The sequence below is a fragment of the Prevotella sp. E9-3 genome (genome assembly GCF_022024015.1).
In the GTDB taxonomy this organism is placed as follows: domain Bacteria; phylum Bacteroidota; class Bacteroidia; order Bacteroidales; family Bacteroidaceae; genus Prevotella.
Window position 1 is genome coordinate 1,787,814 of the sequence record NZ_CP091786.1, and the last position, 57,671, is coordinate 1,845,484.

Here is a 57,671-nt window from a genome sequence, read left to right on the forward strand (position 1 = left end):
CGACAGATCGTAGTCAACATCCAGGAAATTATCATGGAATGCATTGTTCTGCTCCGGATCAAGCACTTCGAGCAATGCTGATGCAGGATCGCCATTGATAGTATTCTGAGTTACTTTGTCTATCTCGTCAAGAATAAACACAGGGTTTGAAGATCCTGCTTTCTGAATACTTTTAATGATTCGTCCGGGCATCGCACCGATATAGGTACGGCGATGACCGCGAATCTCAGCTTCATCATGAAGACCTCCCAATGAAACGCGTACATATTTGCGCTTCATTGCTTCAGCAATAGATTTTCCAAGTGAGGTTTTGCCCACACCTGGAGGACCGTATAGGCAGATAATAGGGCTTTTCAGGTCTCCTCGAAGAGAAAGAACTGCCATATACTCAAGGATGCGCTCCTTGACCTTTTCCATTCCATAATGTTCTTGATCAAGAATCTTCTTGGCACGAGACAAATTTAAATCGTCTTGTGTATATTCCCCCCAAGGCAATGAAACGAAAGTCTGAAGGTAGTTAAGCTGGATGTTAAAGTCGGGAGATTGGGGGGAAAGATTGTCCAGTTTGTCCAACTCTTTTAGGAATGTCTTTCCTATTTCTTCTGACCATTTCTTGTTTAATGCCTTCTCTTTCAGTTGAGCTTTCTCGGGAGATTCATTACCCATTTCAGCCTGCATGTTTTTAATCTGCTGCTGAAGGAAGTAATTCTTCTGCTGCTCGTCAATATCTTCACGCGTCTTGTTACGGATGTCTGCACGAAGGTTTTGAAGATTAATCTCGCGATTCAATGCCTTCATTGCACCAAACAAACGTTCCTTCATTGAATCAGCACTCAAAAGACTCATTTTCTCCTTGATGCTGAACGGCATATTTGTACATACAAAATTGAGGGCCATCTCCTCGTTATGGATATTGTGGATAGCAAAGGTGGCATCATTTGGAATCTCGTCAGATGCATTCACATATTCATCAGCCAGTTTGCGAAGGTCTTCAACCGCAGTATGCCATTCTTTGTCACGCTTGTCGGGTTGAAGTTCTGGAGTAGGAGTTACTACGCCAACCAGATGTGGCTTTTGTTTCTTTATATCAAGCAAACGCAAGCGTCCAAGACTTTGCACAATAACAGTCTCATTACCGTTGGGGAACGATAATTGTTTAACTACTTTGGCAAAAACGCCATATTCATATAAATCTTCAAATGAGGGATCTTCTATTTCTGGATCACGCTGACATACAACACCAATCAATATGCCTTTCTTTTCTGCTTTCTTGATTAATGACAAACTTGATTCGCGACCAATCAGAATTGGAGACACTACTCCTGGAAAAAGTACAAGATTTCGTACAGGTAGTATAGGGAGCTCGTCGGGGGTAGGAACTTCTAACAAATCTTTGTAATCGCCATCGATATCGGCAATCATTGAGAACGCTTTATTATTACTTGGATTCTCGCTCATGTCTATTCTAAAATTCATAATTGTTTGCAAAATTACAAAAATTATACGAATAAATAATTGACAGCTTGAAAATTCTTATATTCTTGACCTAATAATTATGAATTATTAGTAACTTTGCGGCGAATTTAATTATGGCGAACAATTATTTCCAATTTAAGAAGTTTACCATTTATCAAGACCGTTGCGGAATGAAAGTGGGAACCGATGCAACACTTTTAGGAGCGTGGGCTCATGGTGGGCGAACTATTCTTGATATAGGCACTGGTACTGGTATTATTGCATTGATGATGGCTCAGCGTTATCCTGATGCATTAATTACAGGTATAGACATAGATAAAGATGCTTGTCTTCAGGCATCAGAGAATGTAAAAGCCTCTCCATACTCTGTTGACATTAAGCTTTGTGATGTAAGAAAAATGGAAGGGATGTTTGACGCTATCATTACAAATCCCCCTTACTTCGTAGATTCTCTGGAATCGCCGGTTACTAAACGGAATATCGCTCGCCATACATCTTCACTAAGTTTTCGAGAACTCATTGACAATTCATGGCGATTACTCAATGAAAATGGAGAGTTTTCATTGATTGTTCCAACCGAGAGTAAATCATTGTTAGAGAGTGAGGCTATGCTGAAAGGTTTTTTCAAAGCACGTCAGTGGGCAATTAAAACAACTGTCCAAAAAGAACCGAAGCGTTATCTTTTAGCATTTATGAAACATCAATGTGATTCTCTCGATTTTGGTGAGGGAATCATACAAGATGCTCCTAACAAACGTTCCGCTTGGTACGAGCAACTCACTAAAGATTTTTATCTATAAATGGGAAGCCTAACCTATGGTGTAGGCAGCAACTACTAATATTGCCATAATAATGGCGATGGCTATCAGTATTCGCTTTCCCCATTTTTCATAAAGCTTACGCATTTCTATTGCATGAAGGCTGTCGCGTTTAAACTTACTTGCTCCATCCATCTTATGATGATGGTGATGATGGTGATGTTGTGTCTGTTTGACAGTTGAATCTGACATGTTCTATGTTTTTTAATCGTTTTCAAATGTTATCTATGTTTGTTAAAAACGTTACTCTGTTAACTTTATAAGTTTAACTTCACTTGCTAAACCGCTTAAAGTGGGTGTCCATTTGTTGTACAGCGTCTTTTTGTAGTTAATATCAACCACGTTTATATCTTCCATTTTGCGCCATTTTACTTCATCACGGTCCAATTGGCTGATACGATTGGCTGGTAAGTTTGTAACTTCTATTCGCAGCTCGTTTTCACCCACTTTAAGTGTACCTTTGGTGTTTAGGACAAATGGAACGGACCAGGCACATCCAATAAATTGTCCATTAATATATACACGAGCACTTTCTCGAACATCGCCTAAGTCAATAGCCCATAAACTTGAAGGATTGTCTTTTTTCGACATCTTGAATCGAGTTGTATAGATACCTGTTCCCATCGTTACGCTTGTCTTCTCATCAAGACCTTCCCAAGTTTGTAGCTTGGGTAACTGATAGGTTTTGTTCACTTTGGGTGACTCTTCAATAAAAGACAGTGTCCATGGCCCTTCTATAATTTTCGTTTCGGTTACTGTGTGAGAAATGTTTGCTATGAAAGATTGACAGATATTCTCTTTCGTTTCGCTGAAAGTCTGGAGTATCATCGACTCACCACTTCGCAAGTTTATATTAACCTTGTTATTGGTAAACGAAGCCTGACTAATTTCCCCATTCAAAGGATTAAACCACATGGCATTTTTAAAAGGTACAGAAAGAGTGATTGACTCTTCTACATCATTTGGAGTAAGATTGGCAATGAAATAGTGGTAACCATTGTCGTTCTTTCTACGGATTGTTTTCATTCCACATTGAGTACGTATCTGTTCAGGAAGAGCAGCCTTTTGTAACTCATTTTTATCTGTATTATAGAAAATGTGAGCACCTTGCATCTTAAGGGATTCTATGTGCTTTGCTATTCGTTCATCAATTTTTCCTTTATTAGGTATTATTAATCCCTTATATCGTGTACCAGCAGATGTGACCAACATTCCATTTACATACGAAACGCCAAGCAATAATCTTTCAGAAATATAGTCACAATCAAACCCCGCTCTGTCAATGTCAAGAATGGTTTCAATAAATTCTGGTGCTAACTTGCTCATTTCATGAATTGAGAATTGCATCAACAGTTTACCTGTATTTTTCTTCCACATATCTCGTACTGGCAGAAGAACCAGAAAGTCATTGTCTGGTTGACCCCATTGCAGAAAACTTTGACAGCGTTCTACGTATTGCATAAAATAGGGAGCGTCACGCCAAATAGAGTTTGTTGGACTCATGTCAATTGACGCATAAAACTTCCATCCTGGCCAGTCCACGTCTTTTGGCGAGTAGCAGGTGCCATGAAAAAACATATGATTGACACCAGCACAAAACATCAAATCGATATCAGGCTTCAATTGAGACAGAGACGTCCTGAAATGTTCAGTTAACCAGGTGAAAGTTTCGCTACTGGTATATGGTTTCCCTGTAACATGTGCTGCAGATGGAGCATATTTCAGCATCGAGAAGTCAGAGTCGTTCTTGCGAGTATTCCCCGGGTCTTCTCGTAGTCCTTTGATGCCAAAATTTGAGAGGCCAAAGCCTTCTATCTCAGGAATATCTACAGCAGCATAACAATCAATGAGATTAGCGGGAGAACCATGCGCTTGATTACGTGTGATTGCTCCATGACTGTGAGCCCATGCAGTCCACTGCTGAGTGAAGTTTTCCAACAACAAATCGCTTAAGGTTTCACGATAGTCTGCTAAGACTTTGTTTGAACTATCGATTGTTTTGATTGTTGAAATTGTATTAGAATCCAAAGACTTCGAATTAATCGTACTTTGAGCTATTAATTCGGGCAAATGATCTTCCAGTTTATATCCTCGACGTTTCGCAAACTCTTCAAACATCAAGGGAGTCCATGTGGCTTCGGCAACCTCATAAGAGTCATTGAAAAATGTGTGAGGGTAGGGCGTGTTTGTACGCTCGAAAGCCTCTTCTATGTGTTTAAGATAGTTACGGACAGCTTTTTTGTTGAAATGATCAATAACAAGTCCATCACCTCCGGGTGCTGCTCGTTTTACCCTCATTACACCATATTTTATAAAAACTGCAATTAGTTTAACTTCATTCGAATTTGTCAGACTTAAAGGATTGAATATTTTTCCGTCCTTAACATTAGAAGTGACATCTACAGTTTTTCCATTACTATATAGTATTACTTTGTCGAGGAATGCGTTTTTTTTGTCTTTCTCGGATAATGACAAATCTACGACAGTAGTATTTTTACTTTCAGGATGAACACCCTTATATCCGTTGATGGTATTCCACACACCATCGCTATCAATAGTTTTTTCTAAAAGTAGAACTTTACATGCGGATTCTTTTAATGGGACAAATGGTCCCCCAAAAGGCCATCCAGTGCCTGTAGCCATGTCAACTTCAATTCCTTTGCGCTTACCTTGATCCTGTGTAAAGCGCAACATCTCCATCCATTGGTTAGACAGAAAGTCAATGTTATTCTTTTCATTGCCCTGCACACCATATATGGGTGTTATTTCCACCGCTCCTATTCCATGGGCAGAAAGCTCCTTGAGATTCCATTCCAAATTTGATTTATCGACGGCAGATCCTAGCCACCACCAACGCGTACCGGGCTTTGATTCTAGTGTTGGGGTAGGCCAACTCTGAGCAAACATTACAGATGACAGAGCGGTAATTGCGATTGTGGATAATAATTTTCTCATAATTCATCAATTAGTTTCCATCAGGCTTTACCGTTACCACCATTCGTGAAGGTGCCCATTTGAATTCTTTGTAATTATCTGGTTTTGATGGATCAAAATCTTGCCAATCAGGTCGCAAATAATTTACAATCGGGAGATTGAGCTTCTTAATGCCCATAACAACACATTTTGCTACTTCGTATGCACCAAAGGTATTGAAATGGGTGTTGTCTGCCAGTGCTTTTGGCTGATTAGGGAATGTATTTGCAGGATAGTGAACTAATAGACGTTTTGAATTTTCAGGACCCATCGTTTCAAAAAGCGTCTTTGTCATTGAGTTGAGGTCTATAAGGGGGACATTTTCACGTTCAGCAACTTGTTTCATAACAGCAGGAAAATCTCCATGAGTATTCATGATAGTTGCATTGTCTTTGTCGAAAGCTCGGCGTTGTGTTGGCGTACAGAACACGATTTCAGCCCCTTTGGCTCTAACCTCATCAACGAATATCTTCAATTGGTACTGATAGTGGTACCAAGCGCCATCACCAGGACGATGTTCTTTTTCATCGTTATGTCCAAATTCTACAAATACATAATCGCCTTTTTTTAGTGTCGCGAGAATCTTAGCAAGACGGAATGAACCGATAAAAGTGCGAGCAGTAAGTCCACTTTCAGCATGGTTGGATATAGCTATTTCTGGGCCGAACCAGCGTGTAATCATCTGTCCCCAAGAAGCCCAAGGCTCATCATTCTGATCTACGACAGTTGAATTACCACATAAATAAATTGTAGGAACATCAACAGGTTCAATGTGAATGCTTTTAATAGCGGGATTCGAGCCGTTGAACTCTAATGTTAATTTGTTGTCCCAAGCTAAATATGTTTTTTCCCGTTCTTTGATTTTTACAAATGTCTTTTCATCAATCTGAGGTGAACGCTTGTTTACAGTAAACTCAACAATTTGAATATCTTTTTTTCGTGGTGTTATGATGTTGTCCATTAACAGACGTCGTCCTTCTGCTCTAACGGTCGTATTACCATTCTTACGGCCTCCGACCTCTATTCTTACGCGATAATTTCCATCTGGAACACCAACTGAATAATAAAAACTTTCTCCCACAAATAAATCTTTTGGGGATAACAAAGTTTTTCCATTCAAGCGATCAGGTATCAAGTCGTAGCCGTATCCATTTGAAGAATTATAGATAGGTTGAGGTTGAGTGAGGTCGAAATCATAGGATTGAGCCAAAGTTGTTAATGGTCCAAAGACAAGTAAAGTTAGAAGTAGTCTTTTCATATATATATATTGTTTTTCAAATTTAATTATTTGTAAAAGTATTTTAGATTGGTTTTCCAGGGAATGTTAGGTTTGGTATGTCCCGATATTCTTAATGATTCGCGCTGGGACGCCTGCCACTAAAACTCCATCAGGTACATCTTTTGTTACTACGGCACCTGCAGCAACTACGACATGTTGACCTATTGTCACACCTGGCAGAATCACAGAGTTTGCGCCTATCCAAACATCATCACCTATTACTACCTGACGAGTACTCACCCCTTGCTCATCAATACGTAAAGTTATACTTTGAAAATTATGATTCAGAGCTGTAACTGTAACACATTGTGCCAAATTGACATGATTTCCAATAGAAACAGGACCAATAATAGTGTTATGTAAGCCTATACGAGTATTATCGCCTATAATAATATCGCCAACGGCATTGTTTATACAAGAAAAAGATTCAATAACACTCTTTTTTCCCAAGTGGAAACGGCGATAGGGTGGAGTATCCATTCTAACAGAATTATGAATAATACAACCTTTTCCACGATACTGATATATTGGAGCCAACAACCGAATGTACCATCGTGGTCGCGTGGCTGTCTGGTTCATAATGAGCAGTTCAATCAGTCTCTTAATTCGTGGACTGCTCTTCAGTCGTTGTCGCAGATGTTCTATTTGCATCTTTATATATTTCAAAATGCAAAATTATGAAAATATATTTAAACGACCAAATAAAGTTATATAATTGAATGAATTGAACTATACAATTGTATAGCTCAACTCATCCTTACCTTCAATTTTCTTTATACTTATTGTAGAACCAAGTGGAATATTCTCATTGACTATGAGTTCAGCTATTCCGTCCTCAATATAATTCTGGATAGCTCTTTTCAATGGACGTGCTCCAAACTGTACATCATAGCCTCTTTCTGCTACAAATTGTTTCGCTTCATCACTTAGCTCAACTTTATATCCCATTTCGTCAATTCTATGCCAAAGATTGCTTAATTCAATATCTACAATCTGTTTGATAGCATTTAAGTCTAGTTGGTCGAAAGTGATTATCTCATCCAAACGGTTTAAGAACTCTGGCGAGAACTGCTTTGAAAGAGCTTTTTGAACTATGCTTCGAGCATGCTCTTTGTCTTTGTCATTCATATTAATGCCTATATTAGAAGCATTAAAGCCAACGCCTCGTCCAAATTCTTTCAATTGTTTGGTACCCGCATTAGAAGTCATAATAATAACAGTGTTGCGGAAATCAACGAAACGCCCATTTCCATCAGTCAATCGACCTTCGTCGAGTACTTGAAGTAATAAATTAAATACGTTACCATGGGCCTTTTCAATCTCATCAAGCAATACTATTGAATAGGGATGGCGGCGAACACGTTCTGTGAGTTGTCCACCTTCTTCATAACCAACATAGCCAGGAGGTGCACCAATAAGTCGCGAAACATTGAATGACTCGGTATATTCACTCATGTCAATACGAATGAGCGAATCGGTTGAGCCAAACATGAATTCAGCCATCTTTTTTGCCAAGTATGTTTTACCAACGCCAGTAGGTCCAAGAAACATGAATACCCCAATAGGATGGTTTGGATCTTTTAAGCCAACTCTGTTGCGCTGAATCGCCTTAACCATTTTGTCAATAGCCGAATCCTGAGCAATAACAGCGTTTTTTAGTTCTTTTGCCATACCTTTTAGGCGAATTCCTTCTTCATCAGCCATTTTCTGTACGGGTACACCTGTCATCATAGATACGACGTTTGCAATAGTCTCAGCATCAACAGTTTGTTTGTCATCCATGGAACCATTGCTCCAATCGTTACGCATCATAACTAAATTAGCTTCTAATTCAGTTTGACGATCTCTGTAGCTGGCAGCCAATTCGAAATTCTGGTTGTGTACAGCTTGCCTCTTCTTTTCTAAGACGGATGCCAATTCTTTCTCTTTGTCAATTATTGCAGGTGGAATATGGGCTGTTGACAGATGAACTCGCGAGCCTGCTTCATCTAATGCATCAATTGCTTTATCAGGAAATGCACGGTCAGTAATGTATCGCTCTGTCAGTTTGACGCATGCCATGATGGCATCATCACTATACTCAACATGATGATGGCGTTCGTATCTGTCTTTAATGTTATGAAGAATCTGAAGCGTTTCATCGCGGGTTGTTGGCTCAACCACTACTTTTTGGAATCTTCGTTCAAGAGCTCCATCTTTTTCAATAGAATTTCGGTACTCATCTAATGTTGTTGCACCTATACACTGAATAGCTCCACGTGCAAGAGCTGGCTTCATGATATTTGCAGCATCCATAGAACCTGGCGAAGATCCAGCTCCAATGATTGTATGAATCTCATCAATAAAGACAATAATATCCGGATCGTTTTCAATCTCTTTTAAAAGGGCACGGATACGTTCTTCAAATTGACCTCGATATTTAGTTCCTGCCACTATGGCAGTCATATCTAAACTTACTAAACGTTTATTGAAAAACATTGGAGAAGTCTTGTGCTGAGCTATAAGTTGTGCAAGACCTTCAACAATTGCGCTTTTACCGACTCCGGGTTCTCCAATAAGAATAGGATTGTTCTTTTTGCGCCTTCCAAGTATTTCTACTACACGCTGTATCTCTCGCTCACGACCAACAACAGGATCAAGCTTACCTTCAACTGCGGCTAAAGTGAGATCTATAGAAAAATTATCCAAAACAGGGGTCTTAGATTCTTTTTTCTGTTGTGTGGTTGTAGAACTACCATTAGTAGAATTTCGTTGACTTGAAGCTCCAGCTGTTTCAAATTCTTCATCCTCATCTTCGTTGTCGCCTGGCAGTGAAATTCCATCTTGAACCGATATTTGTTGTTCATTATTTGTTGAGTGCATTAGACTCAGAACATCATCGTAATTCATATTATAAAATTCAAGTATTTGTTTAGCGCCATTTGCAGCCTGATCATGTAATATAGCCAACAACAGGTGTTGCTCGTCCACCTTTGTCATATGCTGAATACGTGCTTCAAGGACTGCCAATTTTAAAATATTTGATGCCTTTTCGTTGAGTACTAGCTCGTTAGTGTTAATAGGAACTCCTAATTGGTCATTGCGAACTTTTTCCTCAAGTTGTATCTTAACTGATTGCAAGTTAATACGCAAACGATGAAAGATATCAATAACAGGACCATCCTTCATACGCATCATACCCAAAAGCAGATGCTCAGGGCCAACTGATAAACTGGCCAATCGTGTTGCTTCCTCTCGACTGTAGGCAAGTATTTCGGATACTTTATGTGAAAATTGACTTGTCATAGCCTTATAATCTTTTAATCTAATTATAATACCAACTCTGCAAAGGATGTGCCAAATTAAATCTATCTATATATTATATATGTATTAAAATAGTCTTTTTTTGACAAAAACTCGTCTAATTAAATTATTTTGTGTACCTTTGCAAAGTAAACTTCTTTCAAAGAGAAAAAAGGTTGAATTCTAACTTAAGCATCAAATATTAATAATGAAAGCTATTGAATCACCTAATGCTCCTGCAGCAATCGGACCTTATAGCCAAGCCGTACAAACAGGTAATTTAATTTTTTGTAGTGGTCAATTACCAATCGACCCAGCTACAGGTAAGTTTCCAGAAGGTGGAATTAAGGAACAAACCCGTCAGTCTTTGCTTAACATAAGCAGAATATTAGAGCAAGAAGGTTTGAGTTTAAGTAACGTGGTAAAGACAACTGTTCTTTTGGCTGACATATCTGATTTTGCAGCAATGAATGAAGTGTATGCTGAAATGTTCAAAGCTCCATTTCCTGCTCGCTCTGCTTTTTCTGTTCGAGATCTTCCAAAAGGCGCATTAGTCGAAATTGAATGCATTGCAGAGAAATAATATTTTTACATTTAGTTTAAAATGAAAGATTCTGTCATTATTTTAAGTGGTGGTATGGATTCTGTAACAATGCTATATGAATTTGAAGAACGTATAGCATTGGCTGTTTCATTTGATTATGGAAGCAATCACAACGCTCGTGAAATACCATTTGCTCATCAACACTGCATGGATTTAGGTATTCGTCACATCGTCATTCCACTTGAATTTATGTCAAAGTACTTTAAAAGTTCTCTTCTTGAAGGGCCAGAAGCTATTCCGGAAGGTCATTATGAAGATGAGAACATGAAATCTACTGTAGTTCCGTTTCGGAATGGAATTATGTTGAGTATTGCCGTTGGAATAGCCGAATCAGCTGGATTAAAACATGTAATGATGGCCAATCATGGTGGCGATCATACTATTTATCCAGACTGTCGTGAAGAATTTGTTAATTCATTTTCGGAAGCAGCTAGAACAGGAACATACGTAGGCGTAACGCTTCTTTCTCCCTACACAAATTTAACCAAAGCAGATATTGCCCGTAAAGGAAAAGAACTAGGGGTTGACTATAGCAAAACTTGGAGTTGTTACAAGGGTGGGGTAGTTCATTGTGGTCGTTGTGGCACTTGTGTAGAACGACGTGAAGCTTTGGCAGAAGCAGGTATTGAAGATCCTACTGAGTATCAAGACTAAATACAAACAATTAAACAGTTAACAATAAATAGCGACAAGTAAACACTATTTATCAAAATAACTACAAAATTATGAACGACAACAAAGTAATGTATCGCGCAGCCGACAATATTCGAATTTTGGCTGCTTCGATGGTTGAAAAAGCTAAATCCGGTCATCCCGGAGGTGCTATGGGAGGTGCTGATTTTATTAACACACTCTACAGCGAATTTCTTGTGTATGATCCAGAGAATCCTTCATGGGAAGGACGTGACCGTTTCTTTCTTGATCCTGGTCATATGGCTCCAATGCTTTATTCTCAGTTAGCGCTCATTGACAAATTCACTCTAGAAGACCTGCAACAATTGCGTCAGTGGGGTAGTGTAACGCCCGGTCATCCAGAACGTGAAATTGAGCGTGGTATTGAAAATACCTCTGGACCTCTTGGACAAGGACATACATTTGCCGTTGGTGCAGCTATTGCCGCCAAATTTCTGAAGGCACGTTTAGGAAATGTTATGAACCAGACTATATATGCCTATATTTCTGATGGTGGCGTACAAGAGGAAATTTCGCAGGGAGCTGGTCGCATAGCAGGTACATTAGGACTGGACAATCTTATTATGTTCTACGATGCTAACGATATCCAGTTGTCTACACGCACAGAAGTAGTAACCGTCGAGGATACTGCTAAAAAATATGAGGCATGGGGATGGTATGTGTTGAAAATTGACGGTAATGATGTTGATCAGATTCGAGATGCCATTAAAAAAGCTCAAGCTGAAAAAGAACGTCCTACTTTGATTATCGGTCATTGTGTTATGGGTAAAGGCGCACGCAAGGCCGATGGATCATCATACGAAAGCAATTGTGCTACACATGGCGCACCTCTTGGTGGCGATGCTTACGTAAATACTATTAAGAATTTAGGTGGAGATCCTGAAAATCCATTCGTAATTTTCCCAGAAGTAAAAGAACTCTATGCTAAACGTCGTGAAGAGCTGAAAAAGATTGTTGCTGAACGTTACGCAGAAAAAGCAGAATGGGCAAAAGGCCATCCAGTCCAGGCAAAACAGATGGAAGAGTGGTTTAGCGGTAAAGCCCCAGTTATTGACTGGTCAAAGGTAGAACAAAAAGCTGGTGCAGCAACACGAGGAGCATCTGCAACTGTTCTCGGAGTACTTGCTGAACAAGTTCCTAATATGATTTGTGCATCTGCTGACTTGTCAAACTCTGATAAAACTGATGGTTTCTTGAAGAAAACACATGATTTAGTTCGTGGTGACTTCAGTGGCGCATTTTTTGAAGCTGGTGTTGCAGAACTTACAATGGCATGTTGCTGCATAGGAATGGCATTGCATGGTGGCGTTATTCCTGCTTGCGGTACATTCTTTGTATTCTCTGATTATATGAAACCTGCTGTACGAATGGCTGCCTTAATGGAACTTCCTGTGAAATTTATCTGGACCCATGATGCTTTTAGAGTTGGAGAAGATGGTCCTACACATGAACCCGTTGAACAGGAAGCACAAATCCGATTAATGGAAAAACTACAAAACCATCACGGCAACAATTCCGTACTTGTAGTACGTCCAGCAGATGCTGAAGAAACAACTGTTTGTTGGCGTATGGCAATGGAAAATACCAAAACTCCAACAGCTTTGATTCTCTCACGTCAAAATATTGATATGTTACCTGAAGGTAATGATTACAACCAGGCAACTAAAGGTGCTTATGTCGTTGCCGGAAGTGATGAAAATTACGATGTAATAATGTTGGCTAGCGGTTCAGAAGTATCTACACTTGAAGCAGGTGCAAAGTTACTCCGTGAGGACGGCGTAAAAGTTCGTATTGTTAGTGTTCCTTCGGAAGGACTTTTCCGTAAACAATCAAAAGATTATCAGCAGAACATCCTTCCAGCTGGCAAAAAGAAGTTTGGTTTAACAGCTGGACTTTCAGTTACATTAGAAGGTCTTGTGGGTGCCGATGGCTTTGTTTGGGGATTAAATAGTTTTGGATTCTCAGCACCATACAAAGTGCTTGATGAAAAACTTGGATATACCGGACAGAATGTTTATGAGCAAGTAAAAAAATTGCTTGCAGAATAAATTAATTATTTTATTCTTTTAAGAATGGCTCTAACAAATTGGGTTAGAGCCATTCTTTTTATTTCTGAACAAATGATTTATTTAATTCCGAATAGGTTATCTATGAAGATAATATACAACCTATTTATCATAATGCCGATTCTAATGTTAAATGGGATTTATTATTATAGTTTTAGCAGGACTTTATAAAAACTTACAAGAACCCCAGAAGTTTGAAAGAAAACTTCTGGGGTTTATTTCACTTGAATTAATATCTATAATAAAGATTTTCCCTTCTTTATTTATTTTCTTTATTTGCTTGCTTTTTATACCTTTTATTTAAGCCATTGATTACTTCTTGAGTAATGTCATATTTCTTGTCAGAATATAGAATTGCGCTTTTATTTATGATCATGTCATACTTTTTGTCCTTATTATAAATAGCCAAGAAATTATCTAAACTGTCTTGCAGGGCCTGCAAAAATTTCTGTTGTTCAGAAGCTAATTCATTTTCTAAACGAGCTTGAAGTGTTGCGAGGTCACTTTGCTGGCGTTGAAGAGCTGCTTGAACACCTTCTGCCTGTTCGCGACTCGTAAAACTATTGTTCTGCAACTTTTGCTGGAAATTGTTGGCTGCAGCCTGTAATTGGTTTCCTTTCTGATTTAAAGTATTACGAGCATTTAAACTCTTTTTTTCAAGTTCTTTGCTTCTTTCTTTGGCAAACTCGAATTGAGTCATCAGTGAATCTACTTCAATATAGGCAATCTTAATTCCTCCTTGATTTTCAGTACTTTCACTAACTACGGGTTCTGAATCCATCTTTTCTGCCTGCTTATTGCAAGAAACTAAGGCAAAAGCAATAGATAGTACATAAATAAAGCTCTTTTTCATAAATGTATGAACAATTATTAAATAAACATTATAATCTCAGTATGAAATTAATTATGTTCGCTCACTGCATACGGACTTTTCCGTCTCATTTCACGGTCTTGATCCATTACACAGTGAATACCGCGTTCTCGCATTGCCTTAGAATCATGAATGTGCTGTGAGGCAAAACTTCCATTCTTCTTAAGAATAACTTTAACGCATAAAAAAGATAGCGTTATAGCAATTATTAACGTGCTAGATATAATTAATTCCGTCATTATTTATTAATTTTGCGGTGCAAAGTTAAACAATATTGCTGAAAGATTGCATATTTTTGGATTAATTAATACTGAAAAATGAATAAAAGTGATTTAAAACCTGCCGTTGTATTTGAACAATTTTCAAAGATTAATGAGATTCCTCGTCCTTCAAAGCATGAAGAAAAGATGATTGAATATCTGAAGAATTGGGGCGAAAGTCGTGGTCTTCAAACTAAAGTTGATGAAACCGGTAACGTTTTAATTAGTAAACCCGCAACAAAAGGAATGGAGAACCGAAAAAAAGTGATTCTCCAAAGCCACATGGATATGGTGTGCGATAAGCTTGTTGATGTGGAATTTGATTTTGACAAAGACCCTATTAAAACCTATATCGATGGCGATTGGCTGACAGCAGAAGGAACAACTCTTGGTGCTGATGATGGAATCGGTTGCGCTATTGAACTCGCAATTCTTGATTCTAATGACATTGAGCATGGTCCTATAGAATGTGTTTTTACTCGTGACGAGGAGACAGGTTTGAGTGGTGCTGAAGGAATGAAACCTGGATTTATGACAGGAGATTATTTAATTAACCTTGATTCTGAGGATGAAGGTGAAATCTTCGTTTCATGCGCTGGAGGTCGTAATACTACTGCAAAGTTTACTTTTAGTCGTGAGGATGCCCCTACCCTATTTTTTATGCGTGGCCAGTTGAAGGGCCTTGTTGGTGGTCATTCCGGTGATGATATTAACAAAAAACGAGCTAACGCTATAAAAATTCTAGGCCGATTCCTATATCAGGAGATGAACAGATATGAGGGTATTCGCTTAGCTCAATTCCATTCAGGAAAACTTCATAATGCAATTCCGCGTGATGGTTCTTTTGTTATCGGTGTTCCTTCAGCTATAAAAGAAAATTTAATGGCAGATTGGAATATTTTCGCCACTCAAGTTGAAGATGAGTTCCATATAACTGATACATCAATGGTTTGGTTGATGGAATCTGCAGACGCTGAACCTGTTATTGAACAAACCGTTGCAATGAACTTTGTTCGCGCTCTTCAGGCTGTTGACAATGGTATTTATGCAATTTGTCAAGATGAAGCATTAGGTGGTATGGTAGAGACTTCATCAAATATTGCGAGTGTCCATACAGAAGAAACTGAAATAAATATTCTATCATCCCAGCGTAGCAACGTGATGTCGAATCTTGACAACATGTGTGCTACTATTGTTGCGACTTTTGAACTTGCTGGGGCAAAAGCATGGTCAAGTGATGGATATCCAGCTTGGAAGATGCGTCCTGGAAGTGAATTGACCTCTATTGTTCGAGATACATATAAGGAACTGTTTGGTAAAGAACCTATAGTTCGAGGCATTCATGCAGGTTTGGAGTGCGGACTGTTTTCTGAACGCTATCCAAATCTTGATATGGTAAGTTTCGGCCCCACATTGAGATTTGTTCATACTCCAGAAGAAAGACTGTATATTCCTTCTGTACAAATGGTTTGGGATCATCTTCTGCTTGTATTGAAACGTATCTAAACTTTGAATGATAAAAGACTGTATTGAAATCAAAGGTGCGCGCGTTAACAATTTAAAGAATGTTGACGTGCGCATTCCTCGTAATAAGTTGGTTGTGATTGCAGGTGTATCTGGTAGCGGAAAGTCATCACTTGCTTTCGATACTTTATATGCTGAAGGCCAACGCCGCTATGTTGAAAGTCTTTCAAGTTATGCTCGCCAGTTCCTTGGAAGAATGAACAAGCCTGAGTGCGACTTCATTCGCGGTATTCCACCTGCTATTGCTATAGAACAGAAAGTTATAGCAAGAAATCCGCGGAGCACAGTTGGCACATCAACAGAAATTTATGAATACCTCCGCTTGCTGTTTGCAAGAATAGGACATACTTTTTCACCTATCAGCGGTGAGGAAGTTAAGAAACATTCTACGGAGGATGTCGTGCAAAAAATGCTAGAGTTTTCCAAAGGAACTAAATTCGTTGTGTTGGCACCGATTCATGTTCCAGATGGACGCACACTAGAGCAACAGCTGAAAGCAGAAATTCTTCAAGGATATTCCAGAATATTTATAAACAACGAATTTGTTCAGATTGAAGACTATTTAAATCAATCAGAAAATCAAAATACGCTTCAAGAGTACAACCAATCAATTGAGCTCTATTTGGTTATAGACCGTCTTTCGGTTGATGATTCAAAAGATAATATTTCTCGTTTAGTAGATTCCACAGAGACTGCTTTCTATGAAGGACAAGGCGAGATGCGCCTTATGTTCTTGCCATCGAATATCATTTATGATTTTTCGACTCATTTTGAGGCTGATGGAATTCTTTTCGAGGAGCCAACAGACCAGCTATTCTCTTTCAACTCTCCCGTTGGAGCTTGTCCTGAATGTCAGGGATTTGGAAGTGTTATAGGTATCGATGAACACTTGGTGATTCCCAATACTTCATTAAGTGTGTATGATGGTTGTGTTATATGTTGGCATGGCGACAAGATGAGTGAATGGAAGAATTGGTTCTGCCGTCATGCAGCCAAAGATAATTTTCCAATCTTTGAGCCATATTACAATTTATCACAGAAGCAGAAAGATTATCTATGGCACGGATTGCCGAGCGACAATCATAAAGACATTCATGACAAGCCTTGTATTGATTCCTTTTTTCAAATGGTTACAGAGAATCAGTATAAGATTCAGTATCGTGTAATGTTAAGTCGATATAGAGGTAAAACCATTTGTCCAAAATGCCATGGAACACGTCTTAAGAAAGAAGCTGAATATGTAAAAATCGATGGTCGTAGTATTACAGATTTGGTTCAGATGCCTGTGGTAAGATTGGCAGAATGGTTTAATCATATTGAATTGAACGAACATGATGCAAATATTGCAAAACGCTTATTAATTGAAATAAAATCCAGACTCCAATTTCTTCTTAATGTAGGTCTCGGCTATCTCACTCTTAACCGTCTTTCAAACACATTGAGTGGTGGTGAGAGTCAAAGAATCAATCTATGTACATCGTTAGGCAGTAGTCTTGTTGGTTCGCTGTATATTCTTGACGAACCTTCTATTGGTCTTCATCAACGTGATACAGATCGATTGATACACGTTCTGCGTGATCTCCAGAAATTAGGCAATACTGTTGTAATTGTAGAGCACGACGAGGATATTATGCGTGCGGCAGATTATCTCATCGATGTTGGACCTGATGCAGGCCGATTAGGTGGAAAAATTGTTTTTGAAGGTGATGCGAAAGATATAAACGAAAAATATATTGAGAAGTATCCTCAGAGCTATACTGTTCGCTATTTACTTCATCAATATGATTTGCCGGTTCCTCATTCTCGCCGTCCTTGGAATCAGTTTGTCAAGATAGAAGGTGCACGAATGAACAATTTACAGGGGATTGATGTGAAAATCCCTCTGAATGTTATATCAATTATCACTGGTGTAAGTGGCAGTGGTAAGTCTTCTCTTATTAAAGGAATACTCTACCCAGCCCTAAAGCGTCATTTAGGAGAAGTGTTTGATGCCCCAGGTGAATATTCAGGATTGTCAGGGGATGTTAACGCTATTCGTCATGTCGAATTTGTTGACCAAAATCCAATAGGAAAATCTACCCGTTCCAATCCAGCAACATACGTCAAAGCATATGATGCTATTCGAGACCTGTTTGCTGAACAGCCTTTAGCTCAACAGATGGGCTTTACTGCTCAGTATTTCTCGTTTAATACTGACGGTGGTCGATGTGATGAATGTAAAGGTGCTGGTACAATAACTGTTGAGATGCAATTTATGGCAGATCTCGTTTTGGAATGTGAATCTTGTCATGGTCATCGTTTCAAACATGATATTCTTGATGTTCGCTTTGAAGGAAAGAACATTGATGATGTGCTGAATATGACTATCAATGAGGCTATAGAATTCTTCTCAGAACATAATCAAGCCAAAATAGTTAATCGTCTTAAACCATTACAGGATGTTGGACTTGGCTATATAAAACTTGGCCAAAACTCTTCAAGTCTATCAGGGGGAGAAAACCAACGAGTAAAGTTGGCGTATTTCATTGGTCAGGAAAAGCAGGAACCTACTTTGTTTATTTTTGACGAACCAACAACAGGACTCCATTTCCACGATATTAAGCGTTTGCTTTCCTCGTTCAACGCATTAATTGAACGTGGGCATACCATTATTATTATTGAACATAATATGGATGTCATTAAGCAGGGAGATTGGGTAATTGATCTTGGTCCGGAAGGAGGCGACAAAGGCGGACAACTAGTTGTTGCCGGCACACCTGAACAGGTTGCCAAGTGTTCTAATAGTATTACAGGACGTTACTTAGCTGAAAAACTCAGTTAAAGTAACGCCCTGCGTTTATTTATTGATTACATTGCTGTTTCAAGTAATCTTCAATCCATACAACTTTACAACCTAACACACTTTGTGTACATTCCTTCAAACTGTGAGTCCAATTCGATAGGATTACGAAATAATCCAAATACTGAGCTGCCGCTACCACTCATTGCTGAGTAAACAGATCCTAATTCATAAAGACGTACCTTGATTTCACCGATTTGAGGATGGATAGCAAATACACTCTTTTCAAAATCATTGACTAATAAATCACGCCATTGTTCTACGGGTTGTTCAACGATTTGCCTGCAACAAATAGATGGTTTTGCAGGTTTGATAAGAGAGAATGCCTCTTTAGTTGGAACTGGAATGTCTGGACGGACAACAGCTAAGTACAACCCATTAAGATTTAAGTCAATTGTTTGCATTCGCTCCCCTATCCCTTCAGCATATACAGGACGATTCAAAATGAAGAAAGGACAGTCTGCACCAAGTTGAGCAGCATAACCAATCATCTGGTCATTACTTAGATGAAGTTGAAACTGTTCATTTAAAAGTTTGATCATTGCTGCACAGTCACTTGATCCGCCCCCCATTCCTGCTTGCGTAGGAATAGCTTTATATAAGTGAGCATGTACCCTCTTCAATTGACTTGGAAAGTCACGCTTCAATAATTGATATGCTTTAACTATAAGATTCTTTTGCTCATCACCTTCAACCTGTATATTTGTAACTTTTAAATCACAATCAACATCTGAAGGAAATTGTTCGTCCATTAACTGTACTTCAAGAGCATCCGTAATAGGAACAGGATAAAATACAGTTTCAAGATTGTGATAGCCGTCCGAACGTCGTTCTACAACGTTCAACCCCAAGTTAATCTTTGCTATAGGAAATGTAATCATACTGATTGCAAAGGTAATATTTTTTTATGTAAATCCAAAACAATAGTCAATTTCCAATCAATTGAAGCTTTCAAACGATACGTTTGGAGGCTGCAAACAAAGCGTTTACAGCCTCCAAACGTATCGTTTAGTTTAAGTTTGTTAATCTTCCCATACATTTATTCTTGATGCAGCAAAGTCAGCATCTTGGGGAGTAGGATCTGCATTCTTTACATCAGTACCATCGGGAGAAAATGAACTAGCACAAATGATATTAACATTTGTAAGCGTTATCTGGGTTAAAGCTGGTTCTATATATATTTTTTTCATCATCATAATCAGTTTTTTATCTAACAAAAATTATTTTGCCATTTTTAATGTTTAAGCCTTTTTTAAATTTTTCAATTCTTTGTCCCATTATATTATAAGTTTCTGAAAATACTTTTGCCTGTACTTCAGTATGACCTTGTAAGTCAGTCACCTCTTCATCCATAAATACCATACGGGCATCAGCATTTTTAGGAACAATCATATATGCACGCATACCATTCATAACATTATTATCTGTTGGCGTGTGCAATTTGCCATCTATACCAATAAACACATGTGTGCCATCTGTGTTTAAAGCCGTAGGACTAAATACACCTTGGAATCCGTATGTTCTATCCTTTGAAAGTAAACGAAAAGGCTTAGAACAAGTAAGACTAACAAATCGAAATGTAGGATTCACAATATCATGATTAACTTGAAGAATGAAAGGCATGCCAGCAGGAATTGAACTGACGGGGGTAAACTTGAAGACTCCGTCTATAATGGATGAAAGTGCTCTAATTTCAATAATTAAATTGGGGTCGTTAGCTGCTTCGCGTAGATTCTCTTCTGTAACGATGAAAGGCAGACAACACGTGTTCCATATATTTGCTTTAAACGTTCTTGCTAGTGATGCGTTTACTGTATGGTTCACCTTGTTATTTAATAGTTCGGTAAAATCTACTTTTTCATTTAAACAAACTTCATTTGTTTCTGATATTAAGACATCATCAAGATAAACATAATCACCAGAAAATGTAAGATTCTTTCCACAAATAAAATTGGGCAATACAATTGATACATTACTCCACTCTTCTTTTTTCAGACTCTCGGTAAAGTCAATAGTCTTAGTTCCTGAATCACTTGTACTGTAAGTGACTTTTAATTTACTTTTATCATTTCGACCAGCAGTTCTAAAAGACAAAATAAAGTCTTTTGTATCAGACAGTGGTACTTCGTTCGTTGTATATTTACCATTAGACTCAAAATAAAGGCATCTGGAAGCCCATCGAACTAATGATAAACTTTCCATTGTAGTAGGATTGTCGAAATTTGAAGGATTAAAATTGGCTATACCTTTGCATGTAAAATCTCCATCGTTTCCTCCACCACCATCAAAACGATTAAACGATTCATAATAGATACCGTCACCGATATCTTTGACCATTAGATTTACGATCGTGAAATCAGAATTACTAGTAAATTTAATTCGCATATTTTTTGCTGTATTTCTAAGCAATTGAGGAAACAATGAAAGCCACTTATTAGCATCCTTAAAATTAGTACTTTTTGATTCTAGTTCTTCATCTCCTATTATAGATATGTCTATCTTCTGATTATTAACGGATGGATAGACTATAGCTGACACTATAATATTTCCATTAACATCAGTAATAGGGGCGGTTGTGACGTAACCTGATCCATGAACATTTAAGTAATTTGATCCATTAATGATTTTCGTTGAACAATTGTCAAACATCCATTCTTTTAAACTGTCAGGTACATTGTCTGGTGTAATAGCAGACTCTTGCGATGGACCCAAAATGTTTTTTAATGAAGCATCAATAATTACATTTTGAGCATTTCCTTGTATTGCAATCATTACAAGGAATAAAAGGGAAATTAGCGATTTGAAATTCATTTTAATTTAATGGTTAATAAAAATGTGTTTATACTATAATAAATATGGGTTCATGTTTTTTTCTTGCTTTATGTTGGTTAGAGGTCCATGTCCGCTATATACAATTGTGTCATCTGGAAGTGATGAGATAACTGTTCGCAGGCTATTGAGAAGGTCTTCCCATGAACCTCGTTCAAAGTCTGTTCGACCTACACTCATCCTAAATAGTGTGTCGCCTGTAAAAACAACCTTTTCGTCCGAACAATAAAACGACACGCCTCCTGGAGTATGACCTGGTGTGTGTAGTACTTGAAATTGATGATTGCCAAATTCAACTATTTGATTGTCTTCAAGAAAACGTCCCAGTGGTGGCGTAGGTCGATTGTATGGCATGCCAAACATAGTGTTAGCTTGCTCTGTAAGATCACAAGCCAAGAATTCATCGGCAGCATGAATTTCTGGTAAAAGGCCGAAAGAATCATAAATGGAATCGTTACCAAAGCAATGATCTAAATGGCCATGAGTACACAATAGATGTACAGGTTTAAGATGATTATCATTTATGTAATTAACTATTGAAAGTCTTTCGTTATCATAGTAGGCGCCACAATCAATGATAATACACTCTAAAGACTCATCATTTACCACATAAGTATTTTCCTGCAACATATTGCAGACAAAAGTCTTAATATTTAGCATATAGTTGGTTTTGAATACAAACTTTTAAAGAGGTAAATATATACAATGTTTCTCTTTAAACCACTCTTCTTTAAACCACTGAGTGAGAGGCTGAATTTGAACGATGCGATGGAATGGAGCAGTTTCATTATCTAAATCACCTCCTTTTAGGCAAAGTATGCCATTTGGTAATGCATTATGTGAATCGTGCGAAACATTTTTACGTACGATTTTTACTAAATCAGGTAATGGCATAACAGCACGGCTTACGATAAAATCATAACGATCTTTTTCATCCTCACCACGAAGATGCACAGCTTCGCAATTCTTTAGTCCTATCGCACTTATAACTTCTTGAGCTACACGGATTTTCTTTCCTGTTCCGTCAATCAACTTGAAGGTACAGTCTGGGAATAAGATTGCCAAAGGAATACCAGGGAATCCTCCACCTGTTCCAAAGTCTAAAACACGAGTACCTGGACGGAAATGAATCATTTTTGCTATACCCAACGAATGTAGAATATGATGGAGATTAAGATTGTCTATATCCTTTCGAGAAATTACATTAATCTTCTCATTCCATTCATGATATAATGCGTCAAGCGCTTCAAACTGACTACGTTGAGTATCGGAAAGATTCGAAAAGTATTTGTTTATTAATTCTGAATTCATAACTATCTATGAAAAATGTGTTTAACGTACTGTAAGATGATAACAACCCTGTTTTACTTCGTATTTTATGTAGCAACGCCCTTCTTCGCGTTTATCACGAAGTACTTCAGTCAGTATCCACTTTAGTGTATCATTTCGTACAGTTCTTCTTTTTTCACCTTCTGGATCTTGAACTGCAATATATCGGTTGTAACAGATATCAAGAGTAGTACCATATAGATGACAGGAATTCTCTGTAGCATTACCATTGAATCTTCGTAGCTTCTTAACATCATTCTGTGTACGTAAAACACTAGTAACTATAAAACGATGAAGATTTACCCCCTTTACGTAGAGACTATCATAAAATGCTCGACCAATGTCTTCTAATAAAATAGCAGCGCGTGGTACTAAATATGGAATGCTTTGATGAAGAGGATCTACGTGGTAATAAGGTGAAGCTCCAATATATACCAACTCATTTTTACGCTGTTCTGCATCTGCTCGATCAATAACAGGTGTTACCCCCCATTGTTGAGCAGCCACAAGTTGTACAGAATTACTATCTGGAAATGAATTTTTGTAACTGGATACCGATAGTATGCGATGTGGCTTTTCGCCGTTGTCCAATAAATGGTGAGTGTTTTCAGTCAGAACGACTTCTTCTTGGTTATTAAAAATTGTTGTCTGAATGGTTTCGCATGAAGTGCTATTCACGCCATCATAAGCGCATCGTCCCAAAGCCAACACGATAACGATGATGCCGAACCATTCGATATATTTATTTTTAACGTCTTTATGCTTCATTTTATTAAATTGATGTGCAAAATTACAAAGAAATATCGTAACTTTGCACAAAATTTTAATTTTTATATCGATTTTGATAGAGAAGCATATAGTTTTGGAAGATATCGACCCCGTGGTTTTCTACGGTGTAGGCAATTCTCATCTTCAAATGGTAAAAGCATTATATCCAAAATTGCGGATAGTTGCTCGTGATAATGTGATACGCGTACTTGGCGACGAGGAACAAATGGCAGCCTTTGAAGAAAGTACAGAAAAGATGCGTCAACACGTTTTGAAATTTAATTCTTTAAAAGAGGAAGATATACTAGATATTATTAAAGGAAAACGCACAAAAGATGAGGTGCCGGATGGAGTCGTTTGTTACTCGATGGCAGGAAGGCCCATTAAAGCACGAACTGAAAACCAGCAGCTACTCATTGATTCTTTTAATACAAATGATATGGTGTTTGCTGTAGGCCCAGCAGGAACCGGTAAAACTTATCTTTCAATAGCCTTAGCCGTAAAATCATTAAAAGACAAAACTGCAAAGAAAATTATTCTTTCACGCCCCGCAGTTGAAGCTGGTGAGAAATTAGGATTTTTGCCGGGCGATATGAAAGATAAGATTGATCCATACTTACAACCTCTTTATGATGCACTTGAAGACATGCTCCCTCAGGTAAAATTGCAGGATATGATGGAGAAACATGTTATTCAAATTGCCCCTTTAGCTTTTATGAGAGGTCGAACTTTAAGTGATGCTGTAGTTATCCTAGATGAAGCTCAAAATACGACCCCTGCTCAGTTGCGTATGTTCCTTACGAGAATGGGATGGAATACCAAAATGGTGATTACAGGTGATACCTCGCAAATAGATTTGCCTCGTACGCAAAAAAGTGGACTTATTGAAGCTCTTCATGTATTGGGGCAAACAGAAGGAATTGGTGTCGTAAGACTCGATAGAACGGATATTGTACGCCATAAGTTGGTGACAAGAATAGTAAATGCATACGAAACATTCGATAAAGAATATAAAAACAATGAAAGCATTAACAAAGACTGACTTCAACTTCGAGGGACAGAAAAGCGTGTATCATGGTAAGGTACGCGACGTGTACAACATTAATGATGACCTGATGGTTATGGTGGCCACAGACCGTATCTCGGCTTTTGATGTGGTACTTCCAAAGGGTATTCCTTTTAAGGGACAGGTGTTAAATCAGATTGCTGCAAAATTCTTGGATGCAACAACAGATATCTGTCCAAACTGGAAACTTTCTACCCCCGACCCCATGGTAACGGTAGGCTTGAAATGTGAGGGATTCCGCGTAGAAATGATTATTCGTAGTATTCTTACAGGTTCTGCGTGGCGCGAATATAAAAATGGATGCAGAGAATTGTGTGGTGTGAAACTGCCTGATGGAATGCGTGAAAACGAACGTTTCCCTGAACCTATCATTACACCTACAACAAAGGCAGATGAAGGGCATGATATGAATATCTCAAAAGAAGAGATTATTGCTCAGGGAATTGTTTCGGCTGAGGATTACGCAATCATGGAAGACTACACTCGTAAAATTTTCGCTCGTGGTCAGGAAATTGCAGCTAAACGCGGTCTAATTCTTGTTGACACCAAGTATGAATTTGGAAAGCGTGATGGAAAGGTATATTTGATAGATGAGATTCATACCCCAGATTCAAGTCGCTATTTTTACGCTGAAGGCTATGAAGAAAAACTGGCTAAAGGTGAACCTCAGAAACAACTTTCAAAAGAGTTCGTTCGTCAGTGGCTCATTGAACACGACTTTATGAATGAACCTGGTCAAAAGATGCCAGAAATAACCGACGAGTATGCTGAAAGTGTTTCTGAGCGCTACATAGAACTCTACGAAAATATAGTAGGAGAAAAGTTTGATCGTGCTGCTGAAGAAGGTGACATAGCAGCTCGTATTGAGAAGAATGTCAGCGAGTACTTAAAGAATAGAAAATAATTTAATGTACAGGCAAGAAGCAATTAAGCCCTACCATGAGGGTGAAAAAGGCCAACAGGTTGAAGCGATGTTCAATAACATCGCTCCAACTTATGATAAGCTAAATCATCGCTTATCGTGGGATATTGACAAAAGATGGAGAAAGAAAGCCATCCGTCTGCTATCCCCTTTTCATCCTCAAAAGATATTAGATATTGCAACAGGTACGGGCGATTTTGCTATCCTTGCAGCAAAAACGCTAAATCCTCAAAAACTTATTGGAGCAGATATTAGTGAAGGTATGATGAATGTTGGACGAGAAAAAGTTAAAATGCTCGGCCTTCAGGATATCATAAGTTTTGAAAAAGAAGACTGTTTGGCACTATCCTACCCTACAGAATCCTTCGATGCGGTGACTGCTGCTTTTGGCATTCGAAACTTCGCTAATTTAGAACAGGGACTTACGGAGATGTGTCGTGTCCTCAAAAAAGGCGGACACCTTAGTATCGCAGAACTGACTACTCCTGTAAGTTTCCCCATGAAACAACTTTTCAACATTTATAGTCATTCAGTCTTACCATTTTATGGACGTGTGATTTCTAAAGACAAAAGCGCTTATTCTTATCTCACAAAAACCATCGAGGCTTTCCCTCAAGGCGAGCAAATGATGGAAATACTTAAAAAGGCTGGATTCAGTGAAACTTCATTCTATCGGCTGACTTTCGGTATTTGCACAATTTATTTCGCAACAAAATAAAGATGTATTGTTATGGATAAATACGGACTTATAGGCTATCCTTTAGGACATTCATTCTCTATCAGTTACCACAACCAACGATTTGCTGACGAAGGGATTAATGCAAAGTACGTAAACTTTGAAATTCCATCTATCGACGATCTTCCGGAAATTTTAAGTTCTAATCCGGAACTTAAAGGATTGAATGTCACTATTCCTTACAAGGAAAAGATTATGGAATTTCTTGATTATGTAAGTCCTGAAGCAAGAGCAATCGGGGCCGTGAATGTTGTCAAAGTGATACATCAGGGCAAGAAAATTCTTTTAAAGGGGTATAATTCGGATGTTATAGGATTTACCCAAAGTATTGAGCCGATGTTAGAAGATTGTCATAAAAAAGCTCTTATTCTCGGTACTGGAGGCGCATCAAAAGCTATTAGTTACGGTCTAAAATCATTAGGTATTGAAACTGTTTTTGTGAGCAGATATGAACGTCCAGGTACAATCCAATATGAAGCTATTACTCCTGACATTATAAAAGAATACAAAATCATAGTTAACTGTACTCCTGTGGGTATGTATCCTAAAACGGAAGAATGTCCTAAACTGCCCTATGAAGCGATGGATGAACACACTATTTTATATGATTTAATATATAACCCTGATGAAACTCTTTTCATGAAACGTGGGGCTCAATATGGAGCACAGACAAAAAATGGGCTCGAAATGCTTCTTTTGCAGGCATTTGCGTCATGGGAGTTCTGGAATAGTAAAGATTAATGCAGCACACTTTTAAAATATCAGGAACTACAATTATGGTAGCCGCTATTGGTGTTATTGTCGGTGGTGGTACTGCTATGAATTTGGGCGTAAGTATCGGTTCACTAGAATCGGTTAGGTTCCTTTTCCAATTTTTCTGTGCTACTTTTGCAATAATAACAATTGGTGGTCTTTTTGCCGATTACACTTTCAACAAGCAACTAACGGCTCAGCGACATAATGAGCGAAGAGCTCTCAGAAAGATAGCTAACAACTATAATGATGTGATCCGCATGCTAGAAAGTAATTATAGAAGTGAAAAAAAACTGACAGGACCTTTTGATAATAACGGGCGAGAAAGAATACGCAGGCACTATGAAAGTCTGTATCTAAGAAACAAACAAGACTTCGAACGTGATAGTTACAAATTGCTGACCTCACAAACTAATACGTCAGCTACTACTCGGCATTTTAAACTTTTTTGGAAGATTACAATATTGTTAGGGATAATTTGTCATGTGGCTGCAGGTACATATACATTAGGAGCTGTGAGCCATTTGTCTCCTGTTCCATCAGCTTCGAAAGTTCCTTCATATACAGAAGGTGATGCAATAGCATGGAATGCTGAAAATATTCCGATGCCACATCTTACAGACGGATCTCGCTATGTGTCAAATCCTGATAGCGTAGTGACACCCCAAACAGAGCGTCAACTAAATAGTATGCTTAAGAGAATGGACGATTCGCTTCATATTGAGTCCGTTATGGTAATAGTTCGAAAGGTTGAGAATCAGGATGTGTTCCGATTCGCACAAGATATATTTGATCGATACAAGGTGGGCAAAGATGATCGCGGACTCGTAGTCGTTTTGGCATATGAAGACAATAAGGTGAGAACCCATACTGGTCGCTCTCTTGAAGCCGATCTAACAGATATAGAGTGTTCCAGATTACAGCAGAACTATGCTATACCATTTATGAAAAGTGAACAACCGGATAGTGGTATGCTCTACCTTACTCAGGCTATTTACAACACCTTGAAAAGAAAAGAATTACCAACTTCATACAGTCAAAAACTTGAGGCTGAGGCCGATGAGGCTTTCGGAGTGTTTGTACTTTATTTCCTGCTTGCGGGTGTTTGGTTCATACTTGTAAAATATGTGTATCGTCGCTATACAGGAAGGGGTACAAGTGGTATGCTTCGGGCTAATCCATTTGCGAAAGTACCTGTCGTAGTTGTTGGTGGCGGAGGTTTCGGTGGTGGCAGACACTCTGGAGGTTTTGGTGGAGGATTCTCCGGGGGCGGTTTTTCTGGTGGAAGTTCTGGAGGTGGAGGAGCTACGTCAAGTTGGTAGAGTATTATATTGCATTGATTATAGATATAAAGAAATTGAACAATAAATTTTAAATATTAAGCTTATGAAAATCAACAAAACCCTTATCGGAGTTATCGTTGTCCTTGTTCTCATTGCTGTATGGGCAATTAGTGCTTACAATGGAATGGTTGGCGTAGAGGAAGAAGCTACAACTGCTTTAGCCAATGTGCAGTCTACCTATCAGCGTCGAGCTGACTTGATCCCGAATTTAGTTGAGACGGTTAAAGGTTATGCTGGTCATGAGAAAGAAACTCTTGAAGGTGTGGTTTCGGCTCGTTCCAAAGCAACAAGCATCAATCTTGATGCCGAATCTTTAACACCCGAGAAGATGAAACGATTCCAATCGGCACAAGGAGAACTATCAACAGCATTAGGTAGATTAATAGCAATTCAAGAAAACTATCCCGAATTAAAAGCTAATGAGAATTTCCGCGATTTACAAGTTCAATTGGAGGGTACGGAAAATCGCATTAATGAGGCACGAAACAAATACAATGCGGCAGTACAGCAATATAATTTGAAAATTCGCCGCTTCCCTAATTCAATTCTCTCTGGTTTGTTCGGTTTTGAAAAAATGCAGAAATTCGAAGCTGAAACTGGTGCAGAAAAAGCTCCACAGGTAAAATTCTAAATTAATGATTATGGACAATAGATATATGATGCGCGGCGTTAGTGCTGCCAAAGAAGATGTACACAACGCTATCAAGAACATTGACAAGGGCATTTTTCCACAAGCATTCTGTAAGATTATCCCCGACATTTTAGGAGGTGACCCTGAGTTTTGTAATATCATGCATGCTGATGGCGCAGGCACAAAATCGAGCCTCGCATACATGTATTGGAAAGAAACTGGTGATCTTTCAGTATGGAAAGGTATAGCACAAGATGCTATTGTAATGAATACTGATGACTTGCTTTGTGTTGGCGCCGTTGACAATATACTTGTTTCAAGTACAATCGGACGCAATAAGATGCTTGTTCCTGGAGAGGTTATTTCGGCTATCATCAATGGTACAGATGAACTTTTAGCAGAATTGCGCGAAATGGGTATTGGCATTTATCCAACTGGTGGCGAAACCGCTGACGTTGGCGATCTGGTAAGAACCATTATTGTTGATTCTACTGTTACATGCCGCATGAAACGTTCTGATGTTATTGATAACGCCAATATCTGCCCAGGCGATGTGATCGTCGGTTTGTCATCAACAGGTCAGGCAACTTATGAGAAGCGCTATAATGGTGGTATGGGTTCGAATGGCTTAACATCAGCGCGTCATGATGTATTTGCAAAATATTTGGCAGAGAAATACCCTGAAAGTTTTGACCATTCTGTTCCTGAGGACTTGGTGTACAGCGGTAAATATCAGCTTACGGATGGTGTTGACGGCTCGCCTCTGAACGCTGGTCAATTAGTTCTCTCCCCTACTCGTACATATGCTCCTGTAATCAAACGTATTTTGGACGAGATGCGTTCAGAAGTTCATGGTATGGTACATTGTACAGGTGGTGCCCAAACTAAAGTGCTTCATTTTGTAAACGACAATTGTAAAGTCGTCAAGGATAACATGTTCCCCGTTCCTCCCTTGTTCCGTGCTATTCACGAATGTTCAGGTACAGATTGGAAAGAAATGTATCAAGTGTTTAATATGGGGCATCGCATGGAAATCTATGTGCGTCCGGAAATAGCAGATAAGATAATCGAAATTTCTAAGAGTTTCAATATAGATGCACAAGTAGTTGGTCATATTGAAGAAGGCCCAAAAAGTCTGACCATTAAGAGTGAGTTCGGTACCTTCAATTATTAAGAAGTTTGTTGAGATTCAAGAATGGATAGAAATCATATATTGCAAAAACTGGATGGCTTAGAATCCCGTTTTGAAGAAGTTTCAACTTTGATTACTGACCCCGCAGTGATTGCGGATCAGAATCGTTTTGTCAAGTTGACAAAAGAATATAAGGATCTTGGAGATATTATGGATGCCCGTAAAAGATATATTTCTTGTCTAAACGGCATTAAAGAGGCTAAAGATATTTTAGCTAATGAAAGTGATCCGGAAATGAAGGATATGGCCCGCGAAGAGTTGGCTATTAATGAGGAGTTGCTTCCTAAGCTAGAAGAAGAAATTAAAATAGCTCTTATTCCAAAAGATCCTGAAGATGCTAAGAATGTTCAAATGGAGATTCGAGCTGGAACAGGTGGTGATGAGGCTTGTCTGTTTGCTGGTGACCTATTTAAAATGTATAAGAGTTATTGTGAGTCAAAAGGTTGGCAACTTTCTGTAACAGACTTCAATGAAGGTGCGGTTGGTGGCTTCAAGGAAATAGACTTTGCTGTAAGTGGTGCTGACGTCTATGGTACTCTTAAATATGAGTCTGGTGTTCATCGCGTTCAGAGAGTACCTGTAACGGAATCAAATGGTCGTATGCAGACGTCAGCAGCAACTGTAGCAGTTTTGCCTGAAGCAGATAAATTTGAGGTTCATGTAAATGAAGGTGAAATCAAGTGGGATACATTCCGATCAAGTGGTGCTGGTGGTCAGAACGTAAATAAAGTTGAATCAGGTGTACGTCTTCGCTATATGTGGAAAAATCCCAATACTGGTGAAACTGAGGAAATCCTTATTGAATGTACCGAAACACGCGATCAACCGAAGAATAAGGAGCGAGCTCTTTCAAGACTTTATACGTTCATATACGATAAAGAGCATCAAAAGTATATGGATGATATTGCTTCACGCCGAAAAAGTCTTGTTTCGACAGGCGATCGTTCAGCCAAGATACGTACCTATAACTTTCCACAAGGTAGAGTAACTGATCATCGAATTGGTTTTACAACTCACGACCTTCAGGGTTTCTTGGGTGGCGACATCCAATCAATGATTGATGCGCTGACTGTAGCTGAGAACGCTGAAAGAATGAAAGAAGCAGAATTGTAAAAATAAGATGTAAAAAGATCATTATTAAAGAGATGAAGAAATTTATAGGCGTAACATGGATAGAATGGGTATGTATATTTGTTGCCGTTGTTACAGCTGAATTGCTACAGGAGGCTATCCCAACAAACGGAGTCATGCATTTTATAACCTATTTTATTGGATGGTTTATAGGATATACACTATGTTTCTTACTAATTAAAGCTATATTAAAATGGACAGGAAAGAATTAATAGAACAAATTCGCGCAAAGAAAAGTTTTCTTTGCGTTGGTCTAGATACAGACATCAATAAAATCCCCGAGTGTGTTAAAAAACTTGTTGATGATAAGTGTGAGGATGAAGAAGATCGATTATCGATGTATATCTACGCGTTCAACAAGATTATTATCGATGCTACAGCACCCTACTGTGTTGCTTATAAACCCAACCTCGCTTTTTATGAATGCTATGGCATAGATGGACTTTATGCTTACGAGCGTACTGTGGAGTATCTGAAAGAGAAGTATCCTAATCATTTTATTATTGCTGATGCAAAACGTGGTGATATTGGCAACACTTCTAAGATGTATGCACAATCATTTTTCGAAGGTAATTCTCAGGTAGATGCTGTAACAGTTGCTCCATATATGGGGGAAGATAGTGTGAGCCCTTTCCTGAGTTATGAAGGTAAGTGGGTTATTCTACTGGCTCTTACTTCCAATAAAGGTTCACATGATTTTCAGCTTACAGCAGATTCTGATGGTGAGCGACTCTTTGAGAAAGTATTGCGAGTAAGTCAGCAATGGGGAACTGATCAGAATATGATGTACGTGGTTGGTGCCACTCAGGGACAGATGTTCGAGGATATTCGTAAGGTGGCTCCTAATCATTTCTTACTGGTTCCTGGCGTTGGAGCTCAGGGTGGTTCATTACAGGAAGTGTGCAAATATGGAATTACCAAAGATTGTGGTTTGTTGGTAAACTCTTCTCGAGGCATTATCTATGCTTCCAATGGCGACGATTTTGCTGAAGTAGCTGCAAAGAAAGCCAAAGAACTTCAAGAAGAGATGGCTGCTGAACTAAAGAAAATCAGTTTCTAATAAAGAACAAACTGAGAATAGAAGAAGGAAAAAGGCAGAACGATTAACGTTCTGCCTTTTCTCTTTGCTCAAGAAACTCACTTACTTGTTCTTGTGTACTTCTTGTAACAGCAATACGCCCCGAACGAGTATACTGCAGCACACAGTTAAACTCGTTTAAAGCATTAAACAGGTTCATAATATCTTCTGTATTACCACTCTTCATCACGATAACGTAAGTAGGATTAACTTCAGTTATCTGTGCATCGTAATGGCGAACAATACGTGAGATTTCTGAATTCTGCATCACTTCATCTGTTGAAAGTTTGTATAGACCAGTCTCACGAATAAATAGTTGATCATCAGTAAAATAAGTAGCTTTAATTACATCTATTTTTTTCTCAATCTGATTCACAATTTTTACGACTTGGTCATCATAACACCATGCAGTAATTGTATATTTATGTACTCCCTCTATGCTTGAAGCAGACACGTTCAAGCTCTCAATATTAACTTGCCGACGCGTAAAGACTGCCGTTATCTGATTCAGAATACCGGCAATATTCTCTGAATATACTAAGAGTGTATAGAATTTCTTTTCTTGTTCCATTGTGCTCATAATAATCTTGTCACTAAATTGAAGAATTATAACCCAATTACGAATTAAATTTCAACATCATTTCATCGATAGTTTTTCCTGGAGCTACCATCGGCATAACATCTGCATCTTCCTTAATGGCACATTCTAAGATGAATGGACCTTTAGAGGCAAGCATTTTATCAACCTTCGATGAAAGTTCTTTTCTATCCACAACAAGCTCATATGGTATATTGTAGGCATTTGCAATAAGATTATATTTTGGATTCATCATTGGAGTAAAAGAACGATGTCCATTCCAGAACATATCCTGCCACTGACGCACATTGCCTAAATAATTATTGTTCATCAGAATCATTTTAACAGGGGCTTGCTGTTCCATGATTGTACCTAATTCTTGAATATTCATTTGGAAGCCGCCGTCTCCACAAAACATACAAATAGTGCGGTCTGGGGCGCCAAACGTAGCTCCAATTGCAGCGGGCATACCAAACCCCATAGTTCCCAATCCACCACTTGTCACAATAGAACGTTTCTTGTTGTAGTGGAAGTAACGAGATGAGAGCATCTGGTTCTGTCCAACATCTGTAACAAGAACAGCATCCCCCTTAGTAGCTTCCGCTACAGCATTTACAACCTCACCCATTAGCAATGGTCCTTCTTTAGGATGAATAGCTGGTCCAATCACTTGTTCTTTTTCCATTTCGAAGTAACTATCGAAAGATTTCTTCCATTCTGTATGGTCATTCTTATTCAGCAACTTCGTAATAGCAGGCATAGTCACCTTACAATCGCCAATTACAGGAATATCTGCATGAATACATTTGTTAATTTCAGCTTTGTCGATATCCAGATGAATAATCTTAGCCTGTCTAGCATATGTAGAGGGGAGCCCCGTAACTCGATCACTGAAACGCATACCAATAGCTATAATAACATCAGCCTCTTGCGTTTTCATGTTCAGAGCATACTGACCATGCATTCCGAGCATTCCCTTGTTTAAAGGATGTCTGCTCGATAAAGCTGAAAGTCCTAAAAGTGTTCTACCTACGGGAATATCAGCTTTTTCAATCAGTTCTATTAATTCCTGATGAGCATCTGCCAATTCAACGCCTTGGCCAACCAAAGCTAAAGGTCGTTTAGCAGAGTTAATCAGTTTTGCGGCTTCGGAAATAGATGATTTTGAGGGTGTAGGATATGGAACATAACTCCTTACAGATTTAACATGTTCAGGCCCTGTCCATTCACAAAGATGCGTTTGCGCATTTTTAGGAAAGTCTAATACCACCGGACCAGGACGCCCACTTCGGGCAATATAAAACGCACGACTTACTGCCCATGCTACATCATCAGCATGCCGAATCTGATAGCTCCACTTTGAGATTGGTTGCGAAACGCCAACAAGGTCAACTTCCTGAAAAGCGTCTGTTCCCAATGCGCTGATACCTACCTGACCAGCAATCACCACGATTGGTGTTGAGTCAAGCATTGCATCAGCAATACCAGTAAGAGTATTGGTTGCGCCAGGTCCACTCGTAACAACTGCTACGCCAACTTTACCACTGGTGCGTGCAAATCCTTGTGCAGCATGCACGGCTCCCTGTTCATGGCGTACTAATACGTGGTGAAAAGCCTTTTTCTCTCCTCTCGTATATTCGTAAAGCGAATCATATACTGGCATGATGCTTCCGCCAGGATATCCAAAGATAGTCTCCACGCCTTCAGCTTTCAACGCTCGCATTAAGGATTCGCTACCTGTTATCATTTCTTTGTCCATAATAATCTATAAGTCTATTATTCTTATGCTATCAGTCGATAATTCTTACACCACCTTTATCTGCACTTGATACGCTCTGAGCATAAGCACGTAGAGCTTTCGAAACTACACGATTGCGTTTCAAAGGTTGCTGTGGCCGTGCCTTTAGTTCCTCATCACTCAATTGTACATTAATGCTTCGTGATGGTATATCAATAATAATAATATCGCCATCTTTTATCTTACCAATATTACCACCATTAGCAGCCTCTGGCGAAATATGTCCGATGCTAAGTCCACTTGTTCCTCCAGAAAAACGACCATCGGTAATCAAGGCGCACTCTTTTCCTAAATGCATTGATTTGATATAAGAAGTGGGATAAAGCATTTCCTGCATTCCAGGACCTCCCTTGGGTCCTTCATGTGTAATAACTACACAGTCGCCGCTCTTCACTTTTCCTCCTAAAATTCCCTCGCAAGCATCTTCCTGTGAATCGAACACTACAGCAGGACCTTCAAAATGCCAAAGTGATTCGTCAACACCTGCAGTCTTAACTACACAACCATCTTGAGCTATATTTCCGAAGAGTACTGCCAATCCGCCATCTTTTGTATATGCATGTTCAATATCACGAATACAACCATTTTTACGGTCTGTATCTAAAGTATCCCATTTTTCACTTTGACTGCCCATCTTTGTTGAGAATCTGTTACCTGGTGCTGAATAGTAAATGTCAGCATAATTACAAATACCAGATGTTATATCATAGTTAACCATAGCCTCACCTAAGGTCAAACCGTCAACACGATGTGCATTACCATCTATCAGTCCAGCTTTATTTAATTCGTTGAGAATACCCAATATTCCTCCTGCACGTCCGCACTCTTGAACACTATACTTTTGAGTATTTGGTGCAAGTTTGCAAAGACAAGGTACAATCCTCGACAATTCATCAATATCTTTCATGCTGAAATCGACCCCAGCTTCTTGAGCTACAGCAAGCAGATGAAGAACTGTGTTAGTACTTCCGCCCATTGCTATGTCGAGTGCCATTGCATTCTTAAAAGCAGTACGTGTGGCAATACTTCTAGGCAATACACTTTCATCACCATCCTCATAATAAGCCAAAGCGTTTTTAACTATTTGACGAGCAGCTCTCCTGAATAGTTCTACACGATTGGTGTGTGTGGCCAATATTGTACCATTTCCAGGAAGCGACAGACCGATAGCCTCTGTGAGAGAGTTCATAGAGTTGGCTGTGAACATACCTGAGCAGGATCCACACCCTGGACAAGCACAACGTTCTATCTCTTTCATTTCATCATCTGTGACTGAAGGGTCTGCACCTTTTACCATTGCAGTAATTAGGTCTGCATTTTCGCCACGCCACTTTCCTGCTTCCATTGGTCCGCCTGAACAGAAAACCGTTGGAATGTTCAATCGCATTGAAGCCATCAGCATACCCGGGGTTACCTTGTCGCAGTTTGATATACAAATCATCGCATCAGCCTTATGGGCATTCACCATATATTCTACGGAGTCGGCAATAATGTCACGCGAAGGAAGTGAATAGAGCATACCGTCATGCCCCATTGCAATACCATCATCGATAGCAATAGTGTTGAACTCAGCTGCATAGCATCCCATTTTCTCTATTTCTTCACGAACTATTTGACCAATTTCGTGAAGATGAGTATGTCCTGGTACAAACTGGGTGAATGAATTCACAATGGCAATAATTGGTTTTCCGAACTGTTCCTGTTTCATTCCTGTAGCCACCCAAAGTGCTCTGGCTCCAGCCATACGTCGTCCTTCTGTGCAGACGCTGCTTCTCAACTGATGTTTCATGTTTATATATAATTATTTGTTCAGTTATTCATTGTCATATTAATCTTCAATGAGGAGATTATCATCTATTGCCGGGAGTGGATGTTTGGAATCCTCCTTAACACCAAGTTTCTGCATTTCAGTAGCTTTTTGAACAATACTTAATCGTCCTGTCAAACTTTTCTGAACTTCATCATAGTCAGTTTGAAGTAGCTGAACATCCTTTCCTATCTTACTGATTCTCTCAGCTAAAAGACCTACACGCGAAAGCAGTTGCTCTGCCAACGTTACGATACGTTGCTGATTTTCAGTTTGCCTATGTTGTCGCCAAGCTATTTGAATCATTCGTAAGATGGCAAACAGATTCTGCGTGCTTGAAATAAATACTTTTTGGTCGAACGCTTCCTGCCACATACGGGGCTCTCTTGCTAAAGCAACTTGAAGTGCTGCTTCGTTTGGTACATACATAATGACAAAATCAATCGCAGTATGTGGTGGTTGTATGTATCGGCTGTAGTCTTTGACAACAAGTTCTTTTACGTGTTGTTTCAGACTCTGTATGTGTCTGTCTAAAAATTGACTTTTCAGCTGATCATTACTTTCATTAACGTAATCATAATAAGCCTTAATGCTAACTTTAGCATCAATCACAACATCTTGCTGATCAGGATAGTGAAGCACCACGTCTGGACGCATCTTATGTCCCGAGTCTTCATTCAGAATCATATTTCCATCATTATCTACGATGGTACCCTGAACGTCATAATCGATACCACGACGAAAGCCTTGCGAGTCAAGTAACTCTTGTAGAACGAGCTCTCCCCAGTCGCCTGCCTGTTTTGAACTTCCACGAAGAGCATTGGTTAATTTTGTAGCTGTTCGATCCATCTTTTCCGCCTGTTCTCCAACCTGTCGTAAGCGTTCAGTTAAAGATGCTGCTGTGCGAGCCTGTTCTTTGTCACTTTCACGAATAGCTATTTGCAGTTGCTCAAAATTATCGTTAATAGGTTTAGTTATAGCCTCCAAACTCTCACGATTTTTGCTTTGTAACTGAGAACTTGTCTCATTTAAAATGCGTGAAGCTAAATTCTGAAACTGCTCCCTAACTACATTCAATTGCTGCTGAAACTGCTCAGCCCTCAACGACGCTTCTTTTTCGTTTTGTTGTCGTTGCTGTTGAAGGTCTGCTTCATGTTTCTCTTGTTGTAAGTCCAATTCACGTTGTTTCACTTCATTTTCTACACGTAATTGAGTGAGTTGACGGTTCATAACAATAAAGGTAACCACAACTCCAAGTAAAGTACCGATTATGATATAAAAAATGAACATGAAAACGGTCGCTGAAATTAATTAATGATTTTTTATTCGAATTCGTCATTATTCGTTATATTTTCGTCAAATGGTTCATCGCCCTCACCTACAGGCTCCATATCATCGACTACCGAACAAGGATCGAAATTCGCAGGAATATCGAAATGTTCATCTTCCGAATATCCTAAACTCTGATTTGCATATACCTTTTGCATATAGTAGGCAAAGATGGGGAGTGCCATAGTAGCTCCCTGTCCCATTGCCATATTGTTAAAGTGAATATCACGGTCATCTCCACCAACCCAACATCCACTCACCAGTCGAGGTGTAACCCCCATGAACCATGCATCAGAGTTATTGTTTGTAGTACCTGTTTTTCCACCCATATCAGCTTTGATATTATAGCGGAAGCGGATACGTCCTCCTGTACCTCCATCAACAACAGCTTTCAGCATATAAATCATTTTGTGTGCACTTGATTCGCTAATCACCTCATTCATTCTCGGTTCAAACTTTGCGACCTCATTGCCTTCACTGTCAACAATTCGTGTAACATAAAGCGGAGCCACACGTATACCGTGATTGGCGAAAGCGGTGTAGGCACTCACCATCTCGGCCACAGTGATATCACAAGGTCCAAGACAAAGAGCCATTGATGGAACTATTTCAGGATTGCGGATGCCATACTCGTTCAGAAGTTTTACAAATGCAAGCGGATTTAATCTTGACATCAAGTAAGCAGAAATCCAGTTATTAGACTGTTGAAGTCCCCATTTAAGGGTCACCATTTCACCATAGCGTGCTTTACTTCCATTACGTGGTGTCCAGGGTTGGTTATTTACCATATAGGTCTCCTGAACATTTGGAGCTTCGTCGCAAGGAGTCATACCATCCTCCATAGCTAGTGAATACAAGAATGGTTTGATTGTAGAACCTACTTGACGGCGGCCTTCAGTAGCCATATCGTAAGCAAAATGTTGAAAATCCAGACCTCCTACATAGGCTTTCACTTCACCATTTTGGGGGCACATACTAAAGAATCCTGTTCTAAGGAAAGACTTCATATAGCGTATGGAATCAATAGGTGTCATGATAGTGTCCACGTCGCCGTGGTAAGTAAACACCTGCATGTCGGTCTTCGTATTGAATGCCCTTTGAATTTCATCTTCACTGCATCCGGCAGCTTTCATCACTCTGTAACGGTCACTTTGCCTTATGGAACGATTCAGTATTTGTTGTACTTGATCTTGAGATAGAAGATTACTATAAGGATAGTTTGACTTCACAGCACGACCTTTGTCGAACTCAGGTTGCAAGAATTTTACGACATGGTCGTAACAGGCTTGCTCAGCATAGCGTTGCATGCGTGAGTCCAAAGTTGTATACACCTTCAGACCATCCGTATAGATATTGTATTCTCCACCGTCGCGTTTTCTGTTTTTGTGACACCACCCGTAGAGAGGGTCCTGTTCCCACGTAAGAGAATCAATATAGAATATTACATAGCTCCATGATGGATAATCTTTTCTTACAGGCTTCTTCGCTGTCATATAACGACGCAAGAAATCACGGAAATAAGTGGCTATACCATCCTTGTGATCATTTGCATGAAAATGAAGCTCCAATGGTAGAGCCTTACAACTATCAAACACTTCCTGGGTGATATATCCTTCTTTCAGCATTTGTCCAAGAACAACATTTCGACGATCTCGTGAGCGTTCAGGGAAGCGTACTGGATTGAAATAGCTTGGATTTTTGCACAATCCGACCAATGTAGCGCTTTCTGTTAGCGTAAGTTCTGAAGGCTCTTTCGAGAAATAGGTATTCGCAGCGGTTTTTATACCTACTGCATTATGCAGAAAATCGAAATAATTCAAATAGAGCGTAATTATCTCATCTTTTGTATAGGTTCGTTCCAATTCCACAGCAATCACCCATTCAATAGGCTTCTGAAGAAGACGCTCACCTGTTGAATGAGCGACATCGCTATATAGTTGCTTGGCCAACTGTTGGGTAATTGTTGAACCGCCGCCAGCCGATTTTTTCCCTAATAATCCGCGCTTCACTATAGCACGCATCAATGCATAGAAATCTACACCAGAATGTTCATAGAAACGGGCATCTTCGGTGGCTACTAAGGCTTGTACCAGCGTTGGCGATAGTTTTGAGTAGTCAACCATCACGCGATTCTCTCGACTCATGCTCCAGGTCCCAATTAATTTACCATCGCTTGAATATATCTGTGTGGCAAAGCGGCTGATAGGATTTTGGAGGTCTTCGAGTGGGGGCATATATCCAATTTTTCCACTTGCTATCCCCCAAAAACTTAACGTTGCAACCAATACGATGATTGCCAAAAGTCCCCAAAGCGTATATACGAATATTCTTCTCATTTTTCAATATTTCGTTTAGTTACGCAAAGGTACGAATAAAAAACGAAACGAAAAAAAACAAATACAAATTATTAAGGAGGGAAACCTAAATTTCCCCCCTTAATCAAACTTGTTTATAAATAAACTGTATGAATTTACATTTTCACTTTTACATCAACACCTACTATTCTGGGAATTCCTCGTTGACCGATAAAACCGTTTGAATATGGCAATCCAAATACGACATAATTGGTATCAGTGAGATTGCGTCCCCAGAAGTCAATATTGAAGGTACCGAGGTCAAAACCGATGTGAGCACCCAATGTGGCATATAGTTTCTGATTAGCAGTATTGGCTTCGTCCCAATAGGTTTGGCCCTCACCAGCAACATTCACGCCAACAGTCACTGAGCGTAGCATGTTATTATGGTTCATTGGCCAACAATAATCTCCCATTACACTGAACATATGTTTAGGTACGAAAGGTACGTAGTTTCCACTGTAATCCACTTGCTGTCCTTTCACAGAGTCAGTATATTCGCGGAAAGTGGCTTTGGTGAAGCTATAAGTGGCAGCCCAATTTAACTGATTGTCAATCAGATGACCACGCAAAGAGACTTCTATACCCATATTTTCACTCTTACCTGCATTCATCATCATGCGGCCAAAACTATACTGGCTGGCCATCTTACTCAATTGCAAATCGTTCACACGCATAAGGTAGGCCGATAAATCAGCATGCATCAGACCGCCAAAGAGATTCAAATGCGTACCAACTTCATAGTTCCATGATTTCTCAGCTTTATAAGAAATTGTTTTTTCGATATTGGCTTTAACAGCTTCATTGTTCTTAATCTGGAGTTCTTTTCCTCCACGATAGTCACAGTCACGAGCGGCCATTCTCAACTGGCTCTGCAGAATGTCAGAGAACATTTGAATATTATAACCACCGGCGCGATAGCCTTTTGAAACAACTGCATACAGATTAGATCCGTCGTTATTGAAACGCCAAGTAAGTCCAACTTTAGGCAGTAGGTGTCCTTCGTTAGTTGAGCGGCTATCACTCATAACAGATGATATGATGTAAGGGATTGTTGTAGGCTGTCCTTTTGCCATCATAGACACTTGAGCTTTCATGGATGCCTGAGTTTCATAATCCAATTGCTGACGAAGGTAATCATAACGTAATCCGATAGTAGCCGTCAGACGATTATTTAAAGCAATGTTTGACTCATGAAAAACTGCCAGATTAAGTGAAGGTGTTCTGAAACTACCTGGAACATCCGACATCTGGAAATCGTGCATATTGAACTTCATTGCATCAATCGTCTTTTGGGCGGTAGCCTGCGCAGCGGCTTCAGGCATTCCATTTGCCACCATGCCGTCAACCATTGCTTGTTGCATCATTGCTGGGATTGACATGTTCAACTGCTTTTGCATCTGATTGTTAAAGTCGCTGAGGAAATAAACTGGTGCATCAGTCTTCATGTACTGGTGACTGACCAAAAAGCCTGTTGCCCATTGCCAACTACTTTTGTTTTTACTGCTCATTGTAATCTCTTCGCTCCATGCGTTTTCTTTCTGATGCTGCTCAAGCATAAGAGTGTTGACAGGAGTGTAATCTTGGTCCATCGTCATATTATCATACAGATGCTGAAAACTTGTAGTTGACTGCAAAGTCCATAGACCAAAATCGTAGAATAAATGTATTCCTGAATTAAGCATGTTACGACGATATTTGTTCATCATCGATGTTGAAGGATCTTCCACCCTACCCTCGTTCACATTATAATGTCCATAAGGAAAAGCATTCTGATTCGTAAACTGATAGTCGGCTGTAAAATCAGCTTTGAACTTCGTGGTAATATTCCATACCAATCTCATTTTTCCACCAGCTTCATTACTCTTGTCGTTCTTGTCTCCAAGATTCGTATTATCTATATAGCCGTCAGTACCTGAATAGAAGGCAGACAATCCGATAGCCAATTTATCGTTTAGTTTACACCTATGAGCAACTTCAGCGCTACGTTGAAAATAACTGCCCAACGATAGATTTACCTCTGTGCCTTGTTTCCGCATAGGATCTTTTGAGAAAATACGTACCAATCCCCCTTCTGAATTCATTCCATATAACGTCGCTTGTGGGCCACGAAGTATGTCAACTCGTTCTATCTGGGAAAAATGACTATTAAAGGCAGATTTTGACAACAGAGGAATATTGTCGTAATAAACTGGTACTGAAGGAGCTGAAGCGTTAATACGCGAGCCTGTTCCTCTTAAATAAATTGATGAGGTAAGACGTGACCCATATTGGGGCATAGCCATAGAAGGAACATAGGCTGACAACTCTCTTAGATCTGAGACATGCAACCTTTCAATTTGACTCTCGCCAAATACATTACTGCTTAGCGGTTGTTGCCTCAAACGCACCGGCTCCTTAGGAACTGCGACAATTGTCACTTCATCCAAATCAATTACTTTCGAAGAATCATTTCCTAATACACCAACAGTTTCGGCATTCATTATACTTGATGCTGATAACATGAGGCATAACAATGTGTTATTCACTTTCATACGTTATAATCCTAAAAATGTTCTATAATGTTTTGAAGTTGCAAAAGTACAAAATTATTTAACATCCAACAATCCCTATTTGTGATGATTTTTGATAAAGATTGTTTTTCCTCAAACCGAGAAAAAGAAACACTAAAGACCAAACGTAGTTGCTTCCAGAAATAATGTTCCCTAATCATCATGTAGAGAAATAAAGGACGATTATTAACTTTTAAGTATATAATGCTATGAGATAATAAAAACTTTCGTATATTTGCACCAAAATAAGTAAACCATACGCTTATTCAAGGACCTAGAACAGAACCATGAAATTTATATTAACCATATAATACAAAAGTAATGAACAGATCATTAAAAATGCTGACGGCAGCAGCAATCATTTCTCTGCCAATAGTAGCAAATGCACAGACAAATAATCCTCGTGGCATCTACAAGATGACAACCCTCACTGGTAAACTGGGCGAGGTGAAAGCTCCGTTTGAACAGTATAAAATCTGTACTGACAGTATGACGCTCATGGTATCGGAGCAAGCTAATTATTTCAGCATCTCTGACAACGACCACCGGGTGTTCAACTATACAGGAGAGCAGCCTAAGTCTGAGGGTGATAAGAGTCCGCTTATTTACGATAGCAACGACAAGCAGTTCAAACTGAAATGGTGGAGTACCTATCCCTACCACATCCATTTTCCAAATAACGACTGGTGCATAGAGAAGTACGAATCTGGGAAGTACACAGAAACAAGCAAGGTATTTTTCGACGCACTTAACGGAACGTCAGATGTGGACGCGAACAATCCCCTGATAGGAACATGGCGCTTCATTGGCTATGTGGACGAGCTGCGTGATGTGAAGAGAGAACTGCCTAAGTTGCACGAGCAATATCAGAAAAGTAAATATTTCAATAGCTTTATCGTCTTCGCACCCAAGAACTGGACGTTGATAGCCAAAAGTGGAGGAGCAGTTAACAAAATCGAATACAGCGGAAAGAAGTCTTATAAGAGCGGTAACAAGACCAGTCAAGTGAAGTGGCTTTCAAAAAATCGTATCGCAGTGGAAGAGCACATCGACTATCGTACCGACTGGATGATTCTGGAGCGTGTAACCGATGGCACTACGCCGTTGACTCATATTGCAAGTCAGTTCGTTTCAAAAACACAATAATGATGTTTAAGACAAGCCCTAATACCTAATATGAATACAGGCAGACGTCGGTCTGTAGACCTCTTCTAGGTAATGAAAAAGGAGCATCCGTTTGGATGCTCCTTTGAAGTATTTAAGTGGTTGGTGGCGGAACCGCCAACCACATTTTTTCGGAATTAATCCTCCCAGTTCTCTTGCGTCTTGCGGATGTAAGTCTTGTAGCGGAGCTGAGCCATCTTCTGGGCTTCAGCGAAGAGTTCCTCGGCCTCGTTAGGATAAGCCTTCTTAACAGAGAGGTAACGAACCTCGCCAAGCAGGAAGTCGTGGAAGTTCTCCCAGTTAGGCTCCTTAGAGTCGAGTGAGAATGGGTTCTTGCCTTCCTCAGCCAGAGCGGGATTGTAGCGCCACAGGTGCCAGTAACCGCACTCAACAGCCTTCTTCTCCTCAGCCTGGCTCTTACCCATACCGCCCTTGGCCTTCAGACCGTGGTTGATACATGGAGCGTAAGCGATGATGATTGAAGGTCCGTGCCATGCCTCAGCCTCGCGGATAGCCTTGAGGGTCTGAGCGTGGTCAGCGCCCATAGCAATCTGAGCTACATATACATAACCATATGTGGTAGCAATCATACCCAGATCCTTCTTGCGGATGCGCTTACCCTGAGCAGCGAACTGAGCAATAGCACCAAGAGGAGTAGCCTTAGAAGCCTGACCACCAGTGTTAGAGTAAACCTCAGTATCGAGCACGAGGATGTTGACGTCCTCACCAGAAGCAATCACGTGGTCGAGACCGCCGTAACCGATATCGTAAGAAGCACCGTCACCACCGATGATCCACTGGCTGCGCTTAACCAGGTAGTGGTCGAGAGTCTTCAGCTCGGTGCAAACTGGGCAACCAGCGGCAGCACCAGCTGCAATCTGCTCGCGAAGCTTTGGAGCAATCTCCTTGGTCTTGTCAGCATCGTCCTTATTGTCGATCCACTCCTGAGCCAGAGCCTTATACTCAGCGCTGGTCTTATCGCTATCAATCATCTCCTGCAGCAGCTTAGCTACGCGCTCCTTCATCTTCTTGTTACCAAGAGCCATACCCAGACCGAACTCGCAGAAGTCCTCGAACAGAGAGTTGTTGAATACAGGACCCTGACCCTTCTCGTTCTTAGTGTAAGGTGTAGAAGGAATAGAAGCTGAGTAGATTGAAGAACATCCAGTAGCGTTGGCAATCATCTGACGGTCACCGAACAGCTGAGAAATCAGCTTAACGTATGGAGTCTCACCGCAACCAGAGCATGCACCAGAGAACTCGAACAGAGGCTGAGCGAACTGAGAGTTCTTAACATTGCTCTTGATATCAACGAGATCCTGCTTACTCTTAACGTTCTTAACCAGGTACTCCCAGTTCTTAGCCTCCTGAACCATATCGGCTGCATCAGGATTGAATGGAGCCATGGTGAGAGCCTTACCAGTCTTAGGATTGCCTGGGCAGATGTCTGCACAGTTGCCGCAACCCAGACAGTCGAGTACTGAAGTCTCGATGCGGAAGTGCATGCCCTTCATAGCGGCTGGAGCCTTCATCTCGAGAGTGTCGGCAGCTGCGGCGAAGCCCTTCAGCTCCTCGTCGTCGAGAACGAATGGACGGATAGCAGCGTGAGGACAGATGTAAGCACACTGGTTACACTGGATACAGTTGTCCTTGTTCCAAACAGGAACGAAGGCCTCAACACCACGCTTCTCGTAAGCGGCTGTACCAACCTCCCAAGAACCGTCAACGGTATTGTGCTTAACGAAGTCAGAAACCTTCAGCAGGTCGCCGGCCTGAGCGTTGATAGGACGAACCAGCTCCTTAACGAATGCTGGAGCATCGTCGGCCTTAGCCTCATCATCAGGCAGGTTAGCCCACTCAGGCTTAACGGTGAGCTGAACATACTCGCCACCACGATCGATAGCAGCATAGTTCTTATCAACAACGTCCTGACCCTTAGCGCCGTAAGACTTCAGGGCGGCAGCCTTCATCTTCTCAACAGCGAGCTCTACGGGGATTACGCCAGTGATACGGAAGAATGCACTCTGCAGGATTGTGTTGGTACGGTTACCCAGACCAATCTCCTGTGCAATCTTTGTAGCGTTGATGGTATATACAGTAATGTTGTTCTGTGCGAAGTAGCGCTTTACCTTGTTAGGCATGAACTTCTCGAGCTCGTCGGCGTTGAAGATAGTGTTCAGCAGGAACTGACCGTTCTTCTGCAGACCGCGGGTCACGTCGTACATGTGCAGGTAAGCCTGTACGTGGCAAGCCACGAAGTTAGGTGTGGTTACCAAATAGGTAGAGCGGATAGGTGTATCACCGAAACGCAGGTGAGAGCAGGTGAAACCTCCTGACTTCTTAGAGTCGTAAGAGAAGTAAGCCTGGCAGTACTTGTTGGTGTTGTCACCAATAATCTTAACTGAGTTCTTGTTAGCACCTACGGTACCATCGGCACCCAGACCGTAGAACTTGGCCTGGAACATGCCAGCGCCGCCGAGGGCAATCTCCTCAACCTCAGGCAGAGAGGTGAAGGTGACATCGTCCACGATACCAACTGTGAAGTGATTCTTTGGCTCGGGCATAGCGAGGTTGTTGAACACGCTAATGATCTGAGCAGGGGTGGTGTCGCGGCTACCAAGACCGTAGCGGCCACCAACGATGAGAGGCTTGTTCTCTACGTCGTAGAAAGCATCCTTAACGTCGAGGTACAGAGGCTCTCCATTTGCTCCTGGCTCCTTTGTACGGTCAAGCACAGCGATGCGCTTAACAGTCTTAGGAACAGAAGCGAGCAGGTGCTTCACAGAGAATGGGCGATACAGGTGAACAGAAATCATACCAACCTTCTGACCGTTAGCGTTCAGGTAGTCGATAGCCTCGCGAGCTGCATCGGTAGCAGAACCCATAAGGATAATCATGCGGTCAGCATCCTCAGCTCCGTAGTATGAGAACAGGTGATACTCGCGACCTGTGATCTTAGAGATCTCACCGAGATACTTCTCTACAACCTCAGGTACTGCATCGTAGTACTGGTTGCTGGCCTCACGGTGGGTGAAGAATGTCTCAGGATTCTCAGCAGTACCACGAGTGATAGGACGCTCAGGGCTCATAGCACGATCGCGGAAACGCTTAACGAACTCCTCCTTAACCAAAGGACGGATATCCTCCTGATCCATCAGCTCAATCTTGTGGTACTCGTGAGAGGTGCGGAAACCATCGAAGAAGTTAACGAAAGGTACGCAGGTCTCGAGAGTTGCCAGGTGAGGAACGGCTGTGAGGTCCATCACCTCCTGTACAGAACCAGAGCAGAACATAGCGAAACCGGTCTGACGGCAAGCCATTACGTCCTGGTGGTCACCAAAGATACACAGAGAGTGAGAAGCAAGTGTACGGGCAGAAACGTCGAATACACATGGAATCAACTCACCAGCAATCTTATACATGTTAGGAATCATCAGGAGCAGACCCTGAGAAGCGGTAAATGTAGTGGTGAGAGCACCAGCCTGCAGCGAACCGTGAACGGCACCGGCAGCACCAGCCTCTGACTGCATTTCCTGAACTGAGACGTTCTGGCCCCAGAGGTTCTTACGACCACGGGCAGCCCATTCGTCAACATGCTCCGCCATAGGCGAAGACGGAGTGATGGGGTAGATAGCAGCTACTTCCGAGAACATATAGCTCACGTGAGCTGCAGCCTCGTTACCATCACAAGTGATAAATTTCTTTTCTTTAGCCATTTGTTTAGTAAATAAATTACAATATTTCGTTGTATCTTTTGACAAGTATGTCTCAATTGTATCTTTTATGTCCCAATTTTAATAAAGAAATCCTAATAACCATAATGGTATCTGATTGTCTTTACCTATCTCAGTATTATATCGAGCATAGATGGTATCAGGTGCATACCTTACTTTATTATGTGAGTCAGCATCACAGATGCGAAACTTCAGTTTCCCGTCCACAAGGTAGAAATTGTCCCTACCCGACTGGTTTACCGTATGATCCTTCCACATCGAGTTTACAAAAAAGGTCTCCATAGCGTTTTGCTTCTCAACATGGATGGGATAGATTGCGTAGAGTAGGTTTGAATTGTGCAGCATTACCTTTGAAGGTTTTTTGGGAAAATCTTCGCCTACAGGATAAATCATATTAAGCAGACGTGCATCAGCCAAATATTTGATATAGTTCATGACAGTTGCTCTTGATGTTTCAATATCATTGGCTAATTGTGAAACATTGGGAGCCTTTGGACCCTCTTCGGCCAACTGATAGAATAATTTCTTAATTTTGGTTAGATATTTCAGCTCTATCTGTTTGATGAGCAAAATATCTACCTCGGTCATCATATTCATCGTCTTCAGCAGGTTCTCACTATAGTTGCGGTCTTCCTGGAAGAATGGGTAGAAACCATGATGGATATAGTCCTGGAAATAGCGACGCGGCGACACTTTGGGCAGTATCTGCTTTACGATGCGTTCATGGTCGCTCAATATTTCATCAAGAGTATATGCCCGGAAATTATTACCTGTAAGAAGATTCAAGAACTCTCGAAATGAGAAACCACGCAAATTATAGCTTTTCACTATTCCGTTAAGTTCGGGGTTCTCATCCTTGAGACGCATAACGCTTGAGCCAGTGAACACGATTTTCAAGCCTGGGTAGAGGTCATAACATCTGCGTAGCTCGTTGCTCCAATCAGGCTGTTTGAAAACCTGGTCGATGAGCAACACCCTACCTCCGTGATGATAGAACTCACCAGCAAAATCGGCTATACCATGACCCTGAAAATAGAAATTGTTCATGTTGATGTAAAGGCATTGCTTGTCGTTTACATCAAAATGTTCGCGTGCATATTGAAGCAGGAAAGTTGTCTTACCAATGCCTCGTGTGCCTTTAATACCTATCAGGCGATCGTCCCAGTCTATCTCATCCATCAGGGTGCGACGTACCGGAGCGTTCACGTGCTCAACCAAGTAACGATGCGTTCTAAAGAAAGCTTCCATTCTGCTGTCCGTCTATAAAAAACAGTTGCAAAAGTACAAATTAATCTTTAAATTGCAAAGTCAAGTTGACAAAAACTTGCTAAATCTTGTTATTTTTCTGTCTTCTAAATAATTTTATTGTACATTTTATGTCTTTCAACGATTTTTTTCATGTACCTTTGCAAACAATAATTACAAATACTTTATGAACCCAACTAACACCGATTCTATTAAAACGGAACATCGAGAAGAACAGATATTAGTACGCATCACAGGTCAAGACCGTCCAGGACTGACTGCTTCGGTGATGGCAATCCTCGCTAAATATGATGCACAGATACTTGATATAGGTCAGGCAGACATTCACTCTACCCTATCATTAGGCATCCTAATCAGAATGGACGAAGTTCATAGCGGACAAGTGATGAAAGAGCTTTTGTTTAAAGCTACTGAATTGGCCGTAAACATAGGATTTTCGCCGATCTCTGACGAAGAATATGAAGATTGGGTGGGACATCAGGGTAAGAATCGTTATATTCTTATGGTGATGGGGCGCCAGTTGGAAGCCCGCCAGATCGAGGCTGCCACCCGAATCATAGCCGATCAAGGATTGAATATTGACAGTATTATTCGTTTAACCGGACGTAAGAGTATTAAGAATCCTGCTAAGCATGTGCGAGCCTGTATAGAATTTTCACTTCGTGGCGAGCCAAAAAACAGACAGGAGATGCAGCGTCAATTCCTTAAGTTATCGGGTGATATGGAGATTGACTTTTCATTCCAGCGTGATGATATGTTCCGACGCATGCGTCGTCTTATTTGCTTTGATATGGACTCAACGCTCATTCAAACTGAATGTATTGACGAACTGGCAGAACGCGCAGGTGTGGGCGCTGAGGTAAGAGCCATCACAGAAAGTGCCATGAGAGGAGAAATTGACTTCAAAGAGAGTTTTACCCGTCGTGTAAAACTACTAAAGGGACTTGATGTGAGTGTGATGCAGGATATTGCAGAACATTTACCCATCACGGAAGGGGTTGACCGACTGATGACTATATTAAAGAGGTGTGGATATAAAATAGCTATTCTTTCGGGTGGTTTTACCTATTTTGGTGAATATCTACAGCGCAAATATGGTATCGACTATGTATATGCCAACGAACTGGAGGTTGACGAAAATGGCAAACTTACAGGAAACTATGTTGGCGAGATAGTTGACGGACAGCGCAAGGCCGAACTGCTGAAACTGATAGCCCAAGTAGAGAAAGTGAACCTAGCGCAGACTATTGCCGTGGGTGATGGCGCTAACGACCTACCAATGATTTCTGAGGCCGGACTTGGTATCGCTTTCCATGCTAAGCCACGTGTGGTGGCTAATGCTAAGCAGAGTATCAATACCATCGGATTGGATGGAGTGCTATATTTCCTTGGTTTCAAGGATTCATACTTGGGGGATCAGGGAAAATTTTAAAACAGTCCCTTGATTAGCTACAACTTAAAGAAAAGCTATCGATCCTTAGTTGTAAAAATCTAAACTACAACAAGATAACATCAAAACAATAATTATTAACTTGAAAAAGAAAACATGAAACCATTAAACAAACATTTCGCACCAAAAAGTGTGATGCCCGAGAAAGTGATTCAGTTTGGTGAAGGAAATTTTCTTCGTGCATTTGTTGACTGGATTATCTGGCACATGGATCAGAAAACTGACTTCAACGGCTCTGTTGTTGTTGTTCAGCCTTTGGCAAACGGTATGATTGACTGGTTGAACGGTCAGGATTGTCTCTATCATGTAAATTTGCAGGGACGTGAGAACGGCAAACCTGTTAACACGCTTGAGCGCATCGATGTAATCAGTCGCTGTCTGAACCCGTACTCTCAAAACGATGCCTATATGGCTCTGGCCGATCAGCCCGAAATTCGTTTTGTGATATCAAATACCACCGAGGCAGGTATTGCTTTCGATCCTGAATGCAAGCTTGAGGATAAGCCTGCTAGCAGTTATCCAGGCAAACTTGTTCAATTGTTGTATCGAAGATATCAGACTTTCAATGGCGACCCTACTAAAGGCTTGATTATTTTCCCGTGTGAACTTATTTTCCTGAATGGCCACGTTCTGAAAGACTGTATTCGCAAATATATCGATTTATGGAAATTGCCTGAAGGCTTCCGCATTTGGCTTGAGGAATCATGTGGTGTGTATGCCACGCTGGTTGACCGTATTGTCCCAGGATTTCCTCGCAAGGAGATTGATCAGATTCAGGAAAAAATCAGCTATCGCGACAATCTTGTGGTGCAGGCTGAAAATTTTCACCTTTGGGTGATAGAAGCGCCAAAAGAAGTAGCTCAGGAATTCCCTGCTGACAAAGCCGGACTTCACGTATTGTTTGTTCCATCGGAAGAGCCCTATCACAAGCGTAAGGTCACTTTGTTGAACGGCCCTCATACCGTTCTCTCGCCTGTCGCTTATTTGAGTGGTGTAAACATAGTTCGTGATGCCTGTCAGCATGAGGTGATTGGCAAGTATATTCACAAGGTTCAGTTCGATGAATTGATGCAGACCCTCGATCTGCCAATGGATGAACTTGAAAAATTTGCCAATGACGTGTTGGAACGTTTCGACAACCCATTTGTTGACCATCAGGTAACAAGCATTATGCTGAACTCATTCCCCAAGTTCCAGGCTCGCGACCTGCCTGGGGTGAAGACTTACTTGGAGCGAAAAGGTGAACTCCCCAAGGGTTTGGTGTTCGGTCTTGCCGCTATCATCACTTATTACAAAGGAGGTAAACGTAGCGATGGTACCGATATAACTCCCAATGATGATCCGAAGATTATCGAACTGCTCCAGAATCTATGGGCCACTGAAGATACACAGAAGATTGTGGATGGTGTATTGGGAGCTGAATTCATCTGGCAAGAAGACCTCAGAAAAATTTCTGGATTAAGCACATTGCTTAAACAGTATCTCGATCTGATTCAGGCTGTCGGCATGCTGGAGGCTGTCAAAAGCATTTTGTAACTATACGAGATCCCTTCCTCACCCCTGATTGGATGTCAGGAAGGGATCTTTTATTATGTTTAAATATACACTTTTGAATTGCATATTTATTAAACTAAAACACGCGAGAATCGCATGAGAATCACCAACCCCTACTTCGAACTTCTCTGTGCGAATTATGAGCGTGTTGCAAGTAATTCACAACATTCTGACCGTCAGGCGTTTGCGGTTTTTGCATTCTCAAACCCTCTCTTTCTCGCTGAAAAATCATTAATTTTGGCTGCAATTGAACGGTAATTATACCACAACTGAATAATAGCTATACTGCAACTGAATAAAAACTATACTGCAACTGCCGTTCAGTTTCAGTACAATTGCCGTTCAGTTTCAGTACAATTGCCAGTTAGTTTCGGTATAAGATGTATTGATTTGCAATAAAAAGGGAATTTTATCCCACCAAAGGTCGTTTTTGAGTGGCTTCGCCGTTCTAGTTTGCGATTTTTATTTGTCTTGATTTTCGAAAAACATATTGCATAAATATTTAATATTTGCGTTTGAAACAATTAAAATCAAACTCAGATTTGTTATTATATAACACTACTGTCCAGTTAAATTTCACCAAAGCGAAAGTTGGCGGTCATCTTCCGGATTTTGATTAATAATTGGTTTGTCAAAAAGTTCATTCAGCGGAGTCCTCTCAAATAGAACTTGGCCGATGACATTAGAGAATATGTAAAGATTTTGTTCGATATGATACATCTTCAGAGCAATAATAGATGGAGTACATAAAACTTTCAAACGGTGTTCAGATGCCGACATTGGGCTATTCTTGTAAGCCCTGAAGAGTGTGAGCGTTGCGTGAGTGATGCATTAAGTGTAGGCTATCGTCTGATTGATACGGCACAGGCCTACCAGAATGAGGAGGGCGTTGGCAATGCCTGGCGCAAGAGTGGACTGAAGCGCGAGGACTTGTTCCTCGTGACGAAGGTGTGGATATCGAACAATGGCGAGGAAAAGGCTGCCAAGAGCATTGATGAGAGCCTGCGCAAGTTGCAGACGGAGTATATCGACTTGTTACTCATCCATCAGGCCTACGGCGACGTGTTCGGCACATGGCGGGCTATGGAGAAGGCCTATCGTGCAGGCAAGGTTCGCGCTATCGGTGTGAGCAACTTCCAGGCAGGCCGTTTCTTCGACTTTGCCCACTATGTAGATCTGAAGCCTATGGTGAACCAGCTGGAGTGCAACACGCTTTCTCAGCAGACTGGAATTGAGCCGATTCTTGGCGAGTTTGGCACCAAGATGATGGCATGGTATCCACTCGGTGGACAAGGAACAGACGGCATTGTGAAGAACGAACTGCTGGCTTCTATCGGTGCCAAGTACAACAAGACTGCCGCTCAGGTCGCTCTCCGTTGGCTCACCCAGCGTGGCATCGTGGCTATTCCTAAGTCGAGCCATAAGGAGCGCATGGCGCAGAACATCGACATCTTTGACTTCTCGCTGAGTGACGATGATATGGCTCAGATAGCTTAGATGAACCGGCACGACGCTGACACTAGAAATTTCGGTGACCCGCAGTTTGTGAAATACTTGATTGAAACATACGGTTAAGAAAGCCTCTCCGCCACAAATGTTGACGGAGAGGCTGTGTTGTTATCCTTTACTTAATACCTATTGTTTATGCTTATTCGGCACCGCCTTGGCTGACACCACCCTCGTCCAGAGGAATGTTGCCGCCAGTAATCTCAATGGTGACAGTGGCACTCACTGCGGGGTTGTCCTTCGAGGTGCAGGTGATGGTCACCGTGCCGTTCTTAATCGGGGTGAACACACCGTCCTCACTGATGGTGGCCAGCGTGGTATCGTCCACGCTCCAGGTCACGCCGGTCTCGGTGATGTAAGCAGGTGTGAACACAGCGCTGAGTTGATAGTTGGCACCCACGGCATACTTACCGCCAGAGGTGGTGGGGATGGTGATAGCCAGGCTGCCGGCAGTGGGATGCGTGATGACATACACAGGCGTGTAGGCGGTCTGGTACGAACGAGCGTCCTCGCTGTAAATCAGCGACAGGCTATAGTCCTTGCTGCCGTCGAAGCCGCTGGGTGTAGCGGTGACGGTCAGCGTACCCTTGGCATCATCGCCTGCAGCGGCGGTGATGGCCATGGCAGCATCATGCTGAGTCACGAACTTCAGATGGGTGATGTCTGCTGCCAGTGTAGAAGCGAGCTCCTTGGGCTCTACCTCATAGACGATGGTAGCAGCAGCCGGCTGATCCACAGTGATGTTCACCACGCCCTCCTCGGTCTGGAACACCACGCTGTTCAACTGCGAGATGGTCTGGTTGTTATAACTGCGCAGGGCATCATTCTCGGCACCCAACTTGTCAATATCGTCCTGATAGTCTGTGCAGGACACTGCGCCCAGCATCAGTGCGGGCATCATCAATGCATAAAAAATGTTCTTTTTCATATCGTATTGTTTTTTAGTTATCAATTCTTAATTTTCAATTGTAACGGCTACCGCAGCTCGGTCTTCCTTGTCGTCGCCCTTGCCACGTTCGCCCTTACCCTCGGTCTTGATGCGCGAAGCATCGACGCCACGGGCCACGAGCGCCTTCTTCACGGCATTGGCACGCCAGCGCGAGAGTTTCAGGTTGTACTGCCACTTACCGGTGCGGCTGGCCCAGCCTGTCACAGTGAGGTGCTTGTCGGGATGCGCCTTCATGTATTCGGCAATCTCGTCAATCTTCGATTCCTCGGAAGGCAGGATGCGCGATGAACTGAAGCGGAAGTAAACCTTCACCTCCTTGAGTTCAGGCTTCTTCTCGATGACGGGCTCAGGCTTCTTCTCGATGACGGGCTCGGGTTTCTTCTCGACCACCGGTTCGGGTTTCTTCTCGACCACGGGCTCAGGCTCCACTACAGGCAGAGGCTCCTCAATCTTGATGTGCTTGCGCGTGGGACCTAAGGCAATCTTCACGCCCACCAGCAGGTTCTGCTGCCAGTCGAGGTTGTCGCTCTTGCCTTTCTTCGAGTTCCACTTGTCGGGCAGCACATTGGCGTTGTACTCCAGACCGAGCGCCACGCGCTCAGAGAGATCATACTCGATGCCGCCGCCGATGCGTCCTGCGGGGAACAGCTTCGTGCCGTCCCATAGGTTCTGGAATCCGCCGTTAGGCAGTCCCGGAGCCGTCGCCGTTGCTGCCAGACGGTTGGCGTCGTCGTTGCTCGAAGCGATGTTCAGTCCCACGCCAGCCAGTCCGTAGATGTTCCACTTACGGTCTGCGTTCCATCCCCAGATGAGGTTGGTCAGCGACACCGTAGCGTCCAGATTGGCCTGCACATAGTTCCATTTATACTCTGCCACGGGGTGTGTCTGCCAGTTGCGAGCCTCCCAGCCCGACGCACCGAGGCGCAGGCCGAAGACCGGCGAGAACTGACGGCCCACGCTAAGCGCGGCAGCAGGCGACAGCAGCTTCGAGAACTTGGCTTCGCCCACGTGGTAGCCCACGCCCACCTGGGGCTGGACGAACCAGTGTGGCTGGAAGGCCACCGAGTCTCTCGTTGTCTGCGCCTGTGTTGGCGCAGCCCCTACGAGGGCCAGCGCCAGTGTCAGCATAATTGTCTTTTTGTTCATATAAATTAGTATTTAATACTAAACATTAAATTTTTTCTTTCGACCACGAATTGCACGAATTGAACGAATTCTTCTTCTGTAGTTCTGAATTATTATCGAATTTCACAAATAGAATCGCCGGCGATTCTTGCTGCGCGTTGCAATTTGTTTAATTCGTTGCATCTTTAGATGCTATTCGTTCATAATCTTCATACTTAATAATTCGTTTCATTCGTGAAATTCGTGGTTTTATTCTCATTCTCACTTGACAACGACCTTACGTCCGTTGAGGATGTACATGCCCTTTGTCGTTGGCTTAGCGTTGAGCTTGCGGCCATCGAGTGTGTACCATGTTGCGGTAGCAAACTCTCCGTTCTCAGTTCTCAACTCTACACTCTCAATACCAGTGGCTTCAGCATCTATCTTCAGCACGCGAGAGTTAGCACCGGCCTGGTCGTTGCCCAGGTGCAGCACAGCCTTTCCGGCAGGTACCTTCACCTCGTCGCCCTCAGCCAGGATGCTGTGGAACTCGTTGTTCTGCAGCACGAAGTAGTGGCCGCTGTCGTAGTGCTTCTTCTCGATGACGGGCTCCAGGCAGTTCTTCTGACCATAGTCCTTGTTGTCGCTCGTTGCCACGGGCATACCGCTGGCGATGCGTCCGCTGTAAGCCACCAGGTCGTAGGTCTGTCCGGCGGTGCCAAGCAGCAGCACGCCGTTGTTAGCCTTGATGATGCGCTCGTTGCCGTACTTCAGTTGGTCTTCGGGCACAATCTCCGTAGCCACCTCGGCGCTGTTCTTCACCTGCACGGTGTAAACGTCGATGCCGTCGGGGATGATGACATCACAGCCAGTACCCAGCGTCCAGTACTTGTTCGCGGGAGTCACGGTGCAAACCACCTTCGTAGCCTCGTAGTTGTCCTTCAGGCTTGCCATCAGGGCGTAGTCGTCGAGCATAGCCAGTGTGGTGTGGATGGTAGCCGTGCCGGGGAATGCGCCTGCCTCAATCTCGATAGGTTTCTCCGTGTCGGGCATGACGATGTCGGTCACGTTGTTCATGCTGTTCATGGCGTTGGCGCTGACAGAAACCACGGTCCAGCCGTTGACGGTGGCGGGAATCTCCACGGTGATACCCTCGCCGCTGGCTGTTCCGCCAGTAATCTCGTCGATGTTCAGTGTCTGCTGGGTGCGGTCCACCACGCTCACCGTCATATCGATGTCGTCCACTTCCTCGCCGCTCTCGGTCTTCTCGCCTTCGCCGTCAACCACTTGGTCCTTGATGACGAAGTCTGCCGTTACGCTGCCCTGGAAGTTGGTCTTACCCGTTACGGTCACGGTGTACGTGCCCGGCTCGGTCTGTGTGTTGCCCTCTACCTCGTACTGTTCGGCAGGAACAATCAGATTGCCGGCCTTCACCTCAGCGATGCCTGCTGTCTGAGCCACCGGTGTAAACAGGTTGTACTGGAACTCTGTCTGAGCGAGCGTTACGCTGGTCAGCGTAGCGGGCTTGATGGTGAAGGTAGCCGTCTGCGTGCCGCTGTAGTTACCCTTACCTGTTGCGGTAACGGTAGCGGTTCCGGCGTTCGTGTTGGCGGTGTAAGCCAGCGTGTAGTCGGTGCCCTCGACAAGGACGGCTGAACCGTCCTTCACGGTTACGGCGGGCGTCTTGGCTGTGCCGTCGTAGATGTACTCGGTTGTACCCAGCGTAATCTCGAACTCAGCCTCGGCCTCGGCAGGAACGATGGTGAACTTGGCAGTAGCCGTGTTCTTGAAGTTGCCCTTACCTGTAACGGTTACGGTGTATTCGTCTACGTTTGTGCCCTTGTTGCCGCTCACTTCGTAGCTGTCGGCAGCCACAGGCAGATTGCCTGCCTTCACGCTTGCCACGGCCACGGTCTGCTCCTGCTGGTTGTAGGTCAGAGTGGTCTGAGCCAGTATCAGTTCGGTCAGTTCGGCCTGTGCGATGGTCACCTTGAAACTCTGTGCAGCCACGTCGTTGTGGTTGGCATCGGCCACCACCTTGTAGTAAACGGTGTATTCCTTGGC

At 41.5% G+C, this 57,671-nt stretch carries 43 protein-coding genes and 1 pseudogene (2 of these 44 cut by a window edge); 20 read left to right on the forward strand and 24 right to left on the reverse strand.

Going from position 1 to position 57,671, the window contains the following annotated elements; all coding sequences use genetic code 11:
* On the reverse strand, positions 1–1,476 hold the 5' portion of the coding sequence (gene lon / locus L6475_RS06565) for an endopeptidase La (protein WP_237823822.1). It extends 1,002 nt beyond the left edge of the window; the window shows 1,476 of its 2,478 coding nt (coding positions 1–1,476); it begins with the start codon at positions 1,474–1,476; its stop codon lies off the left edge, out of view.
* Positions 1,477–1,589: 113 nt separating this feature from the next.
* Here lon and L6475_RS06570 point away from each other — a divergent pair, with 113 nt between their 5' ends.
* Positions 1,590–2,276 carry a tRNA1(Val) (adenine(37)-N6)-methyltransferase gene (locus L6475_RS06570; protein WP_237823824.1) on the forward strand — a complete coding sequence of 229 codons (687 nt, stop codon included), beginning with the start codon at positions 1,590–1,592 and terminating at the stop codon, positions 2,274–2,276.
* A 9-nt stretch (positions 2,277–2,285) separates the two neighbouring features.
* Here L6475_RS06570 and L6475_RS06575 read toward each other — a convergent pair whose 3' ends face one another.
* The 5 genes from L6475_RS06575 to L6475_RS06595 form a co-directional block, all read right to left on the reverse strand.
* Positions 2,286–2,486 (reverse strand): hypothetical protein, encoded by a 201-nt coding sequence (locus L6475_RS06575; RefSeq protein ID WP_237823826.1) that lies wholly within the window; start codon positions 2,484–2,486, stop codon positions 2,286–2,288.
* A gap of 51 nt (positions 2,487–2,537) precedes the next feature.
* Complete coding sequence (locus L6475_RS06580) at positions 2,538–5,249, reverse strand: glycosyl hydrolase (RefSeq protein WP_237823828.1); 2,712 nt, start codon at positions 5,247–5,249, stop codon at positions 2,538–2,540.
* A gap of 10 nt (positions 5,250–5,259) precedes the next feature.
* A complete protein-coding gene (locus tag L6475_RS06585; RefSeq protein WP_237823830.1) occupies positions 5,260–6,525 on the reverse strand; it encodes a rhamnogalacturonan acetylesterase in 1,266 nt (421 codons plus the stop codon).
* Between the two features lie 66 nt (positions 6,526–6,591).
* Positions 6,592–7,197 carry a DapH/DapD/GlmU-related protein gene (locus tag L6475_RS06590; RefSeq protein ID WP_237823832.1) on the reverse strand — a complete coding sequence of 202 codons (606 nt, stop codon included), beginning with the start codon at positions 7,195–7,197 and terminating at the stop codon, positions 6,592–6,594.
* 78 nt (positions 7,198–7,275) lie between these two features.
* Positions 7,276–9,831, reverse strand: coding sequence for an ATP-dependent Clp protease ATP-binding subunit (locus tag L6475_RS06595; RefSeq protein ID WP_237823834.1), 2,556 nt, complete (start codon positions 9,829–9,831; stop codon positions 7,276–7,278).
* A 205-nt stretch (positions 9,832–10,036) separates the two neighbouring features.
* Between L6475_RS06595 and L6475_RS06600 the strand changes: the two genes are divergently transcribed.
* The 3 genes from L6475_RS06600 to L6475_RS06610 all read left to right on the forward strand — a co-directional run bounded on the left by L6475_RS06600 (position 10,037) and on the right by L6475_RS06610 (position 13,173).
* Positions 10,037–10,411 carry a RidA family protein gene (locus L6475_RS06600; protein WP_237823838.1) on the forward strand — a complete coding sequence of 125 codons (375 nt, stop codon included), beginning with the start codon at positions 10,037–10,039 and terminating at the stop codon, positions 10,409–10,411.
* A gap of 21 nt (positions 10,412–10,432) precedes the next feature.
* Positions 10,433–11,086: a 7-cyano-7-deazaguanine synthase QueC gene (gene queC / locus L6475_RS06605; protein ID WP_237823840.1), complete on the forward strand. Its 654-nt coding sequence runs from the start codon at positions 10,433–10,435 to the stop codon at positions 11,084–11,086.
* A gap of 71 nt (positions 11,087–11,157) precedes the next feature.
* A complete protein-coding gene (locus tag L6475_RS06610) occupies positions 11,158–13,173 on the forward strand; it encodes a transketolase (protein WP_237823843.1) in 2,016 nt (671 codons plus the stop codon).
* A 277-nt stretch (positions 13,174–13,450) separates the two neighbouring features.
* Here L6475_RS06610 and L6475_RS06615 read toward each other — a convergent pair whose 3' ends face one another.
* Complete coding sequence (locus L6475_RS06615; RefSeq protein WP_237823846.1) at positions 13,451–14,044, reverse strand: OmpH family outer membrane protein; 594 nt, start codon at positions 14,042–14,044, stop codon at positions 13,451–13,453.
* Positions 14,045–14,379: 335 nt separating this feature from the next.
* On the opposite strand from L6475_RS06615, the gene L6475_RS06625 reads away from it, so the two are divergent.
* Entirely contained in the window at positions 14,380–15,828 is a 1,449-nt protein-coding gene (locus L6475_RS06625) for an aminoacyl-histidine dipeptidase (protein WP_237823854.1), read from the forward strand.
* Positions 15,829–15,838: 10 nt separating this feature from the next.
* Positions 15,839–18,667, forward strand: coding sequence for an excinuclease ABC subunit UvrA (gene uvrA, locus L6475_RS06630; RefSeq protein WP_237824066.1), 2,829 nt, complete (start codon positions 15,839–15,841; stop codon positions 18,665–18,667).
* Between the two features lie 65 nt (positions 18,668–18,732).
* On the opposite strand, the gene ispE is transcribed toward uvrA, so the two are convergent.
* The 6 genes from ispE to L6475_RS06660 form a co-directional block, all read right to left on the reverse strand.
* Positions 18,733–19,566 carry a 4-(cytidine 5'-diphospho)-2-C-methyl-D-erythritol kinase gene (gene ispE / locus L6475_RS06635; RefSeq protein WP_237823856.1) on the reverse strand — a complete coding sequence of 278 codons (834 nt, stop codon included), beginning with the start codon at positions 19,564–19,566 and terminating at the stop codon, positions 18,733–18,735.
* 141 nt (positions 19,567–19,707) lie between these two features.
* Entirely contained in the window at positions 19,708–19,881 is a 174-nt protein-coding gene (locus tag L6475_RS06640) for a hypothetical protein (RefSeq protein ID WP_237823858.1), read from the reverse strand.
* A 10-nt stretch (positions 19,882–19,891) separates the two neighbouring features.
* Positions 19,892–21,496, reverse strand: a complete 1,605-nt coding sequence (locus tag L6475_RS06645; RefSeq protein ID WP_237823860.1) for a hypothetical protein — start codon at positions 21,494–21,496, stop codon at positions 19,892–19,894.
* 33 nt (positions 21,497–21,529) lie between these two features.
* Positions 21,530–22,174, reverse strand: a complete 645-nt coding sequence (locus L6475_RS06650) for an MBL fold metallo-hydrolase (protein ID WP_237823862.1) — start codon at positions 22,172–22,174, stop codon at positions 21,530–21,532.
* 24 nt (positions 22,175–22,198) lie between these two features.
* Entirely contained in the window at positions 22,199–22,825 is a 627-nt protein-coding gene (rsmG, locus tag L6475_RS06655; RefSeq protein WP_237823864.1) for a 16S rRNA (guanine(527)-N(7))-methyltransferase RsmG, read from the reverse strand.
* Between the two features lie 21 nt (positions 22,826–22,846).
* A complete protein-coding gene (locus L6475_RS06660; RefSeq protein WP_237823867.1) occupies positions 22,847–23,611 on the reverse strand; it encodes a DUF5715 family protein in 765 nt (254 codons plus the stop codon).
* A gap of 73 nt (positions 23,612–23,684) precedes the next feature.
* On the opposite strand from L6475_RS06660, the gene L6475_RS06665 reads away from it, so the two are divergent.
* The 10 genes from L6475_RS06665 (at position 23,685) to pyrF (ending at position 32,445) form a co-directional block, all read left to right on the forward strand.
* Entirely contained in the window at positions 23,685–24,653 is a 969-nt protein-coding gene (locus L6475_RS06665; RefSeq protein WP_237823869.1) for a PhoH family protein, read from the forward strand.
* Positions 24,631–25,581, forward strand: coding sequence for a phosphoribosylaminoimidazolesuccinocarboxamide synthase (locus tag L6475_RS06670; protein WP_237823871.1), 951 nt, complete (start codon positions 24,631–24,633; stop codon positions 25,579–25,581). Before L6475_RS06665 ends, L6475_RS06670 begins: the two co-directional genes overlap by 23 nt.
* Positions 25,582–25,585: 4 nt before the next feature.
* Entirely contained in the window at positions 25,586–26,317 is a 732-nt protein-coding gene (gene ubiE, locus L6475_RS06675) for a bifunctional demethylmenaquinone methyltransferase/2-methoxy-6-polyprenyl-1,4-benzoquinol methylase UbiE (protein ID WP_237823873.1), read from the forward strand.
* Positions 26,318–26,329: 12 nt separating this feature from the next.
* Complete coding sequence (locus L6475_RS06680) at positions 26,330–27,076, forward strand: shikimate dehydrogenase (protein WP_237823875.1); 747 nt, start codon at positions 26,330–26,332, stop codon at positions 27,074–27,076.
* Between the two features lie 35 nt (positions 27,077–27,111).
* Entirely contained in the window at positions 27,112–28,410 is a 1,299-nt protein-coding gene (locus tag L6475_RS06685) for a YgcG family protein (protein ID WP_237823877.1), read from the forward strand.
* 70 nt (positions 28,411–28,480) lie between these two features.
* Positions 28,481–29,062: a LemA family protein gene (locus tag L6475_RS06690; protein WP_237824068.1), complete on the forward strand. Its 582-nt coding sequence runs from the start codon at positions 28,481–28,483 to the stop codon at positions 29,060–29,062.
* A gap of 10 nt (positions 29,063–29,072) precedes the next feature.
* A complete protein-coding gene (locus L6475_RS06695; protein WP_237823879.1) occupies positions 29,073–30,236 on the forward strand; it encodes an AIR synthase-related protein in 1,164 nt (387 codons plus the stop codon).
* 21 nt (positions 30,237–30,257) lie between these two features.
* Positions 30,258–31,367: a peptide chain release factor 1 gene (gene prfA, locus L6475_RS06700; protein ID WP_237823882.1), complete on the forward strand. Its 1,110-nt coding sequence runs from the start codon at positions 30,258–30,260 to the stop codon at positions 31,365–31,367.
* A 32-nt stretch (positions 31,368–31,399) separates the two neighbouring features.
* Entirely contained in the window at positions 31,400–31,597 is a 198-nt protein-coding gene (locus L6475_RS06705) for a hypothetical protein (protein ID WP_237823884.1), read from the forward strand.
* Complete coding sequence (gene pyrF / locus L6475_RS06710) at positions 31,579–32,445, forward strand: orotidine-5'-phosphate decarboxylase (protein ID WP_237823886.1); 867 nt, start codon at positions 31,579–31,581, stop codon at positions 32,443–32,445. The genes L6475_RS06705 and pyrF overlap by 19 nt, the downstream gene beginning before the upstream one ends.
* Before the next feature lie 43 nt (positions 32,446–32,488).
* Here pyrF and ilvN read toward each other — a convergent pair whose 3' ends face one another.
* The 6 genes from ilvN to L6475_RS06740 all read right to left on the reverse strand — a co-directional run bounded on the left by ilvN (position 32,489) and on the right by L6475_RS06740 (position 42,862).
* A complete protein-coding gene (gene ilvN / locus L6475_RS06715; RefSeq protein ID WP_237823888.1) occupies positions 32,489–33,034 on the reverse strand; it encodes an acetolactate synthase small subunit in 546 nt (181 codons plus the stop codon).
* Between the two features lie 46 nt (positions 33,035–33,080).
* Positions 33,081–34,799, reverse strand: a complete 1,719-nt coding sequence (ilvB, locus tag L6475_RS06720; protein ID WP_237823891.1) for a biosynthetic-type acetolactate synthase large subunit — start codon at positions 34,797–34,799, stop codon at positions 33,081–33,083.
* Between the two features lie 31 nt (positions 34,800–34,830).
* Complete coding sequence (gene ilvD, locus L6475_RS06725; protein ID WP_237823894.1) at positions 34,831–36,627, reverse strand: dihydroxy-acid dehydratase; 1,797 nt, start codon at positions 36,625–36,627, stop codon at positions 34,831–34,833.
* A 39-nt stretch (positions 36,628–36,666) separates the two neighbouring features.
* Complete coding sequence (locus tag L6475_RS06730) at positions 36,667–37,935, reverse strand: DNA recombination protein RmuC (RefSeq protein WP_237823898.1); 1,269 nt, start codon at positions 37,933–37,935, stop codon at positions 36,667–36,669.
* A gap of 32 nt (positions 37,936–37,967) precedes the next feature.
* On the reverse strand, positions 37,968–40,310 hold the full coding sequence (locus L6475_RS06735; protein ID WP_237823902.1) for a transglycosylase domain-containing protein: 2,343 nt from the start codon (positions 40,308–40,310) through the stop codon (positions 37,968–37,970).
* 134 nt (positions 40,311–40,444) lie between these two features.
* The gene (locus L6475_RS06740; protein WP_237823904.1) at positions 40,445–42,862 is read right to left on the reverse strand and encodes a TonB-dependent receptor; all 2,418 of its coding nucleotides are present in this window, start codon (positions 42,860–42,862) and stop codon (positions 40,445–40,447) included.
* 339 nt (positions 42,863–43,201) lie between these two features.
* Between L6475_RS06740 and L6475_RS06745 the strand changes: the two genes are divergently transcribed.
* A complete protein-coding gene (locus L6475_RS06745; RefSeq protein WP_237823907.1) occupies positions 43,202–44,026 on the forward strand; it encodes a hypothetical protein in 825 nt (274 codons plus the stop codon).
* A 155-nt stretch (positions 44,027–44,181) separates the two neighbouring features.
* Here L6475_RS06745 and nifJ read toward each other — a convergent pair whose 3' ends face one another.
* Both nifJ and L6475_RS06755 read right to left on the reverse strand, forming a co-directional pair.
* Complete coding sequence (gene nifJ / locus L6475_RS06750) at positions 44,182–47,760, reverse strand: pyruvate:ferredoxin (flavodoxin) oxidoreductase (protein WP_237823909.1); 3,579 nt, start codon at positions 47,758–47,760, stop codon at positions 44,182–44,184.
* Positions 47,761–47,838: 78 nt separating this feature from the next.
* The gene (locus L6475_RS06755; protein ID WP_237823911.1) at positions 47,839–49,026 is read right to left on the reverse strand and encodes an ATP-binding protein; all 1,188 of its coding nucleotides are present in this window, start codon (positions 49,024–49,026) and stop codon (positions 47,839–47,841) included.
* Positions 49,027–49,210: 184 nt separating this feature from the next.
* On the opposite strand from L6475_RS06755, the gene serB reads away from it, so the two are divergent.
* From serB to L6475_RS06770, 3 genes and pseudogenes are all read left to right on the forward strand, one after another.
* A complete protein-coding gene (gene serB, locus L6475_RS06760; protein ID WP_237823913.1) occupies positions 49,211–50,476 on the forward strand; it encodes a phosphoserine phosphatase SerB in 1,266 nt (421 codons plus the stop codon).
* 114 nt (positions 50,477–50,590) lie between these two features.
* Positions 50,591–52,030, forward strand: a complete 1,440-nt coding sequence (locus L6475_RS06765; protein ID WP_237823915.1) for a tagaturonate reductase — start codon at positions 50,591–50,593, stop codon at positions 52,028–52,030.
* A gap of 755 nt (positions 52,031–52,785) precedes the next feature.
* Positions 52,786–53,623, forward strand: a pseudogene (locus L6475_RS06770) (aldo/keto reductase).
* A 73-nt stretch (positions 53,624–53,696) separates the two neighbouring features.
* On the opposite strand, the gene L6475_RS06775 reads toward L6475_RS06770, so the two are convergent.
* The 3 genes from L6475_RS06775 to L6475_RS06785 form a co-directional block, all read right to left on the reverse strand.
* Complete coding sequence (locus L6475_RS06775; RefSeq protein ID WP_237823917.1) at positions 53,697–54,482, reverse strand: Ig-like domain-containing protein; 786 nt, start codon at positions 54,480–54,482, stop codon at positions 53,697–53,699.
* A gap of 27 nt (positions 54,483–54,509) precedes the next feature.
* Positions 54,510–55,649 (reverse strand): OmpA family protein, encoded by a 1,140-nt coding sequence (locus L6475_RS06780; RefSeq protein WP_370641667.1) that lies wholly within the window; start codon positions 55,647–55,649, stop codon positions 54,510–54,512.
* Positions 55,650–55,889: 240 nt separating this feature from the next.
* A protein-coding gene (locus tag L6475_RS06785) for a hypothetical protein (RefSeq protein WP_237823919.1) crosses the window boundary here: on the reverse strand, positions 55,890–57,671 show its end. 2,451 nt of this gene lie beyond the right edge of the window; only the last 1,782 of its 4,233 coding nucleotides appear in the window; its start codon lies off the right edge, out of view — the gene reads right to left on this strand; its stop codon occupies positions 55,890–55,892.

Excerpts from the sequence above, each read along its gene's own strand:
- L6475_RS06570 (WP_237823824.1), top strand. The coding sequence starts at position 1,590 with ATGGCGAACAATTATTTCCAATTTAAGAAGTTTACCATTTATCAAGAC.
- L6475_RS06575 (WP_237823826.1), bottom strand. The coding sequence starts at position 2,486 with ATGTCAGATTCAACTGTCAAACAGACACAACATCACCATCATCACCAT.
- L6475_RS06580 (WP_237823828.1), bottom strand. The coding sequence starts at position 5,249 with ATGAGAAAATTATTATCCACAATCGCAATTACCGCTCTGTCATCTGTA.
- L6475_RS06585 (WP_237823830.1), bottom strand. The coding sequence starts at position 6,525 with ATGAAAAGACTACTTCTAACTTTACTTGTCTTTGGACCATTAACAACT.
- L6475_RS06590 (WP_237823832.1), bottom strand. The coding sequence starts at position 7,197 with ATGCAAATAGAACATCTGCGACAACGACTGAAGAGCAGTCCACGAATT.
- L6475_RS06595 (WP_237823834.1), bottom strand. The coding sequence starts at position 9,831 with ATGACAAGTCAATTTTCACATAAAGTATCCGAAATACTTGCCTACAGT.
- L6475_RS06600 (WP_237823838.1), top strand. The coding sequence starts at position 10,037 with ATGAAAGCTATTGAATCACCTAATGCTCCTGCAGCAATCGGACCTTAT.
- queC (WP_237823840.1), top strand. The coding sequence starts at position 10,433 with ATGAAAGATTCTGTCATTATTTTAAGTGGTGGTATGGATTCTGTAACA.
- L6475_RS06610 (WP_237823843.1), top strand. The coding sequence starts at position 11,158 with ATGAACGACAACAAAGTAATGTATCGCGCAGCCGACAATATTCGAATT.
- L6475_RS06615 (WP_237823846.1), bottom strand. The coding sequence starts at position 14,044 with ATGAAAAAGAGCTTTATTTATGTACTATCTATTGCTTTTGCCTTAGTT.
- L6475_RS06625 (WP_237823854.1), top strand. The coding sequence starts at position 14,380 with ATGAATAAAAGTGATTTAAAACCTGCCGTTGTATTTGAACAATTTTCA.
- ispE (WP_237823856.1), bottom strand. The coding sequence starts at position 19,566 with ATGATTACATTTCCTATAGCAAAGATTAACTTGGGGTTGAACGTTGTA.
- L6475_RS06640 (WP_237823858.1), bottom strand. The coding sequence starts at position 19,881 with ATGATGATGAAAAAAATATATATAGAACCAGCTTTAACCCAGATAACG.
- L6475_RS06645 (WP_237823860.1), bottom strand. The coding sequence starts at position 21,496 with ATGAATTTCAAATCGCTAATTTCCCTTTTATTCCTTGTAATGATTGCA.
- L6475_RS06650 (WP_237823862.1), bottom strand. The coding sequence starts at position 22,174 with ATGCTAAATATTAAGACTTTTGTCTGCAATATGTTGCAGGAAAATACT.
- rsmG (WP_237823864.1), bottom strand. The coding sequence starts at position 22,825 with ATGAATTCAGAATTAATAAACAAATACTTTTCGAATCTTTCCGATACT.
- L6475_RS06660 (WP_237823867.1), bottom strand. The coding sequence starts at position 23,611 with ATGAAGCATAAAGACGTTAAAAATAAATATATCGAATGGTTCGGCATC.
- L6475_RS06670 (WP_237823871.1), top strand. The coding sequence starts at position 24,631 with ATGAAAGCATTAACAAAGACTGACTTCAACTTCGAGGGACAGAAAAGC.
- ubiE (WP_237823873.1), top strand. The coding sequence starts at position 25,586 with ATGTACAGGCAAGAAGCAATTAAGCCCTACCATGAGGGTGAAAAAGGC.
- L6475_RS06680 (WP_237823875.1), top strand. The coding sequence starts at position 26,330 with ATGGATAAATACGGACTTATAGGCTATCCTTTAGGACATTCATTCTCT.
- L6475_RS06685 (WP_237823877.1), top strand. The coding sequence starts at position 27,112 with ATGGTAGCCGCTATTGGTGTTATTGTCGGTGGTGGTACTGCTATGAAT.
- L6475_RS06695 (WP_237823879.1), top strand. The coding sequence starts at position 29,073 with ATGGACAATAGATATATGATGCGCGGCGTTAGTGCTGCCAAAGAAGAT.
- prfA (WP_237823882.1), top strand. The coding sequence starts at position 30,258 with ATGGATAGAAATCATATATTGCAAAAACTGGATGGCTTAGAATCCCGT.
- L6475_RS06705 (WP_237823884.1), top strand. The coding sequence starts at position 31,400 with ATGAAGAAATTTATAGGCGTAACATGGATAGAATGGGTATGTATATTT.
- pyrF (WP_237823886.1), top strand. The coding sequence starts at position 31,579 with ATGGACAGGAAAGAATTAATAGAACAAATTCGCGCAAAGAAAAGTTTT.
- ilvN (WP_237823888.1), bottom strand. The coding sequence starts at position 33,034 with ATGGAACAAGAAAAGAAATTCTATACACTCTTAGTATATTCAGAGAAT.
- ilvB (WP_237823891.1), bottom strand. The coding sequence starts at position 34,799 with ATGGACAAAGAAATGATAACAGGTAGCGAATCCTTAATGCGAGCGTTG.
- ilvD (WP_237823894.1), bottom strand. The coding sequence starts at position 36,627 with ATGAAACATCAGTTGAGAAGCAGCGTCTGCACAGAAGGACGACGTATG.
- L6475_RS06730 (WP_237823898.1), bottom strand. The coding sequence starts at position 37,935 with ATGTTCATTTTTTATATCATAATCGGTACTTTACTTGGAGTTGTGGTT.
- L6475_RS06735 (WP_237823902.1), bottom strand. The coding sequence starts at position 40,310 with ATGAGAAGAATATTCGTATATACGCTTTGGGGACTTTTGGCAATCATC.
- L6475_RS06740 (WP_237823904.1), bottom strand. The coding sequence starts at position 42,862 with ATGAAAGTGAATAACACATTGTTATGCCTCATGTTATCAGCATCAAGT.
- L6475_RS06745 (WP_237823907.1), top strand. The coding sequence starts at position 43,202 with ATGAACAGATCATTAAAAATGCTGACGGCAGCAGCAATCATTTCTCTG.
- nifJ (WP_237823909.1), bottom strand. The coding sequence starts at position 47,760 with ATGGCTAAAGAAAAGAAATTTATCACTTGTGATGGTAACGAGGCTGCA.
- L6475_RS06755 (WP_237823911.1), bottom strand. The coding sequence starts at position 49,026 with ATGGAAGCTTTCTTTAGAACGCATCGTTACTTGGTTGAGCACGTGAAC.
- serB (WP_237823913.1), top strand. The coding sequence starts at position 49,211 with ATGAACCCAACTAACACCGATTCTATTAAAACGGAACATCGAGAAGAA.
- L6475_RS06765 (WP_237823915.1), top strand. The coding sequence starts at position 50,591 with ATGAAACCATTAAACAAACATTTCGCACCAAAAAGTGTGATGCCCGAG.
- L6475_RS06775 (WP_237823917.1), bottom strand. The coding sequence starts at position 54,482 with ATGAAAAAGAACATTTTTTATGCATTGATGATGCCCGCACTGATGCTG.
- L6475_RS06780 (WP_370641667.1), bottom strand. The coding sequence starts at position 55,649 with ATGAACAAAAAGACAATTATGCTGACACTGGCGCTGGCCCTCGTAGGG.